Origin of the sequence: Williamsia sp. D3 (genome assembly GCF_000506245.1) — a bacterium.
In the GTDB taxonomy this organism is placed as follows: domain Bacteria; phylum Actinomycetota; class Actinomycetes; order Mycobacteriales; family Mycobacteriaceae; genus Williamsia; species Williamsia muralis.
The window spans coordinates 1-57,671 of sequence record NZ_AYTE01000003.1 but is presented as its reverse complement, the minus strand read 5'-3'; the positions used below and the strand labels follow the sequence as shown (position 1 = coordinate 57,671).

At 64.5% G+C, this 57,671-nt stretch carries 50 protein-coding genes and 4 pseudogenes; 33 read left to right on the top strand and 21 right to left on the bottom strand.

From position 1 onward, the window contains the following. Positions 1–24: 24 nt before the first annotated feature. The 5 genes from W823_RS32530 to W823_RS32510 all read left to right on the top strand — a co-directional run bounded on the left by W823_RS32530 (position 25) and on the right by W823_RS32510 (position 10,724). Positions 25–3,534: a DNA-directed RNA polymerase subunit beta gene (locus W823_RS32530; RefSeq protein ID WP_031331133.1), complete on the top strand. Its 3,510-nt coding sequence runs from the start codon at positions 25–27 to the stop codon at positions 3,532–3,534. 75 nt (positions 3,535–3,609) lie between these two features. Continuing rightward, positions 3,610–7,566: a DNA-directed RNA polymerase subunit beta' gene (locus W823_RS32525; RefSeq protein WP_023954255.1), complete on the top strand. Its 3,957-nt coding sequence runs from the start codon at positions 3,610–3,612 to the stop codon at positions 7,564–7,566. A gap of 232 nt (positions 7,567–7,798) precedes the next feature. Continuing rightward, positions 7,799–8,758 (top strand): type IV toxin-antitoxin system AbiEi family antitoxin domain-containing protein, encoded by a 960-nt coding sequence (locus W823_RS32520; RefSeq protein WP_023954253.1) that lies wholly within the window; start codon positions 7,799–7,801, stop codon positions 8,756–8,758. 497 nt (positions 8,759–9,255) lie between these two features. Continuing rightward, on the top strand, positions 9,256–9,651 hold the full coding sequence (locus W823_RS32515) for a helix-turn-helix domain-containing protein (RefSeq protein ID WP_023954251.1): 396 nt from the start codon (positions 9,256–9,258) through the stop codon (positions 9,649–9,651). Positions 9,652–9,761: 110 nt separating this feature from the next. Beyond that, positions 9,762–10,724 (top strand): DUF3039 domain-containing protein, encoded by a 963-nt coding sequence (locus W823_RS32510; protein WP_023954249.1) that lies wholly within the window; start codon positions 9,762–9,764, stop codon positions 10,722–10,724. A 389-nt stretch (positions 10,725–11,113) separates the two neighbouring features. Here W823_RS32510 and W823_RS32505 read toward each other — a convergent pair whose 3' ends face one another. The 12 genes from W823_RS32505 to W823_RS32450 form a co-directional block, all read right to left on the bottom strand. Beyond that, entirely contained in the window at positions 11,114–11,788 is a 675-nt protein-coding gene (locus W823_RS32505; RefSeq protein WP_023954247.1) for a hypothetical protein, read from the bottom strand. After that, on the bottom strand, positions 11,785–12,447 hold the full coding sequence (locus W823_RS32500; protein ID WP_023954244.1) for a transcriptional regulator: 663 nt from the start codon (positions 12,445–12,447) through the stop codon (positions 11,785–11,787). Before W823_RS32500 ends, W823_RS32505 begins: the two co-directional genes overlap by 4 nt. After that, complete coding sequence (locus W823_RS32495; RefSeq protein ID WP_023954242.1) at positions 12,437–13,231, bottom strand: TIGR04255 family protein; 795 nt, start codon at positions 13,229–13,231, stop codon at positions 12,437–12,439. The genes W823_RS32500 and W823_RS32495 overlap by 11 nt, the downstream gene beginning before the upstream one ends. Positions 13,232–13,423: 192 nt before the next feature. Beyond that, positions 13,424–13,795: a VOC family protein gene (locus W823_RS32490; protein WP_023954240.1), complete on the bottom strand. Its 372-nt coding sequence runs from the start codon at positions 13,793–13,795 to the stop codon at positions 13,424–13,426. Positions 13,796–13,882: 87 nt separating this feature from the next. Continuing rightward, complete coding sequence (locus W823_RS32485; RefSeq protein WP_023954238.1) at positions 13,883–14,173, bottom strand: DUF1905 domain-containing protein; 291 nt, start codon at positions 14,171–14,173, stop codon at positions 13,883–13,885. A 30-nt stretch (positions 14,174–14,203) separates the two neighbouring features. After that, positions 14,204–15,001: an SDR family NAD(P)-dependent oxidoreductase gene (locus W823_RS32480; RefSeq protein ID WP_023954236.1), complete on the bottom strand. Its 798-nt coding sequence runs from the start codon at positions 14,999–15,001 to the stop codon at positions 14,204–14,206. Further along, positions 15,002–16,225 (bottom strand): MFS transporter, encoded by a 1,224-nt coding sequence (locus tag W823_RS32475; protein WP_023954234.1) that lies wholly within the window; start codon positions 16,223–16,225, stop codon positions 15,002–15,004. Then, a complete protein-coding gene (locus W823_RS32470) occupies positions 16,222–17,559 on the bottom strand; it encodes an LLM class flavin-dependent oxidoreductase (RefSeq protein ID WP_023954232.1) in 1,338 nt (445 codons plus the stop codon). Before W823_RS32470 ends, W823_RS32475 begins: the two co-directional genes overlap by 4 nt. A gap of 30 nt (positions 17,560–17,589) precedes the next feature. Then, positions 17,590–18,465 (bottom strand): ABC transporter permease, encoded by an 876-nt coding sequence (locus W823_RS32465; RefSeq protein ID WP_023954230.1) that lies wholly within the window; start codon positions 18,463–18,465, stop codon positions 17,590–17,592. Beyond that, positions 18,458–19,267, bottom strand: coding sequence for an ABC transporter ATP-binding protein (locus tag W823_RS32460; protein ID WP_023954228.1), 810 nt, complete (start codon positions 19,265–19,267; stop codon positions 18,458–18,460). Before W823_RS32460 ends, W823_RS32465 begins: the two co-directional genes overlap by 8 nt. Beyond that, positions 19,264–20,337: an ABC transporter substrate-binding protein gene (locus W823_RS32455; RefSeq protein WP_031331130.1), complete on the bottom strand. Its 1,074-nt coding sequence runs from the start codon at positions 20,335–20,337 to the stop codon at positions 19,264–19,266. The genes W823_RS32460 and W823_RS32455 overlap by 4 nt, the downstream gene beginning before the upstream one ends. Positions 20,338–20,543: 206 nt before the next feature. Then, positions 20,544–21,293 (bottom strand): IclR family transcriptional regulator, encoded by a 750-nt coding sequence (locus W823_RS32450; RefSeq protein WP_023954224.1) that lies wholly within the window; start codon positions 21,291–21,293, stop codon positions 20,544–20,546. A 226-nt stretch (positions 21,294–21,519) separates the two neighbouring features. Between W823_RS32450 and W823_RS32445 the strand changes: the two genes are divergently transcribed. The 4 genes from W823_RS32445 to W823_RS32430 all read left to right on the top strand — a co-directional run bounded on the left by W823_RS32445 (position 21,520) and on the right by W823_RS32430 (position 25,611). After that, positions 21,520–22,476 carry a TauD/TfdA family dioxygenase gene (locus tag W823_RS32445; RefSeq protein ID WP_031331129.1) on the top strand — a complete coding sequence of 319 codons (957 nt, stop codon included), beginning with the start codon at positions 21,520–21,522 and terminating at the stop codon, positions 22,474–22,476. 24 nt (positions 22,477–22,500) lie between these two features. Next, on the top strand, positions 22,501–23,433 hold the full coding sequence (locus tag W823_RS32440; RefSeq protein WP_023954220.1) for a TauD/TfdA family dioxygenase: 933 nt from the start codon (positions 22,501–22,503) through the stop codon (positions 23,431–23,433). 66 nt (positions 23,434–23,499) lie between these two features. Continuing rightward, the gene (locus W823_RS32435) at positions 23,500–24,591 is read left to right on the top strand and encodes a DNA polymerase IV (RefSeq protein ID WP_023954218.1); all 1,092 of its coding nucleotides are present in this window, start codon (positions 23,500–23,502) and stop codon (positions 24,589–24,591) included. 60 nt (positions 24,592–24,651) lie between these two features. Then, positions 24,652–25,611, top strand: a complete 960-nt coding sequence (locus W823_RS32430) for a triacylglycerol lipase (protein WP_023954216.1) — start codon at positions 24,652–24,654, stop codon at positions 25,609–25,611. On the opposite strand, the gene W823_RS32425 is transcribed toward W823_RS32430, so the two are convergent. After that, positions 25,596–26,336: a type 1 glutamine amidotransferase gene (locus W823_RS32425; RefSeq protein ID WP_023954214.1), complete on the bottom strand. Its 741-nt coding sequence runs from the start codon at positions 26,334–26,336 to the stop codon at positions 25,596–25,598. The two genes, W823_RS32430 and W823_RS32425, sit on opposite strands and share 16 nt — an antisense overlap. Before the next feature lie 266 nt (positions 26,337–26,602). Here W823_RS32425 and W823_RS32420 point away from each other — a divergent pair. Next, a pseudogene (locus W823_RS32420) lies at positions 26,603–28,221 on the top strand (acyl-CoA dehydrogenase family protein). A 12-nt stretch (positions 28,222–28,233) separates the two neighbouring features. Here W823_RS32420 and W823_RS32415 read toward each other — a convergent pair. The 3 genes from W823_RS32415 to W823_RS32410 all read right to left on the bottom strand — a co-directional run bounded on the left by W823_RS32415 (position 28,234) and on the right by W823_RS32410 (position 31,516). Then, complete coding sequence (locus W823_RS32415; protein WP_031331127.1) at positions 28,234–28,698, bottom strand: histidine phosphatase family protein; 465 nt, start codon at positions 28,696–28,698, stop codon at positions 28,234–28,236. A 53-nt stretch (positions 28,699–28,751) separates the two neighbouring features. Then, positions 28,752–29,066: a hypothetical protein gene (locus tag W823_RS0127495; protein ID WP_023954206.1), complete on the bottom strand. Its 315-nt coding sequence runs from the start codon at positions 29,064–29,066 to the stop codon at positions 28,752–28,754. Positions 29,067–29,131: 65 nt separating this feature from the next. Further along, the gene (locus tag W823_RS32410; protein WP_023954204.1) at positions 29,132–31,516 is read right to left on the bottom strand and encodes a phosphoketolase; all 2,385 of its coding nucleotides are present in this window, start codon (positions 31,514–31,516) and stop codon (positions 29,132–29,134) included. On the opposite strand from W823_RS32410, the pseudogene W823_RS0127490 reads away from it, so the two are divergent. From W823_RS0127490 to W823_RS32400, 3 genes and pseudogenes are all read left to right on the top strand, one after another. Continuing rightward, positions 31,497–32,453, top strand: a pseudogene (locus tag W823_RS0127490) (DMT family transporter); the annotation flags it as partial. The gene W823_RS32410 and the pseudogene W823_RS0127490 sit on opposite strands and share 20 nt — an antisense overlap. 167 nt (positions 32,454–32,620) lie before the next feature. After that, positions 32,621–33,424 carry a DMT family transporter gene (locus W823_RS32405; protein ID WP_023954200.1) on the top strand — a complete coding sequence of 268 codons (804 nt, stop codon included), beginning with the start codon at positions 32,621–32,623 and terminating at the stop codon, positions 33,422–33,424. 39 nt (positions 33,425–33,463) lie between these two features. Continuing rightward, a complete protein-coding gene (locus W823_RS32400) occupies positions 33,464–34,858 on the top strand; it encodes an NAD(P)/FAD-dependent oxidoreductase (protein WP_023954198.1) in 1,395 nt (464 codons plus the stop codon). A gap of 108 nt (positions 34,859–34,966) precedes the next feature. On the opposite strand, the gene W823_RS32395 is transcribed toward W823_RS32400, so the two are convergent. From W823_RS32395 to W823_RS32385, 3 genes are all read right to left on the bottom strand, one after another. Next, positions 34,967–35,635: a hypothetical protein gene (locus W823_RS32395; protein ID WP_152537951.1), complete on the bottom strand. Its 669-nt coding sequence runs from the start codon at positions 35,633–35,635 to the stop codon at positions 34,967–34,969. Positions 35,636–35,748: 113 nt separating this feature from the next. Further along, entirely contained in the window at positions 35,749–37,119 is a 1,371-nt protein-coding gene (locus W823_RS32390) for an FAD-binding oxidoreductase (protein WP_023954194.1), read from the bottom strand. Positions 37,120–37,190: 71 nt separating this feature from the next. Beyond that, positions 37,191–37,649 (bottom strand): flavodoxin domain-containing protein, encoded by a 459-nt coding sequence (locus W823_RS32385; protein ID WP_023954192.1) that lies wholly within the window; start codon positions 37,647–37,649, stop codon positions 37,191–37,193. Positions 37,650–37,901: 252 nt separating this feature from the next. Between W823_RS32385 and W823_RS57945 the strand changes: the two genes are divergently transcribed. From W823_RS57945 to W823_RS59450, 9 genes and pseudogenes are all read left to right on the top strand, one after another. Further along, a complete protein-coding gene (locus W823_RS57945) occupies positions 37,902–38,063 on the top strand; it encodes a DUF5302 domain-containing protein (protein WP_023954190.1) in 162 nt (53 codons plus the stop codon). A 98-nt stretch (positions 38,064–38,161) separates the two neighbouring features. Further along, positions 38,162–39,681 (top strand): annotated as a pseudogene (locus W823_RS32380) (CoA-acylating methylmalonate-semialdehyde dehydrogenase). 23 nt (positions 39,682–39,704) lie between these two features. Continuing rightward, positions 39,705–40,856, top strand: a complete 1,152-nt coding sequence (locus W823_RS32375) for an acyl-CoA dehydrogenase family protein (RefSeq protein ID WP_031331122.1) — start codon at positions 39,705–39,707, stop codon at positions 40,854–40,856. Beyond that, a complete protein-coding gene (gene mmsB, locus W823_RS32370) occupies positions 40,853–41,722 on the top strand; it encodes a 3-hydroxyisobutyrate dehydrogenase (protein ID WP_023954186.1) in 870 nt (289 codons plus the stop codon). Before W823_RS32375 ends, mmsB begins: the two co-directional genes overlap by 4 nt. A gap of 157 nt (positions 41,723–41,879) precedes the next feature. Then, a complete protein-coding gene (locus W823_RS32365) occupies positions 41,880–43,313 on the top strand; it encodes an aldehyde dehydrogenase family protein (RefSeq protein WP_023954184.1) in 1,434 nt (477 codons plus the stop codon). Positions 43,314–43,396: 83 nt separating this feature from the next. After that, a complete protein-coding gene (locus tag W823_RS32360) occupies positions 43,397–44,575 on the top strand; it encodes an acyl-CoA dehydrogenase family protein (protein ID WP_023954182.1) in 1,179 nt (392 codons plus the stop codon). Positions 44,576–44,980: 405 nt separating this feature from the next. Beyond that, the gene (locus W823_RS58555; RefSeq protein WP_235189338.1) at positions 44,981–45,292 is read left to right on the top strand and encodes a hypothetical protein; all 312 of its coding nucleotides are present in this window, start codon (positions 44,981–44,983) and stop codon (positions 45,290–45,292) included. After that, positions 45,246–46,121 (top strand): DUF222 domain-containing protein, encoded by an 876-nt coding sequence (locus W823_RS32355; RefSeq protein WP_235189337.1) that lies wholly within the window; start codon positions 45,246–45,248, stop codon positions 46,119–46,121. The genes W823_RS58555 and W823_RS32355 overlap by 47 nt, the downstream gene beginning before the upstream one ends. Continuing rightward, positions 46,025–46,267 (top strand): hypothetical protein, encoded by a 243-nt coding sequence (locus tag W823_RS59450; RefSeq protein WP_369792566.1) that lies wholly within the window; start codon positions 46,025–46,027, stop codon positions 46,265–46,267. The genes W823_RS32355 and W823_RS59450 overlap by 97 nt, the downstream gene beginning before the upstream one ends. 53 nt (positions 46,268–46,320) lie before the next feature. On the opposite strand, the gene W823_RS32350 is transcribed toward W823_RS59450, so the two are convergent. Next, complete coding sequence (locus W823_RS32350) at positions 46,321–46,821, bottom strand: MarR family winged helix-turn-helix transcriptional regulator (RefSeq protein WP_023954180.1); 501 nt, start codon at positions 46,819–46,821, stop codon at positions 46,321–46,323. 142 nt (positions 46,822–46,963) lie between these two features. On the opposite strand from W823_RS32350, the gene W823_RS32345 reads away from it, so the two are divergent. From W823_RS32345 to W823_RS32330, 6 genes are all read left to right on the top strand, one after another. After that, complete coding sequence (locus W823_RS32345; protein ID WP_023954178.1) at positions 46,964–47,851, top strand: diiron oxygenase; 888 nt, start codon at positions 46,964–46,966, stop codon at positions 47,849–47,851. Further along, the gene (locus W823_RS32340) at positions 47,848–48,600 is read left to right on the top strand and encodes a DUF4873 domain-containing protein (protein WP_152537950.1); all 753 of its coding nucleotides are present in this window, start codon (positions 47,848–47,850) and stop codon (positions 48,598–48,600) included. The genes W823_RS32345 and W823_RS32340 overlap by 4 nt, the downstream gene beginning before the upstream one ends. Before the next feature lie 48 nt (positions 48,601–48,648). Further along, the gene (locus W823_RS32335) at positions 48,649–48,846 is read left to right on the top strand and encodes a hypothetical protein (protein WP_023954174.1); all 198 of its coding nucleotides are present in this window, start codon (positions 48,649–48,651) and stop codon (positions 48,844–48,846) included. Positions 48,847–48,856: 10 nt separating this feature from the next. After that, a complete protein-coding gene (locus W823_RS0127475) occupies positions 48,857–49,225 on the top strand; it encodes an RNA-binding S4 domain-containing protein (protein ID WP_031331119.1) in 369 nt (122 codons plus the stop codon). 69 nt (positions 49,226–49,294) lie between these two features. Beyond that, positions 49,295–49,891 (top strand): DUF3558 domain-containing protein, encoded by a 597-nt coding sequence (locus W823_RS0127470; protein WP_235189336.1) that lies wholly within the window; start codon positions 49,295–49,297, stop codon positions 49,889–49,891. Next, on the top strand, positions 49,888–50,442 hold the full coding sequence (locus W823_RS32330; protein WP_023954172.1) for a DUF3558 domain-containing protein: 555 nt from the start codon (positions 49,888–49,890) through the stop codon (positions 50,440–50,442). Before W823_RS0127470 ends, W823_RS32330 begins: the two co-directional genes overlap by 4 nt. Before the next feature lie 14 nt (positions 50,443–50,456). On the opposite strand, the gene W823_RS32325 is transcribed toward W823_RS32330, so the two are convergent. Beyond that, the gene (locus tag W823_RS32325) at positions 50,457–51,236 is read right to left on the bottom strand and encodes an acyl-[acyl-carrier-protein] thioesterase (protein WP_031331116.1); all 780 of its coding nucleotides are present in this window, start codon (positions 51,234–51,236) and stop codon (positions 50,457–50,459) included. A 324-nt stretch (positions 51,237–51,560) separates the two neighbouring features. Between W823_RS32325 and W823_RS32320 the strand changes: the two genes are divergently transcribed. The 5 genes and pseudogenes from W823_RS32320 to W823_RS32300 all read left to right on the top strand — a co-directional run bounded on the left by W823_RS32320 (position 51,561) and on the right by W823_RS32300 (position 57,548). Next, the gene (locus tag W823_RS32320) at positions 51,561–53,276 is read left to right on the top strand and encodes an FAD-dependent oxidoreductase (RefSeq protein WP_023954168.1); all 1,716 of its coding nucleotides are present in this window, start codon (positions 51,561–51,563) and stop codon (positions 53,274–53,276) included. A 127-nt stretch (positions 53,277–53,403) separates the two neighbouring features. After that, positions 53,404–54,669, top strand: coding sequence for a glycosyltransferase family 4 protein (locus tag W823_RS32315; RefSeq protein WP_023954166.1), 1,266 nt, complete (start codon positions 53,404–53,406; stop codon positions 54,667–54,669). Continuing rightward, a pseudogene (locus tag W823_RS32310) lies at positions 54,656–55,380 on the top strand (class I SAM-dependent methyltransferase); the annotation flags it as partial. The gene W823_RS32315 and the pseudogene W823_RS32310, both read left to right, overlap by 14 nt. Before the next feature lie 146 nt (positions 55,381–55,526). Beyond that, positions 55,527–56,633: a prenyltransferase-like family protein gene (locus tag W823_RS32305; RefSeq protein ID WP_023954164.1), complete on the top strand. Its 1,107-nt coding sequence runs from the start codon at positions 55,527–55,529 to the stop codon at positions 56,631–56,633. A gap of 54 nt (positions 56,634–56,687) precedes the next feature. Further along, the gene (locus W823_RS32300) at positions 56,688–57,548 is read left to right on the top strand and encodes an LLM class F420-dependent oxidoreductase (protein ID WP_023954162.1); all 861 of its coding nucleotides are present in this window, start codon (positions 56,688–56,690) and stop codon (positions 57,546–57,548) included. Positions 57,549–57,671 lie beyond the last annotated feature (123 nt).

Sequence of the window (57,671 nt, the reverse complement as noted above, 5' to 3'; positions counted from 1 at the left end):
AACACCACTTAGGCACTACGAGTTATTCGTGTTGGAAGGACATATCTTGCAGTCTCCCGCCAGTCCACCTCAACCATTCCAGGTGCGCCTCGGCGCGCCTCTTTCGCAAAGATCAGCGAGCCCCTCGAAGTACCCGGACTGCTTGATGTGCAGCTCGAGTCGTTCGAGTGGCTGGTCGGTTCAGCGGAATGGCGTGAGCGCGCTGCTTCCCGCGGCGACGGAAACCCTACCGGCGGCCTGGAGGACATCCTCGCCGAACTGTCCCCGATCGAGGACTTCTCCGGCTCCATGTCGCTGTCTTTCTCCGACCCACGCTTCGATGAGGTCAAGGCCTCGGTCGAGGAGTGCAAAGACAAGGACATGACGTACGCGGCGCCACTGTTCGTCACCGCGGAGTTCATCAACAACAACACCGGCGAGATCAAGTCGCAGACCGTCTTCATGGGCGACTTCCCGATCATGACCGACAAGGGCAGCTTCATCATCAACGGCACCGAGCGTGTCGTGGTGAGCCAGCTGGTGCGTAGCCCCGGTGTGTACTTCGACGCGACCATCGACAAGGCCACCGAGAAGACCCTGCACAGTGTCAAGGTCATCCCGGGCCGCGGCGCATGGCTCGAGTTCGACATCGACAAGCGCGACACCGTCGGCGTCCGCATCGACCGCAAGCGTCGCCAGTCGGTCACCGTTCTGCTCAAGGCACTCGGCTGGACCAAGGAGCAGATCGAAGAGCGCTTCGGTTTCTCCGAGATCATGATGTCGACGCTGGAGAAGGACAACACCGCAGGCACCGACGAGGCCCTGCTCGAGGTGTACCGCAAGCTGCGTCCGGGCGAGCCCCCCACCAAGGAGTCCGCGCAGACCCTGCTGGAGAACCTGTTCTTCAAGGAGAAGCGCTACGACCTCGCCAAGGTCGGTCGTTACAAGGTCAACAAGAAGCTCGGTCTGGTCGAGAACCCGATGGCCGGCGCACCCGTGCTGACCGAAGAGGACATCGTCGCCACCGTCGAGTACCTGGTGCGTCTGCACGAGGCCGACCCGAACGTCACCAGCACGATGACCGTGCCCGGTGGCGTCGAGGTGCCGGTCGAGGTCGACGACATCGACCACTTCGGCAACCGTCGCCTGCGTACCGTCGGTGAGCTCATCCAGAACCAGATTCGCGTGGGCCTGTCCCGCATGGAGCGCGTGGTCCGTGAGCGGATGACAACTCAGGACGTCGAGGCGATCACGCCGCAGACCCTGATCAACATCCGTCCGGTCGTCGCGGCGATCAAGGAGTTCTTCGGAACGTCGCAGCTGTCGCAGTTCATGGACCAGAACAACCCGCTGTCTGGCCTGACCCACAAGCGCCGCCTGTCGGCGCTGGGCCCCGGTGGTCTGTCCCGTGAGCGTGCCGGCCTCGAGGTCCGTGACGTCCACCCGTCGCACTACGGCCGCATGTGCCCGATCGAGACCCCTGAGGGCCCGAACATCGGCCTGATCGGTTCGCTGTCGGTGTACGCGCGGGTCAACCCGTTCGGATTCATCGAGACGCCGTACCGCAAGGTCGTCGACGGATACGTCACCGACGAGGTGCAGTACCTCACCGCCGACGAAGAGGATCGTTACCTGATCGCCCAGGCGAACTCGGGCATCGACACCGACAACCGGCTCTCCGACGACCGCGTGCTGGTCCGTAAGAAGGGCTCGGAGGTCGAGTTCGTCCCGACCAGCCAGGTCGAGTACATGGACGTCAGCCCGCGCCAGATGGTGTCGGTGGCCACGGCCATGATCCCGTTCCTCGAGCACGACGACGCGAACCGCGCCCTGATGGGTGCGAACATGCAGCGTCAGGCGGTGCCGCTGGTTCGCAGCGAGTCGCCGCTGGTCGGTACCGGCATGGAACTGCGTGCCGCCATCGACGCCGGCGATGTCATCATCTCGGCGAAAGCCGGCGTGGTGGAAGAGGTTTCGGCCGACTACATCACCGTGATGGCCGACGACGGCACTCGCGACACCTTCCGGATGCGTAAGTTCGCCCGCTCCAACCAGGGCACCTGCGCCAACCAGCGTCCGATCGTGGACGAGGGTCAGCGTGTCGAGGTCGGCCAGGTCCTGGCCGACGGTCCTTGCACCGATCAGGGTGAGATGGCCCTCGGGAAGAACCTGCTCGTGGCGATCATGCCGTGGGAAGGTCACAACTACGAGGACGCGATCATCCTGAGCCAGCGTCTGGTCGAAGAGGACGTGCTCACCTCGATTCACATCGAAGAGCACGAAATCGACGCCCGCGACACCAAGCTCGGTGCCGAGGAGATCACCCGAGACATCCCGAACGTCTCCGATGAGGTGCTCGCCGATCTCGACGAGCGCGGCATCATCCGCATCGGTGCCGAGGTCCGCGACGGCGACATCCTGGTCGGCAAGGTCACGCCCAAGGGCGAGACCGAGCTCACCCCGGAAGAGCGTCTGCTGCGCGCCATCTTCGGTGAGAAGGCGCGCGAGGTGCGCGACACCTCGCTGAAGGTTCCGCACGGTGAGACCGGCAAGGTCATCGGCATCCGCGTCTTCTCGCGTGATGACGACGACGATCTGCCTCCCGGTGTCAACGAGCTGGTCCGGGTGTACGTGGCCCAGAAGCGCAAGATCCAGGACGGCGACAAGCTCGCCGGCCGCCACGGCAACAAGGGCGTCATCGGCAAGATCCTCCCGCAAGAGGACATGCCGTTCCTGCCAGACGGCACCCCGGTCGACATCATCCTGAACACCCACGGTGTGCCGCGTCGTATGAACATCGGCCAGATCCTGGAGACCCACCTCGGGTGGATCGCCAAGACCGGCTGGAACATCGACGTTGCCCAGGGTGTGCCGGAGTGGGCGTCGAAGCTGCCCGAGGACATGCTCTCGGTGGAGCCCGACACCAACACCGCGACCCCGGTGTTCGACGGTGCTCGCGAAGAGGAGCTGACAGGTCTGCTGGCCTCGACGCTGCCGAACCGCGATGGCGAGGTCATGGTGAACGCGGACGGCAAGGCGACCCTGTTCGACGGTCGTAGTGGTGAGCCGTTCCCGTACCCGGTCTCGGTCGGCTACATGTACATCATCAAGCTGCACCACTTGGTCGACGACAAGATCCACGCGCGTTCGACCGGTCCGTACTCGATGATCACGCAGCAGCCGCTGGGTGGTAAGGCGCAGTTCGGTGGTCAGCGTTTCGGCGAGATGGAGTGCTGGGCCATGCAGGCCTACGGCGCGGCATACACGCTGCAGGAGCTTCTCACCATCAAGTCGGACGACGTCGTCGGCCGCGTGAAGGTGTACGAGGCGATCGTCAAGGGCGAGAACATCCCGGAACCGGGCATCCCCGAATCGTTCAAGGTGCTGCTGAAGGAACTTCAGTCGCTGTGCCTGAACGTCGAGGTGCTCAGCTCCGACGGTGCTGCCATCGAGATGCGTGACGGTGACGACGAGGACCTCGAGCGGGCTGCGGCCAACCTGGGGATCAACCTCTCGCGCAACGAGTCCGCCACTGTCGACGACTTGGCGAACTGACCTGACCCGCAAGCGGTCAGGCGGCTCGCCAACTGATCGTCCAGATTTACTGACTGAGCAACTGAAAGGTAAATAGTGCTCGACGTCAACTTTTTCGATGAACTCAAGATCGGTCTGGCCACCGCCGACGACATCCACAACTGGTCCTTCGGCGAGGTGAAGAAGCCGGAGACCATCAACTACCGCACGCTCAAGCCAGAGAAGGACGGCCTGTTCTGCGAGAAGATCTTCGGTCCCACCCGGGACTGGGAGTGCTACTGCGGTAAGTACAAGCGCGTCCGCTTCAAGGGCATCATCTGTGAGCGCTGCGGCGTCGAGGTCACTCGCGCCAAGGTGCGTCGTGAGCGGATGGGTCACATCGAGCTGGCCGCGCCGGTCACGCACATCTGGTACTTCAAGGGTGTGCCGAGCCGGTTGGGTTACCTGCTCGACCTGGCGCCGAAGGATCTCGAGAAGATCATCTACTTCGCCGCCTACGTCATCACCGCGGTGGACGACGAACTGCGCCACAACGAGAAGTCCACTCTCGAGGCCGAGATGGAGGTCGAGAAGAAAGGCGTTGCCGATCAGCGCGACGCCGATCTCGAAGAGCGCGCCAAGAAGCTCGAAGAGGACCTGGCAGAGCTGGAGCGCGAAGGCGCCAAGGCCGATGCCCGCCGCAAGGTGAAGGATGCCGGCGAGCGCGAGATGCGCCGTATCCGCGACACCGCGCAGCGCGCTCTCGACGATCTCGAAGAGATCTGGGACAAGTTCGTCAAGCTCGCTCCCAAGCAGATGATCATCGACGAGAAGCTCTACCGCGAGCTCCAGGACCGCTACGGCGAGTACTTCACCGGAGCCATGGGTGCCGAGGCCATCAAGCGTCTGCTCGAGGACTTCGACATCGCGGCCGAGGCCGAGATCCTGCGCGACACGATCCGTAATGGCAAGGGGCAGAAGAAGCTCCGTGCACTCAAGCGGCTCAAGGTCGTCGCGGCGTTCCACCAGTCGGGCAACTCCCCGCTGGGCATGGTTCTCGACGCCGTGCCGGTGATCCCGCCGGAGCTCCGTCCGATGGTCCAGCTCGACGGTGGCCGTTTCGCGACGTCCGACCTGAACGACCTGTACCGCCGCGTGATCAACCGCAACAACCGCCTCAAGCGACTGATCGACCTCGGTGCCCCCGAGATCATCGTCAACAACGAGAAGCGGATGCTGCAGGAGTCCGTCGACGCACTGTTCGACAACGGTCGTCGTGGCCGTCCGGTCACCGGACCGGGTAACCGCCCGCTGAAGTCGTTGAGCGATCTACTCAAGGGCAAGCAGGGTCGTTTCCGTCAGAACCTGCTCGGCAAGCGCGTCGACTACTCGGGCCGTTCGGTCATCGTCGTCGGCCCGCAGCTCAAGCTGCATCAGTGTGGTCTGCCCAAGCTGATGGCACTCGAACTGTTCAAGCCGTTCGTGATGAAGCGTCTCGTCGACCTGAATCAGGCACAGAACATCAAGTCCGCCAAGCGGATGGTGGAGCGCCAGCGCCCCGCCGTGTGGGACGTGCTCGAAGAGGTCATCGCCGAACACCCGGTGCTGCTCAACCGTGCACCCACCCTGCACCGTCTGGGCATCCAGGCGTTCGAGCCGCAGCTCGTGGAGGGCAAGGCCATCCAGCTGCACCCGCTGGTGTGTGAGGCGTTCAACGCCGACTTCGACGGTGACCAGATGGCAGTGCACCTGCCGCTGAGCGCCGAGGCACAGGCCGAGGCCCGCATCCTGATGCTGTCCTCGAACAACATCCTGTCGCCCGCGTCGGGTCGTCCGCTGGCCATGCCGCGTCTGGACATGGTGACCGGTCTGTTCCACCTCACCACGCTCAAGGAAGAAGCGGTCGGCGCGTACACCGCATCGACCGACGGCGACATCGAGCGTGGCGTGTACTCCACACCGGCCGAGGCTCAGATGGCTGTCGATCGTGGACTGCTCAGTGTGCAGGCACCGATCAAGGTCCGGCTCACGCATCAGCGTCCGCCGGCCACCATCGAGCGTGAGCGTTTCCCCGAGGGCTGGAAGTTCGGCACCCCGTGGGAGATCCACACCACGCTGGGTCGGGTGCTGTTCAACGAGCTGCTGCCGAACGACTATCCGTTCGTCAACGAGCAGATGCCGAAGAAGCGTCAGGCCACGATCATCAACGACATGGCCGAGCGCTACCCGATGATCGTTGTCGCGCAGACTGTCGACAAGCTCAAGGACGCCGGTTTCTACTGGGCGACCCGCTCGGGTGTCACCATCGCCATGTCCGACGTGCTCGTCTCGCCGGACAAGAAGCAGATCCTCGACAAGTACGAGGAGCGGGCCGACGGCCTGGAGCGCAAGTTCCAGCGCGGTGCGCTCACCGGCGCAGAGCGTCGTGACGCTCTGGTGGAGATCTGGAAGCAGGCGACCGAAGAGGTCGGTGCGGCCATGGAGGCGCACTACCCCGACGACAACCCGATCCCGATGATCGTGAAGTCCGGTGCCGCGGGCAACATGACCCAGATTCGCTCGCTCGCGGGCATGAAGGGTCTTGTGACCAACCCGAAGGGTGAGTTCATCCCGCGTCCGATCAAGTCCTCGTTCCGCGAGGGCCTGACCGTGGCCGAGTACTTCATCAACACCCACGGTGCCCGTAAGGGTCTGGCCGACACCGCGCTTCGTACCGCCGACTCGGGTTACCTGACCCGTCGCCTGGTGGACGTGTCGCAGGACGTCATCGTGCGCGAAACCGACTGTGGCACCGAGCGTGGCATCAACACGATCATCGCCGAGAAGCAGTCCGATGGTTCGCTCATCCGTGACGCCCATGTCGAGACGTCGACGTTCGCTCGTACGTTGGCCACCGATGCTGTCGATGAGAACGGCAACGTGATCATCGAGCGCGGCCACGATCTCGGTGATCCCGCGATCGAAGCCCTGCTCGAGGCCGGCATCTCGCAGGTGAAGGTCCGTTCGGTCCTCACCTGCAGCACCGGCACCGGCGTCTGCGCCACCTGCTACGGACGGTCGATGGCCACCGGCAAGCTCGTCGACATCGGCGAGGCCGTCGGTATCGTCGCGGCCCAGTCGATCGGTGAGCCCGGTACCCAGCTGACCATGCGTACCTTCCACCAGGGTGGTGTCGGCGACGACATCACCGGTGGTCTGCCGCGTGTGCAGGAGCTGTTCGAGGCCCGTGTCCCCAAGGGCAAGGCCCCGATCGCCGAGGTCTCCGGACGTATCCGGCTCGAGGATGATGATCGCTTCTACAAGATGACGATCACGCCTGACGACGGTTCCGAAGAGGTTGTCTACGACAAGATCTCGAAGCGTCAGCGTCTGCGCGTCTTCAAGCACGACGACGGCAGCGAGCGTCTGCTCGCCGACGGCGACCATGTGGAGGTGGGACAGCAGCTCATGGAAGGTGCTGCCGATCCGCACGAGGTGCTGCGTGTGATGGGTCCGCGTCAGGTGCAGGTGCACCTCGTCAACGAGGTCCAGGAGGTCTACCGGAGCCAGGGTGTGTCGATCCACGACAAGCACATCGAGACGATCGTTCGTCAGATGCTGCGTCGTGTGACGATCATCGACTCCGGTGCCACCGAGTTCCTGCCCGGTTCGCTCACCGAGCGCGCCGAGTTCGAGGCGGCAAACCGTCGTGTCGTGGCCGAAGGTGGCGAGCCCGCTGCCGGACGTCCGGTGCTGATGGGTATCACCAAGGCATCGCTCGCGACCGAGTCGTGGTTGTCGGCGGCGTCGTTCCAGGAGACCACTCGTGTGCTCACCGATGCGGCCATCAACAGCCGTAGCGACAAGCTCATCGGTCTCAAGGAGAACGTGATCATCGGTAAGCTCATCCCGGCCGGAACCGGTATCAACCGGTACCGGAACATCCAGGTGCAGCCGACCGAAGAAGCACGTGCGGCCGCGTACGCGGTGCCGTCGTACGACGACACCTACTACAGCCCGGACGGCACCTTCGGTGCCCCGTCGGGTGCGGCTGTCCCGCTGGACGATTACGGCTTCAGCAGCGACTACCGGTAATCAGCGCAAACACAAGCGGGCGTCCTCTTCGGAGGGCGCCCGCTTTGTGTTGTCGGCCCACCCCGCGCCCGAATTCGCTCCACCTGCTTGCGTCTGCTCCAGGGGTACTCGGCGCGTTCGACGGTAGGTGGAGCGAATTCGGGTTGTCCACAGGGCGATTGGTATCCACAGGACGCCGATATGCCGGTCGGACGGCCCGGTTGTCGTCGGTGGCGAACTCGAATCTCGGTGCATGAGCGAATCGAAGATCGAAGACCCTAATCTCGTCCGACGCCGGGATGCACTGCAGATCGGCGAACTCGACCGGCATCTGGCCGCTCGGGTCAAAACGGGGGAGCTACGTCGGCTGTATCGCGGGTTCTATACGTTCACGTCTGACCTCGACCAACTCGATCGTCATGTCCGCGACACGGAGATCTATCGGCGCACAGTGCTTGCGGCCGCAGACAACGGTCAACCGAACAAAGCCATCAGTCACTGGTCGGCGGCGGTTCTGCACGGATTGCCGGTTCTCGATGGTGACTCTTCCCGTGTGCATTTCACCGCGAACCGAATCGGGGGAGGACGACGCAGAGGCCGGGCATGCGTTGTGCACGGCTCGACATGGGAGACCGACGAGGTCGCGATGATCGGCGAGCTCCTCGTGACCTCGCGTGCCAGGACGGCAGTAGACGTCGCGCGCTCCGGGTCATTCTTCCAAGCCGTCTGTGTGTTCGACGGAGCACTGCACGCCGGCGTGCCCCGTGGTGAACTCGAATCGGTGTTGCGACGAAGCGTCGGCCGTACCGGCATCTCTGTCGCTCGCGCGGCGCTCGCAGTGGCAGACGGGAAGTCCGAGAGTATCGGGGAGTCACTGTCGCGCGCTCTGATACTGAGTTTCGGCGACATCCCGCTGCCTCGTCTGCAGCACAGATTCCTGGCCGGTGACGGAACCTTTGTGGCGCGCACCGACTTCGACTGGGGCGGGCTGGTCGCGGGAGAGTTCGACGGCTACGCCAAGTACATCCGCTACCTTCGTCCGGACGAAACAACCGAGCAGGCCTACGAGCGCGAGAAATGGCGCGAGCAGAGGCTGCATCGCATCGGAGTCGTTGTGGTGCGCTGGAACTGGAGCGATCTCCAGAACCCGGAGCGTCTGCGTCGCATCCTGGTGGACGCGCTGACCGCACACGGGCTGATGCCGTCCGCCTGAATGTGAATTCGCGCCACCTACCCGCATGCGCGCCTGTTGCAAGCGGCGCACGCGCAGGCAGGCGGCGCGACTTTTTGAGGCGGGGAGTCGGTCAGGCGTAGCGGTACGGGAGGTATAGGACGGCACAGTGATTGCAACAGAATGAGACTTCCGGAATAGCGTAGTGGTGGGTGATGCGGTCTCCGAGCGCGACGGCGATACGAAGACGACGGCGTGGGGTATCGATCGAAGACGGGGGCTCGCAGCGGGCACCAAATGCCTCGGCGAAGATGCAGCCCAAACGCAGTTGGCGACAATACGACGCCCACTCAAACCACATGGTTTGCAAGTCGAGGCCGAACACGCGCGGAACTTTGCCGGCTCTCGACGCGTCCCACCCAGGGATAGGGAAAAAGAGAAAGATTTTTTTCGTCGCTATCTTCCGCTACAGTTACAGCATCTATGACATCTGTGACACATGTGGTACCTGTGACTCGACGAATTGAAAGGTGGCTCGTGTGAAGACCCTTGCGGCAAAATCCGTCGACGATCAGCAACTGGCTCAACTTGACCGTGTACGGGACTGCTTGCCCGCAAATTCGCAGTTAGCTGACACGCTCGACTACTTGGCTGAAGCTCTGCGATCAGGCCTTGGGGTGACTGTTGTCACCGACGAGACTCGCGTGACACCGAATCAAGCAGCAAAAGTGCTGGGGATGAGTCGGTCGCACCTTTACAAATTGCTTGACCAGGGGTTGATCAAGTCCGTTTCGGTGGGTCGTGACCGGCGCATTGCGTTGAGTGACCTTCGTGAGTTCACCGAGAGCATGGACAGGGATAATGCCGAGCTTGCAGAGCGGTTCGCGCATAAAGATCGTGATCGAACGGCGCTCATCGAGCGTCTGGCGAAGTGACCCGTTCCTGGGTTTGATCAGCGCGTCGTGCCAGTGCTCGCGACGGGGCGGGCGATAATGGTTGGATGTCAGGTAGACCCCGGCCAACTTTGCGCTGCGTTGCAGAAGACTTGACCGACGACTGGGGAGACGCCGAGCAGCAGCGGGGCGCCAAAGACTCGTTGACACATCCTCCCGCAATGTCGGACCTGAACCATCCCGCAATTCGCCACACAGTCGATGTCTTCGACGACATGACCGGTGATCATCAGCGAGAGGGGATTAGCGGGCTGACAAGCCCGATGTTCTACAAGCTGAAGACGAATCGGTGGCGTGGTGCTGTCTTGGTCGAAGATGACGGTCAAGTCTGGCTGGTGGCGGCAGGTCTGCGTCGTGGAGGCGAGCGCACGGACTTTTACAAAGAGTTCAGCGCAAATGTCCACCGGGTAGGCGTCGACAAGTATCTGCCAACTGAGGATGACAGGGAGCGCTTGCGGCTTGAGATCGCCGAGTATCGGCTTGCCAACTGGGAGCAAACCATCCACGACTTGGCGTTAGAAGCTCTCGCGTCTGTGGGCTTCGATGGCAGAGCGACCTGGTCAATCCCCGGGCTCTTCTCCGAGGAGGTGATCGCCGAGATTGATATAGAGGTCTTCGTCGAGTCGAACGATGCAGACGAACCGGAGGGATATGGTGAGGTAACCATTGCGTGCACGGTTCTCGATTGGGAACAGTTTGACCTGGTGAAACGTGGTGAGCTCTTGGCCATGTGTGCGATCGAACCCCAAGAGCAGAGTTGGTCCGCAGCTCACGGACCGCAGGCTTATGTGTATTCGATTTCGGGCAACGCACACGAGTTAGAGACCACGCTGGGCGCCGCGTTGTCATCGCAGAACACAACGCCAGGTGTCTCGGTGCCTGGCGTCGTGGCGCACTACTCGCATTCTCAGCGTCTGACCGAGCAATACGTCGAAGGCAAGGCGGCAAAAGCCCTCTGCGGCAAGATCTATGTGCCTCGCCAAAATCCCGACGGTCTCGAAAAGTGCCCTGACTGCGCGAAAGTGCACGTGAGAATGGCGTCGTCGGAGCGATGATCTTGCGGCGCAAGTTGCTGACGGTTGTGGTGAAGCCGTCCTGTGCCGCGGCAAGGTCCGTGGCGCGAGAACTCTCTCTCTCTCTGCCTCCCTCTCGGCGAGGCGGGACCTCGAGCAGTGTCGTGGCGTGAGTGTCCGTCGCGAGGTAGAGTCTGCGAGGTTCACAGAACTTCCGGTTTGGATGTAATGCTGGCGAGGGGGCACGGTTAGACGGGCTCACCAGTTTCGCGCTTGTGCGATGCACACGTTGCCCATCGGAGCCATGCAAGGTGGCAGCAGGTTCAAAGCGAGTATCGAAGAGAGCCGGGCACGGTGTGGACTCACTGAGACGCGTCGGATGTGACGAGTGCCGTCCACTGCCGGCCTCGGTGATGGTTTCGAATGTTGAACTAGGCCGCTGGTCCAGTGTCCGTTCGGACTTGGCGGCGCATTTCTTTACGCACCGCGGACGCCGCCTGGCGGTCAGCTAATCGACTTTGTCTGGACGGTTCACCCTCCGCGTCAGATGCACGAATCCAGCGGTGGAACTCGTGAACCGCGTCCGGGAGTGACTTGCCCGCGTCAACGTAATCGGTGACCCACTCGAGCGAAAGCTCAGCCTCGTTGAAGGGCCCAAAGGTCTGTTCATCGTAAAGTGCCGTCGGTACGACCACTCGGCTGCAGTGGTAGACCCATCGTTGCATGAGTAGGTTCACGCCAATCTGCGATAGCACTGCCACACGCTTATAGGACACGAGATCGCTGGCCTTCAGGATGCGTAGTTCCGAAAAGTCCCCAACCCAGTAACCATCGGGGAACAACTCCGGTAGCGGCATCTCGCTAATTGCATGCTCCCTCCACCGCGATCGAGCTTTGTTCCCAGCTCGGCGGACGACGACCGCTAGAAGGCTATCGCAGAGTTCCGCTCCCCTGTGGAGCGCGCAAGGGTGCTGAACCAGCATGGCGAACTCTTCGCCGCAGTCATAGATGTCACCAGTGAACGTAGGTCGAAACTTCTCGACCTCGGCGCCTTTTGCCGAGTAGATCGAGTTCGCCGCCGGTGGCGTTTCCAGGTCGTCAGTCATTCTCGGGTGGTGCCCCTTGGGCGAATGCCCGCGACACCTTCGTAGTCCACGAACACTTCGAACTCATCGTGGACTAAATTAGTTCGCCAGCTCGCGTCGTACTCGTCAAGGACCGTCTCGGGCGTTCCTACTCCTGTGTTGGTACCTGCTAATTCGAGAACCAAATCATAACGACCTTCGGCCAGTAGGTCGATCGCTGTCAAAGACACGCCCTGTCTTAGTGGAATCTCTAGCCAGGACGCTGGCTCCGAAACCATCTGTGTTTCAAGCATATCCACAACCGCGAGCAGTTTCGCTATCCTTAACCGATTGTGCCCTGTGATTCCGTCGCCTTTGCGCCACTTATTGACAGCGGGGACGCTTACCCCCAGAATTCGGGCCAGATCGCGCCACGCGAAGCCGTGGTCGGCGAGTTCCTCTAACGCCTCGCGTGGCGCATCTTTCGCTCTCTCGCGGGTCCGGTGCTCGAGATCTAGAACGAGCGCGTCCCTTCGATTGTCATGAACCGAATCGTGCAGGTCCGCAGACTCTCGCATAAGAACATCTGTCTCATCTACGAGCTTGCGTGTCGGGGGAGCGTCCTTCGTCGAAGACGTGCCGGGGATGTCGGCTAGACGGTAGTGAGTGCCGCCAGTCGCCGATGTCTTGTTACTTGGCACTGTTCAGGACCTCCGTCCGCAACTTTTCGGTAATCAAGGTTTCGAATACCTCTTTACTTGGAGCGTGTAGCGATTCGCAGAGCCTTAGGATCTCCTCGACGTTGAACTCGGGAATCATTCCCCCACTATCTTCCCACGCGCCGTCGGTATCTATGAGAAAGAACGGACTTCCTGGTGTTGGCTCGGCTGGCCTACGTGGAACATTGTTCGGTTGAATGACAGATCCGCGGGCAACGCCATAGCGAAGGGTCAAGGTTTGCCCAGTTGTACTGGTTGCGTACTGAACGGCGTTCTGCTGCTGTGTGGGAACCAAGTGCAGCTCCGTTAATTCGCGGGTCGGGCCTAGAAGGGAGGGAATCACCCAACGCGACCAGTCGATCGGTTCGTCGTCTGGGACGCGTACTTCGTCGATGTATCTGAGTCCGATTCGCTCAACCCCATCAACTGGGGCGACTTCGTGACGGGCCGAAAGAGCGGCTTCGGCCACGCCAACGAACCACTCCCAGCCTCGGTAATCAGTGGTCTCGATGACAAGTGCGTCGGGCCGCGGGGTCACGACTGTGTGGCGATCACGAGAGACCAACTTGCGGATGCTGACTGGTCGCTGCTCTCCTTTCTGGACGTCGATCTCAAGACCTGTGTCGGTTTGTTCTATTGGCGTGTACTCCTGCAAGGCGTTTTTGAGGAAGGCCATGGCGGGGTTCGAGAGTTCTGCGACTGGGTGGCGCACTTCGAGGATGACTATCGCGATCGGCGGATTCGGGTAGACGGGATTGCTGGGCATACAACCAATGTACCTCAACTGAAACTCAATCTGATACCAAATATGATACCGTCCTTGTACCCGCAAGATTTGTACGTTGACATCGAGATAGGTCGCTAGTTCGCAGCAGTCGTGTTCCTGGCAGTCGACGCCGACGTTGTCTCCCCTCGGGTCGCGGGAGCTGCGGCGGGGCCAGCGGGGGCGGGGAGCCGGTCAGGCGTAGCGGTACGGGAGGTACTGGACGGCCCAGTGATTGCCGTCGGGATCGTCGAAGGAGAGGAAGTGACCCCAGGCCTGGACGTCGACCTCACCGGGTTCGATACCGACCGACCGGAGGTGGGTCTGGGCCTCGTTGATGTCGGAGACACAGACCTGCAGGCCTTTGACAGAACCTGGTTCGGCTTCGGTGAGGCCTTTGCCGAAGGCGATGGAGCACGCTGAACCGGGAGGCGTCATCTGTACGAACCGGACGTCGTCCGACACGACGTGATCGTGGTCGACGTTGAATCCGATCTTCTCGTAGAAGTCGCGGGTGCGGTCGACGTCGGTGACGGGCAGGATGACGAGTTCGAGTGTCCAGTCCATGATGTGCTCCTCCGGTTGTGGCTGTCGGTTGCTGCTGGAACAAGGTTCTCAGCAATCGCGGACACATCCGGTCCTAATTGTGAACCTTCAGCGAATGATCTCCACCGTCACCGTGACCACGTCACCTTCGGCGGCTCCGACTGCTCGCCGGACCGCCTTCTTCACCGGCAGAACATAGGTGCCGCGCTTGGAGTCCGGAAAGATCGATGGCTGCCACTCGGTCTCATCGATCGAGACTGAGACCCGGATCGATCCGAACCCGGGACCCGGTTCCACGGTTGCCCGAATCTCGTCGGCGGGGTCAGCGGGCAGCGAGACGAAGTGCCACGCTCCCATCTCCGGGGCAGTCCAGATCTCGGCGTCGAACGTGATGATCACCTCGACAGTGTGGCCCAGAGCTCTGACGTCTCAGTAGTACACCGGTCCGGGAACGCCGCCACCTGCTGCGATGGCGTCCCCGGTGATCGCGACACTGCGCGGTGAGGCCAAGAATGCGACCACGTCGGCCACCTCGGATGCGTCGACGATCCGCCGGATCGAGTTGGTGGCCAACTCGTTCTCCAGGTCCGCGACGGCCACGCCGGACTCCGCCGACCGCTCCGCGAGTTGATCGGTGAGCCGCTGTGTCCGGGTACGGCCGGGGTGGACAACCGTGACATTGACGCCGTGCGGACCCAGCTCGTCGGCGAGGTTCTTGGTCAACGCTGCGACGCTCACATTGCGGATGGTCTGGGCGATGGAGTTCGCCTGTCTCGCACCGAGACCGCTGATGTTGATGATCCGGCCCCAGCCCTGCTCGATCAGGTGCGGCGCCACCGCTCGAGCGGTGCGCAGGTACCCGAGCACCTTGATCTCGATCTCTCGCCGGACGACGTCATCGGTGGTTGCCGCGAAGTCGGTCGGTTTGCCGGCGCTCCACGGTGTGGCCGCCGAGTTGACCAGGATGTCGATGCCGCCCAGCTCCGCGACCGTACGCGTCACGAGGTTCTGCACCGACGCGTCGTCACCGGTGTCGACGGATATCGCGATGGCTCGCCGGCCGGACTGCTGGGCGATGTCAGTGGCGGCGGTCTCCAGGGCCTCGACCCCGCGTGCGGCGATCACGACGTCGGCGCCCTCTGCGGCCAGGGCATGAGCGATCGCCAGGCCGATGCCCTTGCTGCCGCCCGTCACCAGTGCCCGTTTTCCGGTCAGACCCAGATCCATCTATGTACTCCTCGTTGTCGGTGAACTCATGCTTGTGTACTCCGGAACATACTTGCCCAACAGCAATGCGCCCCCGGCCGACAGTGCGGCCACGGCGAAAACCGCCGCCGACAACGGGAACACGGCCGCGGACAACGCGATCGACAACGGGCCGACGAGAAAGCCACTGTCGTGTGTGAGACGCCATGCGGCGAGGAACTCGGCCCGGCCGGTGCTCGGTGCGACGTCTGCGCCGATGGTCATGATGACCCCGTTGCCGAGGCCGTTCCCGACACCCATCACCACCGCGACCGCGGTGAACGTGAAAAGCGTTGTGGTGAACGGCAACAGCAGGTACGACACCGACAGCACCACAATCGACGGCACCGCCACCAACGTGCGCCCGAAACGGTCCATCAGATGGCCTGCGGGGTAGGCAAACAGCACGTCGGCAGCGGCTCCCACACCGAAGAGGAGGCTGGCCACAGCCGGCGACAACCCGATGTGGCTGGCCCACAACGGCAAGATCGCGTCACGAGCACTGCGTGCCACGCCGAGCAACAGTGACCCCGCGCCGAGGGTCGCCAACAGGCGACCGTGTTCTGCGAAGACCTGGGAGATGTTGTGTGACTTCACCATCGGTCCGGCGCCCGGCGGGTCGGGAAGCCGGGCCATCATCGACCCGGCGACCACAATCGCTGTCAGCTGCACCAGGAAGCCGCCGCGGGTACCGAACACGACGATGGCGCCGGCACCGAGGAGCGGTCCGACAAAGAAGCCGAGCCGCATCGCGCCGCCGAACAGCGACATCGCCCGGGCCCGCCAGGCGAACGGAACGGCCAGTGACAGGTAGTTCTGCCGCGCGAGGCCCCAGACCGCGTTGGCCAGGCCGACCGCAAAGATGCCCAGGCACAACGTCCATACCGCCGGTGCGAGAAGGCACGCCAGCGCACCCGACGCCGCGAGCAGACTGGCCACGATGATCGAGCGCCGCTCACCGATCTTGGCGACGATCTGCCCGGAACACGTGTCACCGACGACCTGGCCGAGTCCGATGATCGCCACGGTGAGGCCCGCCAGAGCTGCGGATGCGCCGAGCTCGAGGGCGGACAGCACCATCACCGGCGCGGCCGCCCCCTGCCCGATCCCGTAGGCCGTCGCCGGCAGGTAGACGGTGCCGGCGAGCGATCTCAGAGGTCGTTCGACGCGTCCGGCCGCTGTCGCCGGATCGTCGATCGATGTCATGCGCTGGCTGCCGCCGGCTCCTTCTCGACGGATCCGGACGGCAGTTCGATGCCGTAGTGGCCGCGGAGGGTGGATGCGGTGTAGTCGTCGCGGAAGCGGCCGCGGGCCTGCAGGAGCGGGACGACGTGGTCGACGAAGTCCTCAAGGCCGCCAGGCAGGTAGGGAGGCATGACGTTGAAGCCGTCTGCCGCACCCGCGTCCACCCAGGCGATGAGGTCGTCGGCGATCTGCTCCGGTGTCCCGGTGATGGTGCGATGGCCGCGGCCGCCACCGAGGCGGCCGATCAACTCGCGGATCGTGAGATCTTCAGAGGCGGCGAGTTGGCGTACCAGCGTCGATCGACTCTTGTGGCCCTGGATCTCCGATTCCGGAGGTAGGGGTGGAAGCCGGGAATCGAGCGGGAGCCCGGTGAGGTCGACATTGAAGAAGTTCGACAGCTGGCCCAGCGCATAGTCGGGGGAGATCAGATCGGTGAACTCACGTTCGAGGTCACGTGCTTCCTGCTCGGTGCTGCCGATGAACGGCACGATGCCCGGGAGGATCTGGAGGTCTTCGGCGCCACGACCGTAACGCGGGAGACGGCGTTTGAGGTCGCGATAGAAGTCCTGGCCCTCAGCGATGGTGCGCTGGGCGGTGAAGACCACCTCCGCGTAGCGGGCTGCGAGGTCTTTGCCGTCCTCAGATGATCCGGCTTGCACCAGAACCGGCCGACCTTGCGGTGATCGCGGCGAGTTGAGCGGGCCACGGACCCTGAACGCCTCGCCGACGTGGTTGATGGGGTGCACCCGCTCGGGGTCGGCGAAGATCGCGTTGTCGACGTCGAGCACCACGGCGTCGGCCTCCCAGCTGTCCCACAGCCGGTTGACGACGTCGACGAATTCCTGGGCGCGGCGATATCGGCCGGCGTGGTCGGGGATGGAGTCATAACCGTAGTTGAGCGCCTCTTGTTCCTGACCGGACGTGACGATGTTCCATCCGGCACGGCCCCCACTGATGTGTTCGAGTGAGGCGAAGGCACGTGCCAACGTGTAGGGGTGGTTGTAACCCGTTGAAGCAGTGGCGATGAGGCCGACCTTGCTGGTCCCGCCTGCGATGGCGGACAGCAGTGTGATCGGCTCGAAGATGGCCTGGGTGTTGCGGCGGATGTTGGGTCCCACGGCCAGGCCGTCGGCGAAGAACACCGAGTCGAGTTTTCCGCGTTCGGCGATCTGGCCCAGCCGCACGAAGTGGGCGACGTCGAGCACTTCGTGTTCGGAGGTGCGTGGGTGGCGCCAGGCGGCCTCGTGATGGCCGACGCCCATCAAGAAGGCGTTCAGGTGCAGGGTGCGTGTCATGTGATCAGTCCTAGTGTGATGTCGGATGATTCAGTTGGCGGCAGGTGTTCGCCAGCGAGAGAATCGGCGTTCGAGCAGAACGAGTACGTAGTTGAAGACGAGACCGACGAGCGCGATGGTGAGGATTCCGGCATACATCTGCGGGATCTGGAAGTTGAGCTGGCTCGCCATGATGAGGTAGCCGAGTCCCGAACGCGCACCGACCATTTCGGCCGCGATGAGAACAAGGATCGACGATGCGGCGGAGAGTCGGATGCCGGTGAAGATCGTCGGCAGGGCTGCGGGCAGGATCACCTTCTGGAACAGCCGGTACGCGGGAAGACCCAGTGAGCGAGCAGATTTGATCAACAACGGGTCAACTGTCCGCACACCCGAGATCGTGTTGAGCAGGATGGGGAAGATGCAGGCATAGGTCACGAGCGCGACCTTGGAGGTCTCGCCGATGCCGAGGATGAGCACGAAGACGGGGAGCAAGGCCAGTGCAGCCGTGTTGCGGAACAATTCGAGAACCGGGCTGAGGTACTGCGCAAGAGGCCGGTACCAGCCGATCAGGATGCCCAGCGGCACGGCGAACACCACCGCGATGGCGAAACCGCGCAGAGCTCGACCCAGACTCGCGGAGATGTGCTCCCAGAGTTGACCACTCTCGGCCAGGTCCACCAGAGCCTTCGCGACCACCGAGAACTCGGGGAGGAATGTTCGGTCGACCAGACCGATCCGCGGCGCGACCTCCCAGAATGCGACCAGGAGCACCAGGGCGATCGAACTCCGGAAGACCCAGGAGCCGGACTTTCGCAGTCTCCCTCCGACCCGCCGGGTTGGTGAGGCGACAGGGGCCGGAACCGGGGATGCGATGTCCTTCACCGGTGCCGGGCTCGAGACCTTTTCCAACGTGACACTAGACATGGCTACCCACTCCGATCGTTTCGGCGGCGGCACCGGCCACCTCGGGACGCAACGACAGCCAGATCCGGTGCCGGTAGTCGCGGAACTGCTCAGATGAACGGATGTCGTCGACGGCATCCCGGTCGATGTCGATCGGCAGGATCTCCTTGATCCGACCGGGGCGTTCGGTGAGGATGGCAACCCGATTGCCGAGATAGATGGCCTCGTCGATGCCGTGGGTGATGAACAGGATGGTCTTGCCCGTGGCCTTCCAGATCCGCAGGAGCTCGCCCTGCAACCCCTCGCGGGTCTGGGCATCGAGTGCGGCAAACGGTTCGTCCATCAGCAGCACCTCGGGGTCGTACGAGAGGCTGCGCGCAATCGCCACACGCTGTTTCATGCCACCCGACAATTCGTGGGGGTAGTGGTCGCCGAAGTTGCCGAGACCGACGAGTCCGAGGTACTCATCGGCGATTGCCTTGCGCCGACGACGCGAGATGCCCTTGGCCTCGAGGCCGAACTCCACGTTCGCGCGGGCCGTGCGCCAGGGCAGCAGCGCGTACTGCTGAAACACCACGCCCCGATCCAGTCCTGGTCCGGTGATGGGCTTTCCGTCCAGCAGGATCTCACCCGCAGTGGGCTTGGTGAGGCCACCGACCAGGTCGAGCAGGGTGGACTTCCCGCTGCCGCTGGGGCCGACGAGGACAAGGAACTCGCCTTCGGCCGCAGAGATGCTGATGTCGTCGATGGCCACGAACTCGGGCTTGCCCGGCGCGGTGAACGACTTGCGCACCCCGCGCAGTTCCAGTTTGGGAGTTGTCATTTCGCTGCCACCACCGGTGCGCCGTCAGGCCCCGAGTCCGGCTGGTACGTGCCGTCGGCGTAAGGGTTGTCGTCGTTGGTGAAGATGTCCTGCGGTGTCAGCTTGCCCTTGTCGAGCTCGTTGTTGCGCACGAGCCAATCGATCCACAGCTGGAACTCCTCGGGCTTGATAACCCCGCCCGGCGTGGGGATGGACGAGCTCTTCCAGTACTCGGCCAGAGCGGGATCCTCGCCGCGACCACGCTTGGTGATGATGTCCTTGAAACGTGCGACAACCTCTGCCTGTGGAGTCACCTGCGTCCAGCGGATCGCCCGGGCGGTGCCCTGGACGAAGTCCTTCACGGCCTCCGGGTTCTTCTTGATGAACTCGTCACGGAACACGTGGCTGCCATAGCTGAAGTCTCCGAAGATCCTGTCGGTGAACAGTTCCCGGAGCCCGCCGTTCTCCAGCGCGCGCTGCTGGAAGATGCCGTTGAAGGCGCCGACATCGATCTGACCTTGGCGCAACGACGACTCGTTGTTGATCGGCGGCACCACCAGCAGCTGGACCGACGCGATTTCGTCCTTGGAAAGCCCCTCACGGGCAAGCCATTCGCGAATGACGAACTCCGAGTGCGCCCCCAACGTGTTGATCCCGATCTTCTTGCCGATCAGGTCCCGCGCGGTGCGGATCGGGGAGTCCTCCAGGACATAGAACCCGTTGAACGTCTTCTCGTCGGCGCCGTAGGAATCGACGACGGCGGTGATCGGTGAACCCGCTGACGCCAGCTTGACGATGGCTCCGTTGAATGCGTGCCCGAAGTCGGTGTCGCCGGTGGCGGCGGCCTGGATCGACTGCGGGCCGCTGGTGGTCTCACCGACCGCCTTGATGCTGACCTTGGTGAAGTATCCGAGATCGGCTGCCAGTTCCGGGAATTGAACGGTGGCGGGGAAGCTGAGGTACCGCAGCTCGGTCTTGCCGTCGGCGGTGACGGTGGCCTCGTCGGCGGAGCCGCAGGCGGCAGTCGTCACCCCCACGAGAAGTGCCAGCGCTGCCGCGATGCGGACCCGCCATGGGTGTTTGTGACTCACTGCTTTTCCTTTCGTGTTTCTCGGATTCACAAACGGTTGTGTTCGTGATCCGAAATTGTTCATCGATTCGTTCCGTCGGCATCGAATACTTCATTCGCACTGCGAAACACTCTGCCGCGCATGGAACTTGGGCCCGATATGCATACTTCGGTGCCAGCCCCGTGGTCTTCAACAACCTATTTCACATCATGGAAATAGAGGCCCGATTAAATCGTGGCGGGTAAAAGGCGGTCGAAGTTCGCCCTCGCCGAACCCTCGGCGACGGCGTCGCGGAGCATTTCCGCGGCCTGGCGCATCGCCGGCTGAATGCGGACGATCAGGTCCTCATTGAGTCGTGCGCTGCGTGCCTGGACTCCGATGGATGCGCGCACCTGTCCTCGGGCATCGAACACGGGCACGGCCACCGCCGTCACGCCACCGGCCGACGACACCGTGAAGCCGCGCTGCCGCGTGGACGCCACGTCCGGAATCGTCCCGAGGCGCCGATCGCGTCGATGGCCGAACGCGACGATGGCCTGGCCCATTGCGCTTCCTTCGACCTTGGTTCGCCGGCCGGGCAGTTGGTGGGTACAGAACATCGACGGTGGTCGGGCCGAGTACACGGTGACCGCGTCGGTGTTGTCGATGACACCGAGGCTGGCCGTGATCCGGATTCCTGACGACAAAAGATGCAGATGGGGGGCGGCAGCGTCGATGTTGATCCGCTGAGCCGCGGTTTGTGCAAGTGCGGTGATCCCGTCGCCGATGCGGTAGGCGCTGTGACCATCGCGTGCCAACAGTCCGCCCCGGACAAGCGCTTGGACGATGCGATGGGTAGTGCTGACCGGCAGATCGACCCGGCCCGCCAGTTCGCTGACCGTCACCGGCCGGTCCTCGCCTTCGAGTGCGTAGAGCACTGCGATTGCCCGTTCCACCGACTGTGAACCGGTACGACCCGGCTGGCGCGTCGAGGCCATGTCCTACCCCTTCCGGTTCGCTCTGGTGCTTGTCGCCATGGTGGTTGCCAAACCGGGAGAGGTGAAGATTTCGGCGCGGCGTGAACCTATCCCCGCTGGTGGCCTGGGTATTTCGACCCGACGGGCCGCCAGGTTTCACATTGTGGAAGCAGTGGTTGCCACGCATGTGCGGTCTCGGTAGCCAATGGAAATCGTCAACCACTAAATGCAAAGGATGGGATCTGCGATGACCACATTGATCGAGAGCCGCCAATCGATATCAAACCGTTTGTCCGTCGAGCCGATTGCCGGCTACCTCGGCGCCGAGGTCTCCGGCGTCGACTTGGTCGACGAGTTGGACGCGGTGACGCAGCGCGAATTACGTGACGTCCTGTTCGAGTACAAGGTGCTGTTCTTTCGGGACCAGGTAATCGACCATGCACAGCAGATCCGCTTCACGAGCTATTTCGGGCCGGTCACGGACGCTCATCCACTCGGGTACACCGACAAGTCGCCGGCCGGCTATCCGCAAGTGCTTGAAGTCGATTCGCGAACCTATGCCAGCCGTGGAGGATCGCGCCGATACAGCTACGCCAACTTTTGGCATCAGGACGTCACGGCACTGGTGAACCCGCCCGCCGTGACCGTGCTGCGTGCGGAACTCGTTCCCGAGGTGGGTGGCGACACCACCTGGGCAGACCTGGGTGCCGCCTACGACAACCTGCCCGCCTCGCTCCAGCGGTTCCTGGAAGGTCTGTACGCGGAGAATCGATTCGGAGGACGTGAAAAGCGTTGGGAGAAGGGGTCAGAAGCTGAATCACTGACCCAACAGACGCCGATCATCAGTGAGCACCCAGTGATTCGTGTGCACCCGGTGACCGGCCAGAAACTGATCTACGTCAACCCGGGTTTCACCAGCAGGATCCTGGGAGTCAGTCCCTCCCAGAGCGATCGCATCCTCGATCTGTTGTTCGAGGAGATCACCGACCCAGCCATCACGGTTCGGGTTCGCTGGACACCCGACAGCATCGGGGTGTGGGACAACCGCGCCACCATCCATCAGGCGCCCACCGATCTCGACCATCTCGACGTGGTGCGGGTGCTGCACCGCACAACGGTGGAAGGCGATGTGCCCGAAGGGGTTGGTGGCCGGAGGTCCCGATCTGTCTCCGGCGAGCCGTTTTTCGCCAAGAAGAGTGCCTGAACCCCCAACCTGAGGACCACAGCCATGACAAATACCCAATCCGTCACCCGCACCACCCTCGAGTTCCGGCCGGTCGCCGGACACATCGGAGCCGAGGTCAGCGGCGTGGATCTGCGCCTGCCCCTCGACGACGACCAGTCGACTGCAGTGATCGACGCGTTGCATCGGCACAAGGTGCTGTTCTTCCGGGATCAGCAGATCGGCCACGCCGAGCAGATCGCCTTCGCGCGGAACTTCGGCCCCGTCACCGCCTCGCACCCCTACGACGACGACGCCCCGACCGAGTTCCCCGAGATCTTGGCAATCGACAACCGAGACTACGAGCGCAAGTTCGGCGTGAAGGCTGCCGGATACACCAACGAATGGCACACGGACGTCACGGCTTTGGTGAACCCTCCAGCTGTGAGCATCCTGCGGTCGGCCATCGCGCCGGCCCGGGGCGGGGACACCAGCTGGACCAACCTCGCGGCCGCGTACGACGGGCTGCCCGACTCGATCAAAGAACTCGTCGACGGCCTTCGGGCCGAGCACCGCTTCGGTGGCCGCCACCCGATCTTCAAGGCCGAGAGCTCCTACGGCAGGAAGGTCAGCACGGCGCCGTTGATCAGCGAACACCCGGTGGTCCGTGTGCACCCGGTCACCGGCGAGCGGATCCTGTTCGTGCAACCGGGATTCACCAGCCGGATCGTCGGCTACAGCCGTCGACAGAGCGACGCCCTGCTCGACCTGTTGTTCGAGGAGGTGTCTCGGCCGGCCTACACGGTGCGATTCCGCTGGTCGGCGGGAAGCATTGCGGTGTGGGACAACCGGGCGACCGCGCACCTGGCTCCGGGGGACATCGACCACCTGGACGTCACCCGTGTGCTCTATCGCACCACCATCGAGGGCGACATCCCCGTCGGTGTCGACGGCACGCCGTCGACGTCAATCTCGGGCGAACAGTTCATCGGCTCCTAGCCCGGCGGATGGCAGCGGGAAACGTACGGTTCCGCCGGGGTCGTCCGTCGCATATCGTCGGGCACGATGACCACACCACCGACCCGGCGCTTCCGCGCGATCCTGCACGTCGACCTGGACCAGTTCCAGGTCTCGGTGGAGCGTCGCCGGAACCCGGACCTGATCGGCACACCGGTCATCGTCGGCGGGACCGGTGACCCGACCGAACCGCGCAAGGTCGTCACGTGCGCGTCGTACGAGGCCCGTGATCAGGGGGTACGCGCCGGTATGCCGTTGCGGTCGGCATTTCGCAAGATGCCCGAGGCGATCTATCTGCCCCTGGACCACACGTCGTACGACGAGGCATCGGCCGAGGTGATGCAGACGCTTCGAGACTTCGGGTATCCCGTCGAGGTGATCGGGTGGGATGAGGCGTTCCTGGGCGTTCCGGCGTCGGAGACCGGTCTTGACATCACCGAGCTGGCCCAGTCCGTGCGGCAGCGGATTCTCGATGAGCGCGGGCTGTCGTCGGCGGTCGGCATCAGCGACAACAAACAGCGCGCCAAGATGGCGACCGGATTCGCGAAACGTTCATCCGAGCACGTCTTCACCCTGGACAACCAGAACTGGATGCCCATCATGGGGGAGCGCGGTGTCGGCGACCTCTGGAGCGTCGGTCCCAAGACGACAGCAAAACTGGAGAAGCTGGGGATCGATACCGTTGCCCAGCTTGCGGCAGAGGATGTCGGGCGGCTGGTGGCCGAGTTCGGACCCCACCTCGGCAATTGGCTGTACCTGCTCTCGCGTGGTGGCGGCGACATCGAGGTGAGCGCCGAACCGTACATCCCGCGGTCGCACAGCAAGGTCGAGACGTTCCCGACCGACCTCACCGCCCGCGCCGACATCGATGAGGCGATTCGGAAGCTGACCCGGGAACTGTTGGCGCAGGTCATCTCTGAGGGGCGGGTGGCTTTCCGGGTGGCCGTGACCGTACGAACCATGACGTTCTACACCCGGACGAAGTCGAAGAAGCTGCCCGCCCCGACCACCGACCCCACCGTGATCGAGGCGGCGATGCTCGAGGTGCTGCACAAGTTCGAACTCGACCGCCCGATCCGGTTGTTGGGGGTGCGTCTTGATCTGGTTATGCCCACGGAAGACATTCCGCCCGACCCATAGGTGGCCACACCGCTTCGGTGCTAACTTCCGGGCAGGGATCGGCGAGCGGGAAGGCATCACATGCGGTGGTTCAGGCAGGCGTTGGTGACAGCGGTCCTGGTCGGTCTGGCAACCGTCGGGCCGGCGCCGAGCGCGCAGGCGGCTCCGCTGCCGGTGCAGTACAACTTCCTGTCCGGCATACCCGCCGAACTCGCCAACCCGAATGGCTCGCTGCCCGGGTCCAACGATTACGCATGCAAGCCGTCTGCTCAGCATCCTGATCCGGTGGTACTGGTCCACGGCACGGGGGGCAGTCAGCAGACCAACTGGATCTCGCTGGTGCCGGTGCTCAAGAACGAGGGTTACTGCGTCTTCGCGCTCACCTATGGCGAGTTGTCGCAGCAGTGGCCGTTGTCGCGGATCGGTGGACTGGGCGCCAAGGACGTCAGCGCCTGGGAGCTCAAGGTGTTCGTCGACAACGTGCTGGCGAAGACGGGCGCTGAACAGGTCGACATCGTGGGCCATTCGCAGGGCACACAGATCCCGACCTACTGGGCGAAGTACTACGGGGGCGCAGCGAAAATTGACAAGTACGTGTCGCTCGCGCCGTACTGGCAGGGTTCGGACGGCGACGGCGAGGGCCGATCGGAACTGGTGAAGATGTTTGCCGATCGATTGGGATTGCCGCCCGCTGCGGTACCCGACACCGAATGCCCGGACTGCACCGCTGCGCCCGGGGATGGGGACTTCGCGGCGGCCATCGATGCCCCGGACGGCCCATACGTCGCGGGCATCGACTATACGAACATCGTCACCCGCTACGACCAGCTCGTGACCCCGTACACCAGCGGGATCCTGGCCGGGCCGCCCGGCATCGAGGTCACCAACATCGTTGTGCAGGACACGTGCTCGCAGGACCGCTCAGATCATCTGTCGATCGTGTCCAATCAGCGCACTTCGGCGTTTGTGCTCAACGCCCTCGATCCCGCGCATCCCCGAACCGTTCCCTGCCTGGCCGTACCGCCTTACACCGGTGCGTGAGCCAGTTTCAGGAAGGCGTCGAGCAAGGTCGCGCAGTTCTCTTTCGATTCAGCCGCGCGAGCGGCGATCTCGGCCGTGATCTTGTCCAGGTCGATACCGCGTTCGACGACCAGTTGACCCTGACCGTTGGCGGCCCAGCTCGCCCGCCAGGTGGCCCACACCGCGGGTGAGATCTCCGGATGGAACTGAACGCCCAGATTCCTGCCAAAGGTGAAGGCCTGCAACGCTGCTCCGTTTCGGGCGATCTCGCGAGCACCGGGCGGGAGGGTGAATCGGTCGTAGTGCATCTGCATCCATGGTCCGCGTGCGACCAGTTCGGGCGCGACGGTGTCGACGGTGACGTAGCCGTGCTCGGGATGGTCAGACCGCTTGACCTTTCCGCCGAGAACTCGGCTGAGCAGCTGGCCACCGAAGCACACCCCGAGAATCGGTACGTTTGCGGCGAGGGCCGCCCGCAGATAGGCGATCTCGGCAGCCAGCCAGGGAACGGAATCGTTGTATGCCGCTTCCGAAGAACCCATCACCACAACCAAATCGAACGCTGCGACCTCCGGTAGATCTCCGGATGGGTGCACGATCTCGACGTCGTACCCCCGGTCGATGACGTGGTCGCGCAGCGTCCCCGTGTCGGCGACGCCGCGGTCCCGGTCGTGATCATGCACCACGAAGAGAGCGCGGTTCCGAGACGCCCCGGGATCTGGCTCGACGAGGTCTGGCCCGGCCATCACAATAGGTCGCAGAGCTGGGTCGCGACGATACAGACCGTCGATGGCGCGACAGCGACGTCTTGTGCTGAAAATTGCACTGCTTACTCCTGATACACGTCGAACTCGTGTCCGACGGTGGCGGCTTTTGTTCAGTATGGCCAGAACACGGGGCCGCCGCTCATCCGAGGCCCGGCTCCGGCGGCGCTCTGGGCCGGCGATGCGCGCATCGGCGCAGGTGGGGATTCCTGCGAACATCGAAATCCCCGAGGCGCATCATTGACCCAATGGCCGATACGCATGAGGTGATCAATCAAGTTCCGCTCCTGAGTGGATACAACCCGGCGACCAACCCGGCGCTGTCGGAGTCGCTGGCCCGCGAAGGCGGTGGCTGGGGCGCGACGAGATCTTCGAACTGGGTGCCATCGCCGCCGGTGAGGAAGCTCAACGGTGGGGTGAACTCGCCGACCGGAACCAGCCGATATTGCGCACGCACGATCGGTACGGTCACCGTGTCGACGAGGTCGAATACGACCCGGCGTACCACCGGTTGATGGATGTCGCTGTGACGCACGGTCTGCACGGGGCACCCTGGGCCGACGGTCGAGCCGGCGCGCATGTGGTGAGGGCCGCCAAACTCGGGGTCTGGACGGTCGAGGCGGGTCACGTCTGCCCGATCTCGATGACCTACGCCGTGGTGCCGGCGCTGCGGCACAACCCTGATCTGGCCGCCACCTACGAGCCGTTGCTGACGTCCCGAACCTACGACCCCCACCTGTCGGTCCCGGCGGGCAAGTCGGGTCTGATCGCCGGGATGTCGATGACCGAGAAGCAGGGCGGCTCCGATGTCCGCGCGAACCAGACGGCAGCTCAACCGAATTCGGACGGCTCCTACACGCTCACCGGACACAAGTGGTTCACGTCCGCCCCGATGTCCGACCTGTTCCTTGTGCTCGCCCAAGCTCCTGGTGGACTCTCGTGCTTCTTCCTGCCCCGGGTACTGCCCGACGGCACCCGCAACCGGATGCGCTTGCAACGTCTGAAGAACAAGCTCGGCAACCACGCCAACGCGTCGTCGGAAGTCGAATACGACGGTGCAACGGCATGGTTGGTGGGCGAGGAGGGACGTGGTGTCCGCACCATCATCGAGATGGTCAACCTCACCCGTCTCGACTGCGCGCTGGCCAGTGCGGGCAACATGCGTGTCGGGCTCACCCAGGCCATGCACCACAGCCAGCACCGAAAGGTGTTCGGCGACTACCTGATCGACCAACCGTTGATGCAGAACGTGCTCGCGGATCTCGCGATCGAGGCGGAAGCCGCCACCATGGTGTCCATGCGGATGGCGGGGGCCACCGACGCAGCCGAACGCGGCGACGACACCGAGGCCCTGCTGCGACGTATCGGTCTGCCCGCAACCAAATACTGGTTGTGCAAGCGGGCCACCGCACACGTCGCCGAAGCGATGGAATGCCTGGGCGGCAACGGTTACGTCGAGGACTCCGGGATGCCGCGGCTCTACCGCGAAGCACCTCTCTACGGCATCTGGGAGGGCAGCGGGAACGTCAGCGCCCTCGACACCCTGCGTGCGATGGCCACGGCACCCAAGTCGGTGGATGCGCTGTTCGACGAATTGGACTCGGCGACCGGCATGGACACCCGGTACGACAACTACCTCGACTCATTGAAGAGCCAGCTGGGAGAGGCAGGCCAACCGACCGCACGCAGGATCGCCGAGTCGATCTGCATCGCCCTACAGGGATCGCTGATGCTGCGGCACGGACATCCGGCCGTGGCGGAGGCCTTCGCGGCCACCCGTCTCGCAGGCGACTGGGCCGGCGCATACGGCACGTTGCCCACCGGTCTCGATCTCGCGCCCGTGCTCGAACGGGCACTGGTCAAATAGGCGCCGGCAGACTCATTCCCGCGGGATGGCCAGCCGGGTCATGTGCGCCGTCGAGTCCGGCGTCAGACCCAGCTGGTCCCACGCGGTCTCGGTCTCCACGACCGCGTACGCGGACGTGGGAAAGCGCGGAATGTGTGCCGCCGGGTCCAGTGTCATCGCCGTGTCCGGCATCCCGGGCTCATGCCCGATCACCAATATCGTGGAGGCGTCCGCGGGCGCGTGAAGCCTGATCGCGTCGCACACGTCGTCAGCGTCTCCGCCGTAGATGTCTTCGACAAATGTGGCCGGTGCGCCGATACCGGTGTGGTGCAATGTCTCGCGCGTACGGACCGCAGTCGAGCACAGTACGGCGTCGACCGTGAGTCCGTCGTCGGCCATCCACCGGCCTGCCAGAGCTGCCTCGCGCCGACCGCGCTCGGCGAGCGGACGTTCCTGGTCGGGTGTACCGCTGGGATAGGCCGACTTGCCGTGCCGCATCAGGATCAGTGTTCGTGCCACGAGATCGACGGTAGCGTCACCGCGTTCGCCTGTCAGGAGACTTTGCGATGCCGGCCGGTCGACTCATTCGCTCCGCACCCGGCCAGCGTGTTACGCAGGAGCCGCACCGTGTGGTTCCAGGCGGATGCTTCCTGCTCGAGGTGCTGGGCGATCTCTTCGTTTCCCCGGTCCCACTCCAGCTCCGCCAGTTCACGCAGCTCGACGACCTCGTCGAGCCCGAAGGCAACAAGCTCTTTGATGGAGTCGATGTTCGAGCAGGCCCAGTCGATCTGATCACGCTGCAGCGTCATCAGACGCTCCAGGTCATCACGCAGGGCCGCCTGCGCCGATAGGGATAGACCACTCACCTGTCCCAGGGTGCCCCACCTGCCGTGCGAGTACTAGTTGACGCGCCGACAGCGGCGCCGATCATCTAGGACCACTTCCACTCGCGGATCTCCGGCATGTCCTCGAAGTGGGTGGTGACGTACTCGGTGTGGCGCTGCAGCTGCGATCGGCAGAACTCGGCGAGCTCCTGGCTGCGTTCCGGTACCCGACGGGTTCTGCGCAGGGCTTCCAGAACCAGGTGGTACCGGCTCATCTTGTTCTGCACCACCATGTCGAAAGCAGTTGTGGTGGTGCCCTGTTCGATGAAGCCGCGAACGTGGAACCGGTCGGCGCGAGTGCGGCCGTGCAACTGCTGGTGGATGGCCCTCGGATAGCCGTGGAAAGCGAACACCACATCGGTCTCCGCGGTGAACAGATCGAGGAACTTCGATTCGGGCAGCCCGTGGGGGTGTTCGTCCTGGGGCAACAGCACCATCAGGTCGACAACATTGACCACGCGGACGCGCAACCAGGGAACCCACTCGCGCAGCAGATGTGCAGCGGCCAGGATCTCTTCGGTCGGCACGTCGCCCGCGGCGGCCAGCACGATGTCGGGTTGTTCGGGGTCGGCGTCGTTGGTCTCGCCCTCGGTACCGGCCCACTCCCAGATCGATGCCCCGGCCTCGGCATGTTTGTGTGCCTGTTCGAGGGTCAGGTATTGAGGGTGCTTCTGCTTGTCGACCACCAGGACGTTGACGTGGTCGCGGCTGCGGAAGCAGTGGTCGGCCACCGAGAGCAGGGTGTTGGAATCCGGTGGCAGCCAGACGCGAACCACGCCGGGGGCCAGCGGGATGACGGCGTCGATCAGGCCGGGTCCCTGATGGCTGAAACCGTTGTGGTCGTTACGCCAGCAGGTGCTGGTGAGCAACACGTTGAGCGACGCCACCGGTTCGCGCCATGGCAATTCGGCGGCGTGCTGCAACCACTTGGTGTGCTGCACCAGCATGGAGACGCTCACCATCGCGAACGCCTCGTAGGTGGCGAAAAGACCGTGGCGGCCGGTCAGTAGATAGCCCTCGAGCCAGCCCTGGCACAGGTGCTCACTGAGCACTTCCATGACGCGACCCTCGGGCGACAGGTTGTCGTCGTTCTCGTTGGTCGGCAACTGCCAGCAGCGGTCGGTCTGCCCGAACACCGCCTGGAGCCGGTTCGAGGAGGTCTCATCCGGGCTGAACAGCCGGAACGATCCGCCGTGGTTCTCGTCCGAGTTGTCGCGGTAGATGTCGCGCATCAGCTCACCGAGCACCTTGGTGGTCTCGTAGGCGAGCGCGCCGGGCGCCTCGATGTCGAGGGCGTACGACTCCAGCGGCGGGATCTTGAGGGGAACCAGTGCTCGGCCGCCGTTGGCATACGGCGTCGCACCCATCCGCAGTTCACCCTTGGGTGCCAGGTCGGCGAGGTCGTCGATGAGTGCACCCGACTTGTCGAACAGGTCGTCCGGCTTGTACGAGCGCAGCCACTCCTCGAGGAGTGCGAGGTGCTCGGGGTTCTCGCGGACCCCCGACAACGGGACCTGATGACTCCAGTGGGTGCCCTCGATCAGCTTGCCGTCCACCTCGTGGGGTCCCGTCCAACCCTTAGGGGTGCGCATCACGATGGCCGGCCACTTGTCGCCGGACGGGTTGCCTTCCCGGGCCCGGGTCTGGATCTCGACGATCTTGTCGTGCGCGTTCGCAATCGCCTGAGCCATGGCCGGGAACACCTCGTGAGGGTCGTCGCCGCCGACGAAGACGGGCTCCCAGCCCTGACCCGACAGGAACGCCGCGATGTCGTCGTCGCTGCTCCGGCCGAAGACCGTGGGGCCGGCGATCTTGGCGCCGTTGAGGTGCAGGATCGGCAGCACCGCACCATCGCGAGCCGGATTGAGGAACGCCGGGATCTTCCATGAGCCGGCCAGGGGACCGGTCTCGGCCTCACCGTCGCCGACCACACACGCGACCACCAGATCGGGGCTGTCGAAGGCGGCGCCCGCGGCATGGATGAGTGCGTACCCGAGTTCGCCGCCCTCGTGGATCGACCCCGGTGTCTGCACGCTCACGTGACTCGGGATGCCACCCGGCGTGGAGAACTGCCTGCACAGCGCTCGGAGCCCATCCGCATCCGGGGACACGTGCGGATAGATCTCGCTGTAGGTGCCCTCGAGGTAGGTCGCTGCCACCAGCGCCGGACCGCCGTGCCCGGGCCCGGTGATGTAGAGCCATTTCGAGTCGGTCTCGCGAATACGCCGGTTGAGGAGGGTGTAGATCATCGAGAGCCCAGGACTCGTACCCCAGTGCCCGAGCAGGCGAGGTTTGATGTGCTCGACGCCGAGCGGCTCGCGCAGCAAGACGTTGTCCTGCAGATAGATCTGCGCAACCGTCAGGTAGTTGGTCGCGGACCACCACCGCAGATCGAGTTCGAGTTCGGAATCGGTGTATCCGGCCAACGTCATATGCGCACCTTCTGGGTGTTTGCGGACAGGGCAACTTGATTATCGGGTGGGCTCGGGTGGCCCGCCACGGCTCGAGTACCCAAATGTCGAAGATTCGCGCCGCCGTCGCCAAGGTTTTGTTGTCCAACGAGATCGACTCGCTCACACTCCCACCGCGAGAGCACGCTCGCCCCCAGGTCCGGCAAGTATTGTCGGCACAGTGCACTTGTTCCTCCCGGCGCTGCTGGCGACTCTGTCGGCGCTCCTCGTCGCAACAGGGACACTCGTGCGTCAGCGCTCCTCGACGGCGTCGGGTGGGATCACCAAACGGTGGTGGCTCGGAGTACTGATCGCGGCCGCCGGGTTCGCGTTGCAGGCGGTGGCGCTCGGCCTCGGGTCGTTGCTTCTGGTGCAGCCGTTGATCGTGCTGTCGGTGCTGTTCGCACTGCCGATGGAGGCCTATCTCGACCACCGCCGCCTGAACTTCCACGAGTGGAAGTGGGGCATCATCCTCACCGTCTGCATCGCCGCGTTCGTGGTGATCGCCAGACCTGAGGCCGGGGGACACAACGTGTCGGCCGGAACCCTCGCGGGAACCATCGTCGTGGTGGTCGCGGTGCTCATTGGTCTGGTGGTCGCTGCCCGGCTCGTGTCACCGCATCACCGCGCGCTGCTGTTCGGATCGGCGTCGGGGCTGCTCACCGGAGTGCAGGCGTTTCTCCTCAAAGCGGTGGTGACCCAGCTAGGGGAAAGCGTTGTGGAGGTCCTGACCCACCCGGAGATCTACCTGATCCTGCTTGTCGCCACCGCCTCGGTGATCACCCAGCAGCTCGCGTTCGCCGCCCATGATCTGCAGACGTCGTTCCCGGCGATGACGGTGATGGAGCCCGCCGTGGCCATGGCGCTCGGCGTGGTGCTGCTCGGTGAAAGCGTCGACGTGAACATCTTCGACGGCATCATCGCCGGGCTGTCGCTGGTCATCATGCTCCGCGCGGTGTTTGTGCTTGCCAGACATGCGGCCGAGCGTGAGACCGAGTTCGAAGTGGCGTTCCCCAAAGCGCCTGCCCCTGCTCCCGGAGGTCGGCAATGGGCCCGACCGACCACTAGTCGCCTGTGCAGAACATCATGTCGGCGGTACTGGCGGTCGCTGCCGCCTGCCTCATCGCCACCGGGACGGTCTTCCGGCAACGTGCATCGGCCGCCAGTGGCGCCATCACACCGGGATGGTGGCTCGGTGCGGGTCTGGCGGTGTGCGGATTCTCCCTGCAGGCAGCAGCCCTGGGTCTCGGCTCCATCCTGCTGGTCCAGCCGCTGCTCGTCCTGGCCGTGCTGTTCGCTTTGCCGCTGGAGGCGTGGTTCGACCATCGCAGGCCGACACGCACCGAATGGGCGTGGGGCGGCGCACTGACCTGCTGTGTGGCCGTGTTCCTCTGTCTGGCCTCACCGAGATCGTCCGACAGCCGCCCCGACCCCATGTTCTTCGTGCTCACGGTGGTGGCCGTGCTCGCATGCCTCGCCGGTCTGGTGATCGCGGCCGAGAGTTGCAACAACCACATGCGGTCGCTCTTCTATGGGCTCACCGCGGGGGCGTTGTTCGGGATCTCGGCACTGCTCATCAAAGCCGTCATCGGACAGGCCACCGACGATCTGCCCCGGGTCGGATTTCATCTCGAGATCTACCTGCTGCTCATCGTCATCGCCGCCGGTATCTACGCCCAGCAGCGAGGCTTCGGCTCGGGCGATCTCCAGACGTCGTTCCCGGCGATGACGGTGATGGAACCGGCGGTGGCCATGGCGCTGGGCATGGCGCTTCTCTCCGAGCGGATCTCGGTCAGCGTGTGGGAGGCCGGCGTGGTGGGGCTGGCGCTTGTGGTCATGGTGGTCGCGGTGGTTGAACTGGCCCGGCACTCCGCCATCCGGGGCACCTGAGGACTGGAACCGGCCCGCCCGCGATGGCAGGGTGGGGTGATGACTGAATCGACCGCGGAGACAGACAGTTCGATCACCGAGTACGACGTCATCGTCATCGGAGGCGGCCCGGCAGGGGAGGTCGCCGCTCAGTACGCGACCGCCGGTTCTGACCGAACCGCCGCCATCGTCGAACACGAACTGCTCGGCGGGGAGTGCTCCTACTGGGCCTGCATGCCGAGCAAGGCACTGCTTCGCCCGATCGAAGTACATGCCGCGGCATTCAACCTCGACGGAATCAAGGTCGGCGAGAAACTCAACCCCGAGGAACTGCTGCGTCGCCGCGACACCTGGGTGAGCCAGTACGAGGACGGGGGACAGGAGAAGTGGGCGACCGGCCTCGACATCGCCGTCCTCCGGGGCCACGGGGTCATCTCCGGTGAGCGCACCGTGACCGTCGACAACGGGGGCCAATGTCAGACCGTGCGTGCGCGCCTGGCGGTGATCGTGGCCACCGGCAGCACCGCCGTGATCCCCGACCTCTTCGCCGACGCACAGCCGTGGACGTCCCGGGATGCCACCGGGGTCAGGGAGATCCCGGGCTCCTTGATCGTGGTCGGCGGCGGTGTGGTGGCCTGCGAAGCCGCCACATGGATGGCGGCGCTGGGCAGCAAGGTCACCTTGCTCTCGCGCGGATCGTTGCTGGGTAAGACCGAACCCTTCGCCGGTGAGATGGTGGCCGAGGCGCTGACCGCCGCCGGCATCGATGTGCGTCAGCACGTCGACATCACCGAGGTGCGCCGACCGGTCTCCGCGGACACCGGCATCGGCCGCATCCACGGTGACCCGGCGACGGTGGTCGCCGGTGGTGACGAGATCACCGCCGATGAAGTCCTGGTGGCGACCGGGCGCCGCCCTGCCCGCAGCGGCATCGGGCTGGACGACGTCGATGCCGAGGCGTCGTGGCTCTTCTTCGTGGGCGACGCGTCCAAGGGCCCGGCGCTCACCCACTGGGGCAAGTATCAGGCCCGCAACGTGGGTCGGCTGATCGCCGCCCGTGCCGAGGGGCGCCCCGACCCGGTCCTGCCCGACGGAGTTCCGGTGCCGCAGGTGATCTTCACCGACCCGCAGGTCGCGAGCGTGGGTCTCACCGAGCGCGAAGCGACCGACAACGGGATCGACGTGACGGTCGCCGAGATCGCCTTCGAGTCGGTGGCCGGATTCGGGCTGCTCCGCGACGACGCCCACGGCAAGGCGAGGCTGGTGATCGACAGAGCCGCCGGTGTCATCGTCGGCGCCACCTTTGTCGGTCCCGAAGTCGACGAACTCGTTCATGCGGCGACGATCGCCATCGTGGGCCGGGTTCCGGTCGACACGTTGTGGCATGCAGTGCCGTCGTACCCGACGGTCAGCGAAGTGTGGCTACGCCTGCTGGAGTCCTTGCCCGAGTCGTAGGCCGGGCACCTGCGCGCGGAATGTGAGGCAGGCGCAGGCTTTTCGTCTGGATACCGGCACTGCAACGCCTGCAGACAGACACAAAGCCTGCAAGTTTCCTGAGCCGGCTCAGGCGCGCACCACAAACCAACCGTTCGCTGATTCCAGCGAGATGTCCGTGGGCGGGGGAGATGCTGTCTGGGTGCCGCCGAGACTGAACGGTCCGCCGTCGAACAGCGCGATCTCGGCGCAGGTGAATTCGCCGGCGATCATCTCGGCATCGAAAGCGGTGATCGTGACCTCGCAGCCGGTGTGCATGCTGTCGGCGAAGTAGGCCCCGTCGACCTGCAAGCCCATGAACGCGTCCTTGACCCGATGCGGGACGGTGGCCGGCAGGTTGCCGGTGTTCTCGCCGTCCACAGTGAGCAGGAGGCCGGCAGCCGTGTCTCCGAACCGGATGTCGATCTCCTTGTCGGTGGCGAACTCGCCGCCACCCGAATCGGTCTGCACCACAACGCATTTCTCGGTTCCGTCGGACAGTTCGACGGCATACGCGGCTTCGCCGGTCTGGTAGTCGGTGGCCGGGGCGGGCTCGCCGACCGGCCCGGCCGGCGCCTTCCGCCCACATTCGCCACCAGCGGCCGGCTCCGCGCTCGTCTCCGAGGTGGACGTGATTGCCGGCGAACTGGCCGGTACGGCTTCTCCCGAGTCGTCGGAGCAGGCGGAGAGAAGCCCCAGGAACAGGGCGCTCGTCGCAAGTGCGGTGGTGGTCATTCGAGTGGTGCGGGACGCGAGCACGTGGTTCTCCTTGGCGCGGCGAGCAGGACGCACAAGAAGTTACCGCGACTTCATCGGCCGCGAAAGATCATGAATTCACTCGAATGGCATCAGGGCCGACTCCCACTCGCGAACTACAGCATCGTTCCGGGATTGAGAATGCCCAGGGGATCGAGCGCGTTCTTGATCCGCTGCGTCAGCTCGATGACGTCGGGGCCCAGCTGATCGGGCAGCCAGCCCTTCTTCAAGCGTCCGACACCGTGTTCGCCGGTGATCGTGCCGCCCAGTCTGATCGCCAGGTCCATGATTTCCCCGAACGCGAGATTGGCTCGTTCGGTCTCATCGGGATCGTTGGGGTCGTGCACGATCAGCGGGTGCGTGTTGCCGTCGCCGGCGTGCGCGATGACGGAGATCAGCACCCGCCGGTGGGCGGCGATGGCCTCGATGCCATCGATGAGATCCGGCAACTTGTGCAGCGGAACCCCGACATCCTCGAGTAGCAGGGGACCGATCTTCTCGACGGCGGGGATGGCGTACCGCCGCGCAGCGGTGAACGCCTCGCCCTCGTCGGAATCGGTGGTGGCGAACACCTCGGTGGCGCCGCAGGTGGTGAATGCCTGCTCGATGACCTCGACCTCGGCGGCTCCGGCAGCGCCTGGCGCATCGGACTGGGCGACGAGCAGGGCACCGGCGGTGCGGTCGAGGCCCATCTTCAGCTGGTCTTCGACGGCGTTGATCGCGACCTTGTCCATGAACTCGAGCATCGCGGGCCGGATGGTCGACGTGATCGCGAGGACAGCCTCGGAGGCGGCATGCACCGACGAGAAGGTGCCCACCACGGTCGACGCCGGCGGCTGTGGCGGCAACAACCGCAAGGTCACCTCGGTGATGATGCCCAGGGTGCCCTCGCTACCGACGAACAGTTTGGTCAGCGACAGCCCGGCGCTGTCCTTGAGCCGCGGTCCGCCGAGGCGCACTGCGCGCCCATCGGCGAGCACCACTTCGAGGCCGAGGACGTAGTCGCTCGTGACGCCGTACTTCACACAACACAGGCCGCCCGCGTTGGTTGCAGCGTTCCCGCCGATAGAGCAGATCTCGAACGACGACGGATCCGGCGGATACCAGAGTCCGTGTTCCTTGACCGCGGCCTTGACCTCGGCGTTGAGCAGTCCGGGCTGGCAGATCGCCGTACGGGTGACCGGATCGACGGTGATGTCGCGCATCTTCTCGGTGGTCAGGACGATGCCACCGTCGATGGCCGTGGCTCCGCCGGACAGGCCGGTGCCGGCTCCGCGGGGGATCACCGGTACGGAGTTGGCGGCGCACCACCTCACGGTCGCGACGACGTCCTCGGTGCTCGTCGCGCGGACCACCGCCATCGCGGTACCCGCGTCGGGGTCGAACGCCCGGTCCTGTCGGTAGCCCGCGACGATGTCCGGATCGGTGATCACCGTCCCCGCGGGCAGGGCCGTCACCAGGTCGTCCAACACCGTCTTCGTCGACATGTTTCGCAGCGTAATCGTCGCTGTCGGGAGGTGCCGCGAAGTCGCCGATCAGTGCCGGCGCCCGGGGTGCGTCAGCGCAGCGCGGGAGAGATGAGTGGGGAGATCTGCTGTGCCCATTCGGTCGCCTGCACCTTGGCGCTCACCTTCGACGACGCATCGTGGCGCCCGTGCTCGCCTACCTGGGTGGCGCCGAGTTCGGTGAGCTTTTCGGCCATGATCTCGCCGCCGCGGTTGTAGGTGTCGTCGTAGACGCTGTCGCCGAGGCCGAACATGGCAAAGCGGAGACCGTCGAGGGCGGGCTTCTCGTCGTCGAGGGCCTCGGCGAACGGCTCGGCTCCGGTGGGCAGTTCGCCCTCGCCGTAGGTCGAGCAGACCACCACGTAGAAGTCCTCGGCGGAAAGGTCTTCGACGGCGAACTCGGACATGTCGTACATCGACACGTCATGGTTCTCGGCCAGCACGTCGGAGATGGAATCGGAAACCACTTCGGCGGTTCCGGTCTCGCTGCCGTACAGGATCACAACAGACATCTTCTTCTCTCTCCATCCGGTCTCGTCGGCAACTGAGGGTACCCTATGTTGCGGTAGGTGCCGGGTGCCCGATCAGCGATTTTAGCGATCGACGGGTCAACTGCACAGTCCGTGCCGCCTGGGGATCGAGCCGTCTGGTGGCCTACGTGTCGGTACGGCGCGGGGACCGCGTCTGCGCAGGGATAATCACCTGACATCGCCGACTCGGCTCGATACGCTCCGGGAGACGATGTTCAAGCAAAGGAGCAGTCGATGGCCGAAGATTCAGAGACCAAACGTAAGTTCCGAGAAGCGTTGGAGCGCAAAAAGAATCGCGATCTGCCCACCGGTGATCACAAGGATTCGGCATCCAAGGCGTCCGGCCAGCACGGGCCTGAAGGCGGCCCGCATCAGTTCCGTCGCAAAACCGGGTAGTTCCGAACAGGTCATCTGCTGCCGGGGCTCGCATTACTAGGAAGTCCTAGTATATAGTGACGGGGACAACACGGCAGTAGATGACTTGTGAGGACCCCATGACCAGGCAAATCGACCATTTCGTGGACGGCGCACCGCTCGCCGGTACCAGCGGGCGCACCGCAGATGTGATGGATCCCAGCACCGGCAAGGTGCAGGCGACCGTTCCGCTGGCCAGTACAGCCGAGGTCGACGCTGCTGTCGCCGGCGCCGTCGAGGCGCAGAAGATCTGGGCAGCATGGAACCCGCAGCGTCGCGCTCGCGTGATGATGAAGTTCGTCGCACTCGTAAACGAGCACATGGACGAACTCGCCGAGTTGCTCTCCAAGGAGCACGGCAAGACCGTTCCCGATGCCAAGGGCGACATCCAGCGCGGCGTCGAGGTCATCGAGTTCTCGATCGGCATCCCGCACTTGCTGAAGGGTGAGTTCACCGAAGGCGCCGGAACCGGCATCGACGTGCACTCGGTGCGTCAGCCGCTCGGTGTGGTCGCAGGTATCACCCCGTTCAACTTCCCGGCCATGATCCCGCTGTGGAAGGCCGGCCCCGCGCTGGCGACCGGAAACGCGTTCATCCTCAAGCCGTCCGAGCGCGACCCGTCGGTGCCCGTGCGCCTGGCCGAGCTGTTCCTCGAGGCCGGACTCCCCGCAGGTGTGTTCCAGGTCATCCACGGTGACAAGGAAGCCGTGGACGCGCTGCTCAACAACGACGACGTCCAGGCCTACGGTTTCGTCGGCAGCTCCGACATCGCGCAGTACATCTACTCCAGCGCGGCCGCCAACGGTAAGCGTGCACAGTGTTTCGGTGGCGCCAAGAACCACATGATCATCCTCCCGGACGCCGACCTCGACCAGGTCGCCGACGCCTGATCGGTGCCGGTTACGGCAGCGCCGGCGAGCGCTGCATGGCGATCTCGGTGGCCGTGCCCGTGGGCGAGGCGACCGCCAACCGCCTGCGCGAGAAACTGGTCGACAAGGTCAACGCGCTGCGCGTCGGTCACAGCCTCGACATCAAGGCCGACTATGGCCCCCTCGTCAGCAAGGCTGCGCTCGAGCGCGTTAAGGACTACATCCAGCAGGGTGTGGACGCCGGTGCCGAACTCGTCATCGACGGTCGCGAGCGCGCCACCGACGACCTGACCTACGACGGTCAGAGCCTGGAAGAGGGCTACTTCATCGGGCCGACCCTCTTCGACCACGTCAAGAAAGATCAGACGATCTACACCGACGAGATCTTCGGACCGGTCGTCTGCATCGTCCGTGCCGCGGATTACGAAGAGGCCCTGGCCCTTCCGTCTGAGCACGAGTACGGCAACGGCGTCGCGATCTTCACCCAGGACGGGGACGCGGCCCGCGACTTCACTGCCCGCGTCCAGTGCGGCATGGTGGGCGTGAACGTGCCCATCCCTGTACCGGTGGCCTACCACACCTTCGGTGGCTGGAAGCGCTCCGGATTCGGCGATCTGAATCAGCACGGGCCGGCGGCGATCCAGTTCTACACCAAGGTCAAGACCATCACGACTCGGTGGCCGTCCGGCATCAAGGATGGCGCCGAGTTCGTCATCCCGACCATGGACTGAGAGACCGGCCGGTGTCTTTCGACATGGATGACGATGACAAGGTCATCGTCGACACTGCCTCGGCGTTCGCGCGCAAGAGGCTCGAGCCACACGCCCTCGACTGGGATGAGCGCAAGCACTTCCCGGTCGAGGAGCTTCGCGAGGCCGCCGAACTCGGTATGGCCGGCATCTACACAAGCGAAGACGTGGGCGGGAGCGGTCTGCGGCGGATCGACGGCGTACGGATCTTCGAGGAGTTGGCGAAGGCCGATCCCACCACAGCGGCCTTTCTGTCGATCCACAACATGTGTACGTGGATGGTCGACTCGTACGGCACGGACGATCAGCGCACCACATGGGCGGTCAAGATGGCCTCGATGGAGGCCGTCGCCAGCTATTGTCTGACCGAGCCCGCGGCCGGAAGTGACGCTGCGGCACTGCGTACCAAGGCAGTTCGCGACGGCGACGACTACCTGCTGAACGGGGTCAAGCAGTTCATCTCCGGCGGCGGCGTCTCTGACGTGTACATCGTGATGGCCCGTACCGGTGCGGAGGGTCCCAAGGGGATCTCGACGTTCATCGTTCCTGCGAATACGCCTGGACTCTCGTTCGGCGCCAACGAGCAGAAGATGGGCTGGAACGCGCAGCCCACCGCTCAGGTCATCATGGAGGACGCGCGGGTACCGGCGGCCAATCTCCTCGGTGGCGTGGAGGGTACGGGGTTCGGCATCGCGATGAACGGACTCAACGGTGGTCGGATCAACATCGCCGCATGTTCGCTCGGTGGTGCCCAGGCGGCCTACAACAAGGCCATCACCTACGTGTCCGATCGAGAAGCGTTCGGCGGCAAGCTGATCGACGAACCGACGATTCGGTTCACGCTTGCCGACATGGCCACGTCGTTGGAGACCTCCCGCCTCATCCTGTGGCGGGCCGCCGATGCGCTCGACGCCGGTCATCCCGACAAGGTCGAGCTGTGCGCAATGGCCAAGCGGTATGTGACCGACACGTGCTTCGACGTCGCCGATCAGGCGCTGCAGTTGCACGGTGGATACGGATACCTGCGTGAGTACGGTCTGGAGAAAATCGTCCGAGACCTCCGGGTGAACCGAATACTGGAGGGCACCAACGAGATCATGCGGGTTGTGATCGGCCGCGCAGAGGCGGACAAGTCGACAAAGGGGCAATACCTATGAGCACCATCGCGTTCCTCGGTCTGGGCCACATGGGCGGACCCATGGCAAAGAACTTGGTCAAGGCCGGGCACACCGTGCACGGATACGATCCGTCGCCCGAGGCTGCAGTGGCTGCCAAGGAAAACGGTGTGGAGGTGTTCGCGGGGGGCATCGAGGCGGTTGCCGATGCCGACGTGGTGATCACCATGCTCCCGCACGGCAAGGCCGTCATCGAGTGCTACGAGCAGATCCTGCCCGGCGCCAAGACCGGTGCGCTGCTGATCGACAGCTCCACCATCTCGGTCGACGACGCCCGCAAGATCCACCAGCACGCCGACGACCACGGGTTCGCGCAGATCGACGCCCCGGTCTCCGGTGGTGTGAAGGGTGCCGACGCCGGGACGCTCGCCTTCATGGTCGGAGGCGCCGAAGAGGCGTTCGTCGCCGCACAGACCATTTTGGAGCCGATGGCCGGAAAGGTCATCCACTGCGGTGACCCCGGCAGCGGCCAGGCTGCAAAGGTCTGCAACAACATGGTGCTCGCCGTGCAGCAGATCGCGATCGGTGAGGCTTTTGTGCTCGCCGAGAAGCTCGGGTTGCAGGCGCAGGCGTTGTACGACGTGATCACCGGCGCCACCGGTAACTGCTGGGCCGTGCACACCAACTGCCCGGTTCCGGGTCCGGTGCCGACCTCGCCGGCCAACAACGACTTCAAGCCGGGATTCGCCACCGCACTGATGAACAAAGACCTGGGGTTGGCGATGGCGGCGGTGGAGTCCACCGGCGCGACAGCCCCGCTCGGAGAGCATGCGGCCACCCTGTACGCGGACTTCGCGCAGGACAACGCGGGTAAGGACTTCAGCGCGATCATCGAGACGCTGCGCTGAGACTCTGCGCTGAGACGTAGGGCGTTGCGTTGAAACACGGCCTTCGGGTGCGGAAAAGTCGACCGACCGAACGCTAGTACGGCCGTTTTGCCCGCTGAATCGGTTGATGCGTGAATGATGGGAGGGACGCCCGCCGACGATCCCGAGGAGCACCCCCATGGCACCAACCCACACGCAGAAGTTCTACATCGACGGACAGTGGGTGGACCCGGTGTCCACCTCGACGCTCGACGTCATCAACCCGGCGACCGAAGAGGTCGTCGCGACGATCGCCCTCGGCGACGAGAAGGATGTCGAACACGCTGTCGCGGCGGCGCGCAAGGCGTTCGAGACGTTCTCCGAGACCACCCGCGAAGAGCGTATCTCGTTGTTGGAGAAGATCATCGAGGTGTACTCGCGGCGCCTCGGCGACCTCGCCGAAGCGGTCAGCATCGAGATGGGTGCTCCAGTGAGTCTCGCGCAGGGAGCGCAGGCGCCGGCAGGCCTGGGGCATCTCATGTTCGGCCTGGAAGCACTGAAGAACTTCGAGTTCGAGGAGAAGGTCAACTCCACCACGGTGGTCCGCGAACCGGTCGGCGTCTGCGCACTGATCACCCCCTGGAACTGGCCGCTGAACCAGATCGGCGCCAAGGTGGCCCCGGCTCTGGCCGCCGGCTGCACCGTGGTGCTCAAGCCGTCTGAGATCGCCCCGCTCAGCGGACTGGTGTTCGCCGAGATCCTCGATGAGGCGGGCGTGCCCCCGGGCGTGTTCAACCTGGTCAACGGCGACGGCCCGACCGTGGGTGTGGCGTTGTCCTCGCATCCGGAGGTCGACATGGTCTCGTTCACCGGGTCCACTCGCGCGGGCATCGAGGTGGCCAGGAATGCGGCTCCCACGGTCAAGCGCGTGGCGCAGGAACTCGGTGGCAAGTCCGCCAACATCATCCTCGACGACGATGCGCTCGCCGACTCCGTGGCGCGTGATGTCGCGGCGATGGTGGTCAACTCGGGCCAGTCGTGCAACGCGGGATCACGCATCCTCGTTCCGGCCGGGCGGATGGACGAGGCAGCTGGCATCGCCAAGGAGACGGCGGCCAAGATCGTTGTCGGATCGCCCGCGGACGAGAACACGCAGATCGGACCGGTGGTCTCGCAAGCTCAGTTCGACAAGATCCAGCGGCTGATCGAAACCGGTGTCGACGAGGGCGCCGACGTGGTCGTCGGTGGTCCGGGCCGCCCGGACGGCGTCGACGTCGGCTACTTCGTGAAACCGACGGTGTTTGCGAATGTCACCAACGACATGACCATCGCCCGCGAAGAGATCTTCGGTCCCGTGATGGTCCTCATCGGGTACCAGGACGAAGACGACGCAGTCCGTATCGCCAATGACTCGAGCTACGGGCTCGGCGGCATGGTCTCGTCCGCGGACACCGATCGCGCGCGCAAGGTCGCCCGCAAGATGCGTACCGGAACCGTGCACATCAACGGTGCCCCGCTGGCCATGGATTCACCGTTCGGTGGTTACAAGCAGTCGGGCAACGGCCGCGAGTTCGGCAAGTTCGGTATGGAGGAGTTCCTGGAGGTCAAGTCGATCTTCGGGGACAACGCGTAGCCCGGGACAGCGTTTCGCCTCGTCCGGCCATTTGAGTTCGCTAGAGTAGAACGTGTTCTAGTTTTCTTGCGAATGGAGTGGCCATGGGTCAGGTGCTCGACCGGATCGAAGAACATGCCGAGGAGATCCGCGCTGCGGGTGTCGAAGGCGACGAGTTGATGCGCCTGCCGGATTCCTCCGCGCAGCGGTTGCGGGAGTCGGGAGTGATCCGGCTCCTGCAACCGGTCGAGCACGGCGGGCTCGCTGTCCACCCCCGGGAGTTCGCCGAGACGGTCATGGGCGTCGCGGCCATGGACGGGGCCGCGGGCTGGGTGTCCGGAATCGTCGGAGTGCACCCGTGGGAGTTGGCGTTCGCCGACCCCAAGGTGCAGGAAGAGATCTGGGGCGACGACCCCGACACCTGGGTGGCCTCGCCCTATGCGCCGATGGGTGTGGCCAAGCCGGTCGACGGCGGGTATGTACTCAAAGGCCGTTGGTCGTTCTCGTCCGGCACCGACCACTGCGATTGGATCGTCCTCGGTGCGATCGTGGGCGATGCAGACGGCAGGCCGGTGATGCCGCCGACCATCCTGCACGTCTTCCTGCCCCGCGCCGACTACACCATCATCGACGACTCGTGGGATGTGGTGGGCCTGCGTGGCACCGGCTCTAAAGACGTGGTGGTCGACGGCGCCTTCATCCCCACCTACCGGACCCTCGACTCGGCAGACGTGATGGACGGTAGTGCGCCGCGGGCGGCCGGTCGCACCGAGTCGACCTATCTGATGCCCTTCAGTTGTATGTTCCCTCTTGGCATCACGTCGGCGGTGATCGGTATCGCAGAGGGTGCGCTGGCGTGTCATATTGCGGCGCAACGGGATCGGGTGGCCATCACCGGCCAGAAGATCAAAGAGGATCCGTACGTCCTCTATGCCATCGGCGAGTCGGCCGCCGAGATCGCGGCGTCCCGGGCCGCTCTGCTCGAGACGGTGGATCGCTTCTACGACAAAACCGAGGCGGGCAAAGAGATCTCGTTCGACGAGCGGGCCATCGGGCGGCGCACCCAAACCGCTGCTGCCTGGCGGGCGGTGCGGGCGGTCGACGAGATCTTCGCGCGGTCGGGCGGCGGCGCTCTGCACCGAAAGTTCCCCATGCAGAGGTTCTTTCGTGATGCGCACGCCGGACTCGCCCATGCCATCCACGTGCCGGGTTCGATCTTCCATGCATCTGCGCTCACTCAGCTCGGCGGTGAGCCCCAAGGCATGATGCGCTCGATGATCTAGCGTCCGGCGCCGGAGATCCAACGGCTCTCTGGCGCGGGACGCTGGTCGAACGGTTCTTGTGACGTCGATGTTGGTATGTCGCGCGCCGATGAACGCAGCAATAGACCCTTCTTGACTGCGATCTCCTGCTTCTAAAGCGCTCATGTGCCACCCTGCACGCGTCTTCTCTGGCTTTCGGCAAGTGTCGCAGACCCTTGATACTCTGTGCAGCGGCCTTTTGCGCGGCGATGCATGCCTTAAAATACTGTGTACCAGCACAATTGGGCAGCGCAGGCACTTGCGAACACTTGTTCGAATGGATACTCTGGAGTCAGCTGGTCGACCGGGGGGAAGTTTCCGACTACGTGACTCATGCGTATCTCCGATCAACTGATTCGATATGTGTTGTCTCCGAGGGGGTTCGGTATGCGACTTGTTGACATGGTGGACGGTGTGATCAGTGCGGTGATACCGGACGATCCGCCGGCCCTGATCGCCGTGGTCAGAGATCTGATCACGTTGCGCAATGCTGCGGAGTCGCAGTTGGTGATAGCGGCGGTGACCATCGACCGCCTGGGTCTGGCAAAGCACGCGGGATCCACGACGTCGAAGTTGTTGCAGGCCAACGGCGCGCCGCGCCGCGCCGTCGGTCGCGTCGCGGTGGCTACGGATCGGTACCGAGTTGCCGGGTTTGGATCGCACTGCTGGCTACTTCCGCGACGGATTTCTCTCGACTGAGCATGTGGATGCGGTGGTCAAAGGTGTCGGGCACATCCGTGACCGGTCACAGACCGCGGTCGATGCCGAACAAACCGCAGAGTATGAACGAAAGCTGTTGAGTCACGCGATCTCCGGCGCCCGGCCCGGAGAGATCGAGAAAGTTGCGAGGACGCTGGGCAGCAAGGTTGCGAACAACACCGGTGGGCCACCGCCCGCTGAAGATGCGTCACTGAACACCCTTGACTACGTCGTCAGCGAGGGCCGTCTGATCGGGCGGTTCAATCTTGATGGGCAGATCGGGGAGAAAATGTTCTCAGCCTTGGACTTCTGGTCCAAGGCACGTCCTGAGCCCGATGGCTCCGACGATGCCCGGACACCATCTCAACGCCGCGCTGACGCCCTGCACCAATCGTTGGATTGCGGAGGGGGCGGACAAACGCTCGTGTCGGCGCCCAGAACGGAAGTGGCGATCACTGTCCCGGCTGATCATCCCGATCAGGCGTCACTGCGGTGGATGGGGCCGGTCACCGAAGCGACCGCAGCCCTGCTCGCCTGTGACTCCACCATCACCTCGATCACCCTCGATGGACAGCAAGTACCTGTCGATCTGAGCCCACCCAAACGGCTGTTCACCGGCTTGGTGCGCAAAGCCATCATCATTCGCGACACCTGCTGTGTGAAATGTGGTGCGCCGGCATCCTGGTCGACCGCCACCACATCGAACCCTGGGCCGAGGGTGGCGCGACAACCCTGGAGAACGGGTGCCTGCTGTGCCGCACCTGCCACCGCGCAGTCCACCACACCGATTGGGACATCATCATCGGATCGGACGGGCATCCCTGGCTGATCCCACCCGCCGACATCGACCCGATGCAAAACCGCTACCGGCCTACAACCGTCGAACACTCACTCGCGCAGCCTGACCCAGGCCGCTACCCCCAGCGCACCCGAGCCGTTCTCAGGACCGCGCACGCACAGTTGACATCTTCATAGTGTGAGGCCCGTCCGGCGAACTGCGCGTGCGGACGGTGTGGCAGTAGTGGTGCTCAGATGTCGCCCGAGTGCTTTCGGACGGCATTGATCGATTTGACCAATGCCGCCGATTGCGCCTCGGTCATCCCCACGTCGCCGAAGACCTCTCGGTTGAGGGCGAGGGTCGCCTCTTCGACTGTCGTGCGGCCTGATTCGGTGATCTCGACCAGAGTGGTGCGGCCGTCGGTGGGGTGCGGCACCCGCCTGACGAGTCCGGATTCCTCGAGGCGACGGATCGCATGGGTCACCGAGGTGACGTGTACCTGAAGCCGGTCGCTCGCCTTGGTGATGGGCAGTGCACCGCGACGGCTGAAGGCCAGCAGCCGGAGGAGCTCGAACCGCGAGAAGCTCAATTCCCAGGGCTTGAGTACCGATTCCACCCTCGCCAGCAAGATCTGGTGCACCCGCATCACCGAGGTCACCGCCTGCATACCGCCGGCCACATCACCCCAGCCGGCGTTCTCCCAGTTCTTCCGGGCCTCGGCGATCGGGTCGGGTCTGACGTCGCTGGACATGCCCCCATTCAACAGCAGTCGAGCGGGCGTTTTCGCGTCTCCGTATCCGTGGCGCCGTTACCGCCCGTGCATGGCACAGTGATCATTGACACATTCGAGACAGGGGCCTAGCGTCGGAAACACCTGAGAGCTAGGAGGCTCGATGTCAGCACCAGCACGAGAAGCCATCGCGAACAGATTGCTGGCGGGTTCGGTCAAACGCTCGTATTCGCCGGTCGTCGACCTGGATTGGGATGCCCCACTCGACCCGGCCAAGTACTTCCTCCCACCGCGGGTGTGCAGTCTCTACGGCACCGAACTGTGGAACGGGCTCACCGAGGAGCAGCGGATCGAGGTCTCGCGGCAGGAGATGGCCAACATCCTCTCGGTCGGGATCTGGTTCGAGAATCTTCTGAATCGGGCTCTGCTGCAACGGCTCCTGTCCGAAGATCCGGCGTCGGCGCAGACCCACTACGCGCTGACCGAGATGGGTGATGAATGCCGGCACATGGTGATGTTCGGGCGCGCCATCGAACGAAGCGGCGCCCGGCCCTACGGATTGCTGTGGTGGGAGCGGTTGATCATGACGATGCTGCCCTTCGCGATGCGGGGGTCGCTGTTGTGGGTCGCGGCGTTGGTGGGAGAGGAGATCTTCGACGCCTTGCAGCGCGAGATGCTCGACGATCCCGAGTTGCAGCCACTGGTGTCGCGCCTGATGCGCATCCATGTCACCGAGGAATCCCGCCACATCGGATTCGCCCGTGACGCGGTGGTCCGTCGTCGCGCCGTGCGAAGCCGCTGGGAGACATTCGTGGCGGCCAACCTGCATGGTCTCGCCGCACTGCGTTTCAAATATCTGTTCACCAACTCGGCGATGTACGCGCGAGCCGGCCTCGACCGGCAAGAGGCGACGGCCGCGGCCCGAAGCAATCCGAACTTCCAGCAGATGCAGATCGTCGGGTTCTCGAGCCTGGCCGCGTTCCTCGAGGAGAACGGGCTCATGACGAGGTTCTCGCGCAGGCTGTGGCGCCGGGCCGGATTTCTCGAATGAGTGCGCTGACGGTGGGGTTCGACGGCGCCGGACCCATACTCGTCGCCGTCTGTGATCTGCTGCGGGCGTCGCCGTTGGAGATCGAGGTGGCCGCGGACTCCGGCGGTGATCACCCTGCCGACGTGGTGGTGACGTCGACGCCGGCCCCGGCAGGCACCTTCCTGGGGGTGGCAGATCCTTGGCGGCCCAACGTGTTCTACACGGGCGACGCAACCGCACCCGCACGGCTGGTGGCCGGCTATATCGTCTCGGCAATCGAGGAGATGATCGTTGCGGGGGCCGTCGAGATGCGAGTTCGGGTACCCATCGCCCGATCGTGGGCCGGATACGCCGCGGCCAACCACGGCGGCGGACGCAAGCTGATCCGAAAGCTGAAGCGCTTCGACCCCGCGGACTACGACTACCGGTCGGCGCACGACGACGAGGACATCTACGACGGCGCTGCCGTCATCGAGTACGACCTCGAGTCCGTCGCCTGTCGGATCCGGGTGGGCGGCTATTTCGACCCCCTCGACGGCCATTACCACTGGGCCGGAATCGCATTCGGCGAATCAGTCCGAGAGCTCAAGGACGCCCGCGCCCGCGACGTCCTCGTCTCCGTCGACACACGCGACGGGGTCCCGGCCCGCCTCACCGAGATCACGCCATGGGGCTCTGTGCGCATCGTCGGTGTCGGGCAACCTCCCTACGCACTCGACGACGTCGAGGTCCTGGGCTCTTCGCCGGAGCAACACCGCGTGGGCTCGTAGACTCGGACGCACGGGCGTCAAGCCGGGGTGTGAGGTCGAGGAGGAACCATGGGCAGAGAGATCGACCCAGCCAGACGCAACGCCGTGAGGCAGACGGTCGCCGCCCATCCCGGACTGGTGGTGTTCGCACTCAGTCCGGCAATCGTGGTGTTCGGCGTCCTGTGGCTGCTGACGAACTTCTGGCTCGCACTCATCGTGGGGCTTGTCGTGGGAGGCGGCGCGGCCTGGACGCTGCTGCGCAAGTAGGGCCGGCGTCATGGCTGAGCCCAGTACCCGCGTCGACAGCTGGATCTGGTCGGTCCGGCTGACCAAGACACGATCGGCGGCAGCATCCGCATGCCGGGCGGGGCATGTCCGGGTGAACGGAACCACCGCCAAACCCGCGCAACACGTCGCCGTCGGGGACGAGGTCCGGGTTCGGGCAGCGGGACGTGAGCGCATCGTCGAGGTCACCAGGGTGGTGTCCAAACGTGTCGGACCGTCGGTGGCCGCCGAGTGCCTGATCGACCGCAGCCCCCCGCCACCGCCCAAGGAACTGTTGTCGGCACTGCCCTTACGTGACCGCGGAGCCGGTAGACCGACCAAGCGGGAACGTCGAGAGACCGACCGACTGCGCGGACGTTGACGTCGCATGGGTACAAGCGGCATGCAGACACACGCCGACATCGGCAGCGGCATCTCTACACTGCAAGCTGTGGACTCCAGGGGTGGCAAGCCGACCGGAACCGGTCTGAGACGAGGACGAGCTCCGCTGCGCTACGTGGTGGTCCTGCTCGCGGCCGCGATGCTCGTGCTGACCGGTTGCTCCGACGGCGGTTCGAACGACGACAGCCCCACCACGGAGACCGAGAGCGCACCCGGCAAGGCCGGCGAGGGGCCGTTCTTCGGTGAATGCGGGGGGGTCACCACCGAGGACGTCGCACGGGTGACCAAGGTCGCCGGCCTCACCAACACGGTGAACAACCCGTCGGTGTGCGAGTGGGTCACCTCGCAAGACCAACTCGGACCCCAATTCTCCTTCAACTGGTACCGCGGCAGCCCCATCGGGCGCGAACGCGCCACCATCCAGTTGTCCCGTGATTCGGTCGAGGACATCACCATCGACGGTCACAGTGGCTTCATGGGATCGAGTAGCGGCATCTGCGAGATCGGCATCGCTTTCGGGGCCGACTTCTTCGAATGGTCGATCTCCTACGGTCTGCCCGCCGACGGTCAGAGCAACCCGTCCGACGACGACATCTGCGCCGCCGCGAAGACGCTGTCCGCCCAGTCGATCGAGAACGCCTCATGACCCGGCGCAGGGTTGTCCCCTTGATCTTGGCTCTGCTCGCAGTGGTCGCGTTGTCGGCCGGGTGCACCCGCGCGGTCGACGGTGACGCCACCTCGATCGGTGGCGGCGACGGTACGTCCGACGGCAACGTCGACACCGATCGGTTCGACGGCCTGATGTACGAGTGCGAGATGCTGACGCCGGAGGCCATCGGCAAGGCGGTCGGCGGGTCCATTGCCGAACCCGGATTCTTCGGCGCGATCTGCCGTTGGGTGGTGGCCGGTCCGGTGATCACCGACGTCACCTTCAACTGGTTCGAGTGGGGCGACATCGAAGTCGAGAAATCGACCGCAAAAGAGTTCGGTTACACCACAGAGAACATCAAGGTCGCCAGCGTCACGGCATTCACGCAGCGCAATCCGGCCCGTCCGGCTGCGTGTGGCGTCACCGCCCGTTCACCCGACCGCGGCGTCTACACCTGGTGGGTCGAGCCCCGCAGTTCCACACCGAGCGGCGACCCCTGCGCCGCGCCGACCAAGCTCATGGAACTACTTCTCGGCGGCGGGCAGTAGCGCCTGAACGCGACTCAGGGTCGTTTGGTGACGGTGACCGTCGCAGCCACCTGATCCTCGACGATCAGCCACATGCGCAGCTGATCGCCGACACGCTCTCGCCGGATGGTGACCGTGGCCGCCGGGGTGATCGCCCGGAGGTATTCGATGACGGCCCGGTGCGGGGCGTCCACCAGGTCGGGGTGGTCGAGGAGCTCGTCTTCGACCGCCGCCCAGTAGGCGGCGTTGTTCAGGTGCTTGAACGGGTCGAAGTCGGTGGCGCGCAAGACATGTACGCGGTCGCTGTCCGATGCCTCGGGCACCGGCGCGGTGTTCATCGATTTCCACCGCAGGCGGTGCTCGTCGGTGGTCTGGCTGAGCATCTCGAAGGCCTCGTCGGTCAGCCGTGTCGGCATGCCCTGGTCGTTGACGTTGATCCAGAACGCCTCGGTCTCGATCAGGCCGTCCTCGCGGGGCTCGGGGTTGAAACGGTTGGTCTCGTGGACCGATGTCACCCGCACGCGCATGTTCGTCCACCGGGTCGACAGGGCGCCGCACCACCGCTGCAGCGTCACGTTGCCCGGCCACGACACCGGGCGGATCACGTCGATGACGGTGCGCCGCACGATCCAGTAGGGGTCGCTGGTGTGAAAGGCCGTGGCCTCGATGTTGTCGTTCGCGATGTCCTGCAGGTAGCGGCTCAAGCCGTCGAGGCGTAGACGCATCTCCTGGTCGACATCACCGGTTCGCACCCGGTAGTTCGACTCGAAGTAGCTCGCGCCTTCCTTGAGTTCCGGTAGATCTGCCGGATTCATCGCGACGTCGGTCGGATCGATGGTCGATTTGTCTGGGCTCACCGGGTTCCCTTCGGTTGGGACGATGTCCGCTGCGGGATGAGCCTCGGGCAGGACTCGATCCCAAATGGGCAGCATAGGTTGCTTCATCTGGAGCGGGGTTGGCACTACCGCCAATGGGACTGACGTCCTAAAGTGTCTCAGTCGGCGGTCTGAATTGTTGCCGCCTGTGAGCAGAGAACTACGCTTGCCTTCGGTGGGTATTGGCGGCTGAGGTAAATTCAAGTAAAAATTGGAACACGTTCCATTTTCGGGGAACGCCGAGAGTACTGAGGTTGAAGGCGTATGGCGCACGTGATCACGCAGCCTTGCTGCAACGATGCCAGTTGCATCAGTGTCTGCCCGGTGAACTGTATTCATCCGACACCGGATGAACCCGAGTTCGCCAGCGCGGAAATGTTGTACATCGATCCCGACACCTGCATCGACTGCGGTGCTTGCATCGATGAGTGCCCGGTGGAGGCGATCTTCCCCGACGACTCGCTCGACGAGGGCCAAGAGCGTTACCTGCAGATCAATGCCGACTACTACACCGACCACGACGTATCGGGTGGTCTGGTCGCACCCCGCAAGAAGCCCCCATTGCCGGCAGGCAAGGAACTCCACGTGGCGATCGTGGGTGCTGGGCCCGCCGCGTTCTACGCCGCCGAAGAACTCGTGAAGCACTCCGCCATCAAGGTGGACATGTTCGATCGTCTGCCGACGCCGTACGGGCTCGTGCGTGCGGGTGTGGCACCAGACCATCCGTCCACCAAGGGTGTGGAGAAGACGTTCGCGGCCACTGCTGCCAAGCGCACGTTTGAGTACTACCTCAACGTGGAGGTGGGCAAGCACCTCGATCACGATGAGCTGCTGGACCACTACGGAGCGGTCATCTACGCGCACGGCGCCTCCACGGACAAGCACCTCGGTATCGACGGTGAAGACCTGCCCGGCTCCATCGCCGCCACCGACTTCGTGGCCTGGTACAACGGTCACCCCGATCACGCGGACCGCGACTTCGACCTGTCGGCCGAGCGCGCGGTGATCGTCGGCAACGGCAACGTGGCGCTCGACGTCGCCCGGATCCTCCTCGACGACCCCGACCGGCTGGCCAAGACCGACATCGCGGATCACGCGCTGGACAAGTTGCGCTCCAGCAACGTTCGAGAGGTCGTGCTGCTGGGCAGGCGCGGTATCGCACAGGGCGCGTACACGAACTCCGAGTTCCTCGCGATGGGGGACATGCCCGGGGTGGACGTCATCATCGACCCCGACGAGCTTGTGCTGGATGCCGCGAGCCAGGAAGCCCGCGACGCCGGCACCCTCGACTCGACCATCGCAACAAAGGTGCGCATTGCCGAGGAGTTCGCACAGCGCACCCTGACCGACGGCAACAAGAGCGTGGTGTTCCGATACCTCGTCTCACCGGTGGCCATCGAAGGGTCGGACGGCGTCGAAACCGTCCGTTGCGTTCGCAATGAGTTCGTGAATTCGCCCGACGAAAGTGCCGATCACGCCGGCCAATCGCCCAGGCCTGCATCGGGACGTGTCGCGATCACGCCGACCGGTGAAGAGTTCGACCTGAAGGCCGGCATGGTGTTGCGTGCCATCGGCTACACCGGGCTGCCGCTGGACGGCTTGCCGTTCGACGGAGCCCAGGGCGTTGTCCCGAACGAGTCGGGCCGCGTGCTCGATTCGAGCGGCGGCAGTCCCGTGGAAGGTGTGTACGTGGCCGGCTGGATTAAGCGAGGTGCCACCGGTGGCATCGGCATGAACCGGATCTGCGGTCAGGAGACGGCGCTGGCCGTGATCGCCGACTTCACCGAGGGCAGACTTTCCGAACCGGCCAAGTCGCGCGAGCAGATCCCGGATCTCATCGCCGAACGTGGCGCGGGCCGAGTGGACGGGTCGGGGTGGAAGAAGATCGACCTTGCCGAACGGACCGCGGGCAAGGAAGCCGGAAGGCGCCGGATCAAGTTCGTCACCATCGAGGCGATGGAATCGGCGGCAAGGGCCTAGTGGTCGCGGTCATGCGGCGCGGTCCGAGGACCGACGCCATCGGTGTGCCCCCTTTTTCGCCGGTGAGCGAGGCAGGTACCGGGCAGCTAACGTTACGGCCAAGAATGGCCCGGTATGAAAGGTCCCAATGCGTATAGCACTGCTGTCTTACCGGAGTAAGCCACACTGCGGAGGACAGGGCGTCTACGTACGCCACCTTTCGCGAGAACTCGCGTTGCTGGGCCATCAGGTCGAGGTCTTCTCCGGGCAGCCCTACCCCGATCTCGACGACGAGGCAGTCGCTGCCGGCGTCACCCTGACCAAGGTGCCGAGCCTCGACCTCTACAACGACGTGAATCCGTTCCGGACGCCATGGCCGTGGGAGATCAAGAGCTGGATCGATGCGCTCGAGGTGCTCACGATGTGGACGGCGGGGTTCCCCGAGCCGCTGACGTTCAGTCTTCGTGCGGCTCGTCTCCTGCGTCGCCGCACCGACGATTTTGACGTGGTGCACGACAACCAGTGCTTGGGGTACGGCCTGCTGCAGATCGAACGCAGTGGTCTGCCCGTGGTCGCGACCATCCACCACCCGATCACCCGTGATCGCGAACTCGCCGTTAAAGCCGCCAAGGGGTGGCGCAAGCTGACGGCCCGCCGCTGGCACTCATTCCTGCGGATGCAGGGCCGCGTCGCACGGCGAATTCCTCGGCTGCTCACGGTATCTCGCAGCAGCGAGGTCGACATCCGCAAGGCTTTCGCCATTCCGGAGGGCCGGCTCACCACCATCCCGCTGGGCGTGAACACCGAACAGTTCCGGCCGTCGCCGGAGCGGGTCGCCGGGCGCATCGTCTGTGTTGCCAGTGCTGATGCGCCGCTCAAGGGGGTCTCGTACCTTCTCGAGGCGGTCGCGAAGGTGCGGGCGGAACGGCAGGTCGAACTGGTCCTGGTGTCCAAGTTGGTCGAGGGCGGTCCGTCGGACACCCGGATCGACCAGCTGTCCATCCGCGACAGCGTGCAGGTGGTGTCCGGCCTGGACGATGACGAGCTCGCCGACCTCCTGGCATCGGCCGAAGTGGCTTGTGTGCCTTCGCTTTACGAGGGCTTCTCGTTGCCGGCGGTGGAGGCGATGAGCTGCGGTACGCCGCTGGTCGCCACCCGCGCCGGGGCGATCCCCGAAGTGGTGGGCGAGCAGGAAGAAGCGGCGCTGCTGGTACCGCCGATGGATTCAGGTGCCCTGGCCGAGGCGCTGGGCAGACTGCTCGACGACTCCGAGCTGCGCACCCGCCTCGGCGAAGGTGGCCGGGCACGGGTGGAAGAGCGTTACAGCTGGGCGGCGGTCGCCGCGAAAACGGCTGAGAACTATCAAAAAGCGATCGATCAGTTTGCTCGAGGAGGCAGCGTTGCTAACCGTTGATTTTGATCGACTGGGCGTAGGACCGAACACCAAGGCCATCGATATCGGTGCGGGGCAGGGGCGGCACTCGTTCGAGATGTTCCGGCGCGGCGCCGATGTGATCGCATTCGATCAGTCCGAGAGCGACATGTCCGAAGTTGCCGAGATGTTCGACGCGATGATCGCCGAGGGGCAGGTACCGGCTTCGGCCAAGGCCCGCGCCGAGGTCGGTGACGCGCTGCGGCTTCCCTTCGGTGACGGGGAGTTCGACGTGGTGCTCATGTCGGAGATTCTCGAACACATCCCCGACGACACCGACGCATCTCCGAGATGGCCCGGATCCTGGCGCCCGGCGGTCTGGCCGCCGTGACCGTTCCGCGGTACTGGCCCGAGAAGGTGTGCTGGACGTTCTCGGACGAATACCACGCCAACGAGGGTGGGCACGTGCGCATCTACAAGGCGTCGGAACTGGCCGGAAAGCTCAGTGCCGCGGGGCTGGAGGTGACCGGCACCGGTCACGCCCACGCGCTGCACGCGCCCTACTGGTGGCTCAAATGTGCTGTGGGAGTGGAGAAGAACGACCATCCGCTGGTCAAGGCCTACCACAAGCTCTTGGTGTGGGACATGATGTCGGCGCCCAAGCTCACCCGCGTCGGCGAGCAGGTGCTCAACCCGGTCTTCGGCAAGAGCGTGATCATCTACCTGCGCAAACCGGCTGATCTTCCGACCTCCGCGTCCGGCTCCGGCTCCGATGACGGGTCGAGCTCCGCCTCCGGCTCCGTCTCCGATGACGGGTCGAGCTCCGCCTCCGGCTCCGTCTCCGATGACGGGTCGAGCTCCGCCTCCGGCTCCGTCTCCGTCTCCGTCTCTGACTGAGCATGACGCCGATCCCTGAACTCGCGGACCTGATCAGCGCCGAAGAATGCCTGGCCACCGGGCGGGCGATCGCGGCGATGCAGGAAAGCACCGGCGCGATGCCCTGGTTCCCGGGCGGTCAGACCGACCCCTGGGATCACATCGAGTCGGCGATGGCGCTCAGCGCCACCGGCTTGATCGCCGAGGCAGAGGCGGCGTACGAATGGTCGCGGCGTACCCAGCGCGCGGACGGGTCGTGGGCGATCCGCACCGTGCTGGGCACGGTGACCGACCACAACACCGACAGCAACTTTTGCGCCTACGTGGCGGTCGGGGTGTGGCATCACTACCTGATCACCGGTGATGACCGGTTCCTGCAGAAGATGTGGCCGATGGTGTGCTCGGCCATCGACCTGGTGATCAAGTTCCAGGCGCCCGATGGCCAGATCTATTGGGGCGCAACATATCCACTGCCCGATCAGTCGTCCGGTACGTACCCGGGGATCTATCACGAAGCTCTCATCACGGGGAACTCGAGCATCCACCAGGCACTCGGATGCGCGGTATCGATCGCCGAGGAGCTGGGTCAGCCGGCCGAGGCGTGGGAGGCCGCGCAGACCAGACTCGGACACGCGCTGCAGAGCCACCCCGAACTGTTCGCCCCGAAGTCCGAGTACTCGATGGACTGGTACTACCCGGTGCTCGGCGGTGCCGTCCGCGGCCGTGCCGGGCAGGAACTGATCGCCCAGCGGTGGGACGACTTCGTTGTCACCGACCTGGGCATCCGTTGTGTCGATCATCGCCCGTGGGTGACCGGCGCCGAGACCTGTGAGCTGGTCTTGGCTCTTGATGCACTCGGCGACGTCGCGGACGCGACCGCTTTGCTCTCGGACATGCAGCATCTGCGAGACCCGGACGGCTCGTACTGGACCGGTCTGGTGTTCGCCGACGGCAAGCGGTGGCCGGTGGAGAAAAGCTGCTGGACCTCGGCGGCGGTGGTGCTGGCGGTGGACGCGCTGAGCCGTACGACGCCTGCCAACGGCATCTTCCGCGACGCCGATCCGCTTGCGGACGGCCCAGGTCTGCACAAGTTGGCCAAATATAGAACGTGTTACTGTCTGTCTGCCTAGACTGGTGTCCAGGCACCGGTCCATGACCGGTTTGGAGCTGCAGCAGGAGGCACGATGGACTTCGGGATCGTCCAGTTCACCAGCGACCGGGGCTTGGCTCCGGCCACGTTGGCACCTTTGGTGGAAAACGCCGGTTTCGACGCGTACTTCGTACCGGAGCACAGTCACATCCCCACCAAGCGGGATGCCGCACACCCACAGACCGGCGACTCGTCGCTGCCCGACGACCGCTACATGCGCACCCTCGACCCGTGGGTGTCGCTCAGTGGGGCGGCAGCGGTGACCAGCCGGATCCGGCTCGGTACCGCGGTGGCGCTGCCCGTCCAGTCCGACCCGATCACCCTGGCCAAGATCATCGCGACACTGGACCATCTGTCGGGTGGCCGGGTCACCCTCGGTGTCGGGTTCGGATGGAACCTCGACGAACTCTCCGACCACCACGTGCCGCCGAAGCGCCGTCGCACGATGCTGCGTGAGTACATCGAAGCCATGACCGCGTTGTGGTCGCAGGACGAAGCCGAGTTCGCCGGGGAGTTCGTGAACTTCGGTCCCAGCTGGGCATGGCCGAAAACCGTCCAGCAGCCGTCGCCGCCCGTCCTTGTCGGAGCCGCGGGCAACGAGAAGAACTTCAAGTGGATCGCCAAGAGCGCGGGTGGCTGGATCACCACGCCGGGCGAGCAGGACATCGAGGCATCGGTGGTGTTGCTCAAGCAGATCTGGGCCGACGCCGGTCGCGAGGGGGATCCGCAGATCGTGGTGCTCGACTTCAAGCCAGTGGCCGAGAAGCTGGACAAGTGGCGCGAACTGGGCGTCACGACTGTTCTGTACGGAGTGCCCGACGACAGCGAAGAACGTGCCGGCGCCTACCTGACCAAACTGGCCGGGAAACTGGGACTGAGCCCGGCGACGGTATGACCGCCGATCGGGCCGTAACGGCCGTCGACCGGGCCGTAACGGCCGTCGACCGGGCCGTAACGGCCGTCGACCGGGCCGAAATGTCCGTCGATCGGGCCGAAATGTCCGTCGATCGGGCCGAAA

What these genes read in the sequence shown, in the direction of transcription:
- W823_RS32520 (WP_023954253.1), top strand. Translation starts at nt 7,799, where the DNA reads ATGAGCGAATCGAAGATCGAAGACCCTAATCTCGTCCGACGCCGGGAT.
- W823_RS32505 (WP_023954247.1), bottom strand. Translation starts at nt 11,788, where the DNA reads ATGACTGACGACCTGGAAACGCCACCGGCGGCGAACTCGATCTACTCG.
- W823_RS32495 (WP_023954242.1), bottom strand. Translation starts at nt 13,231, where the DNA reads ATGCCCAGCAATCCCGTCTACCCGAATCCGCCGATCGCGATAGTCATC.
- W823_RS32490 (WP_023954240.1), bottom strand. Translation starts at nt 13,795, where the DNA reads ATGGACTGGACACTCGAACTCGTCATCCTGCCCGTCACCGACGTCGAC.
- W823_RS32480 (WP_023954236.1), bottom strand. Translation starts at nt 15,001, where the DNA reads ATGGATCTGGGTCTGACCGGAAAACGGGCACTGGTGACGGGCGGCAGC.
- W823_RS32475 (WP_023954234.1), bottom strand. Translation starts at nt 16,225, where the DNA reads ATGACATCGATCGACGATCCGGCGACAGCGGCCGGACGCGTCGAACGA.
- W823_RS32470 (WP_023954232.1), bottom strand. Translation starts at nt 17,559, where the DNA reads ATGACACGCACCCTGCACCTGAACGCCTTCTTGATGGGCGTCGGCCAT.
- W823_RS32465 (WP_023954230.1), bottom strand. Translation starts at nt 18,465, where the DNA reads ATGTCTAGTGTCACGTTGGAAAAGGTCTCGAGCCCGGCACCGGTGAAG.
- W823_RS32460 (WP_023954228.1), bottom strand. Translation starts at nt 19,267, where the DNA reads ATGACAACTCCCAAACTGGAACTGCGCGGGGTGCGCAAGTCGTTCACC.
- W823_RS32450 (WP_023954224.1), bottom strand. Translation starts at nt 21,293, where the DNA reads ATGGCCTCGACGCGCCAGCCGGGTCGTACCGGTTCACAGTCGGTGGAA.
- W823_RS32445 (WP_031331129.1), top strand. Translation starts at nt 21,520, where the DNA reads ATGACCACATTGATCGAGAGCCGCCAATCGATATCAAACCGTTTGTCC.
- W823_RS32440 (WP_023954220.1), top strand. Translation starts at nt 22,501, where the DNA reads ATGACAAATACCCAATCCGTCACCCGCACCACCCTCGAGTTCCGGCCG.
- W823_RS32435 (WP_023954218.1), top strand. Translation starts at nt 23,500, where the DNA reads ATGACCACACCACCGACCCGGCGCTTCCGCGCGATCCTGCACGTCGAC.
- W823_RS32430 (WP_023954216.1), top strand. Translation starts at nt 24,652, where the DNA reads ATGCGGTGGTTCAGGCAGGCGTTGGTGACAGCGGTCCTGGTCGGTCTG.
- W823_RS32425 (WP_023954214.1), bottom strand. Translation starts at nt 26,336, where the DNA reads ATGGCCGGGCCAGACCTCGTCGAGCCAGATCCCGGGGCGTCTCGGAAC.
- W823_RS32415 (WP_031331127.1), bottom strand. Translation starts at nt 28,698, where the DNA reads ATGCGGCACGGCAAGTCGGCCTATCCCAGCGGTACACCCGACCAGGAA.
- W823_RS32410 (WP_023954204.1), bottom strand. Translation starts at nt 31,516, where the DNA reads ATGACGTTGGCCGGATACACCGATTCCGAACTCGAACTCGATCTGCGG.
- W823_RS32405 (WP_023954200.1), top strand. Translation starts at nt 32,621, where the DNA reads ATGTCGGCGGTACTGGCGGTCGCTGCCGCCTGCCTCATCGCCACCGGG.
- W823_RS32400 (WP_023954198.1), top strand. Translation starts at nt 33,464, where the DNA reads ATGACTGAATCGACCGCGGAGACAGACAGTTCGATCACCGAGTACGAC.
- W823_RS32390 (WP_023954194.1), bottom strand. Translation starts at nt 37,119, where the DNA reads ATGTCGACGAAGACGGTGTTGGACGACCTGGTGACGGCCCTGCCCGCG.
- W823_RS32385 (WP_023954192.1), bottom strand. Translation starts at nt 37,649, where the DNA reads ATGTCTGTTGTGATCCTGTACGGCAGCGAGACCGGAACCGCCGAAGTG.
- W823_RS57945 (WP_023954190.1), top strand. Translation starts at nt 37,902, where the DNA reads ATGGCCGAAGATTCAGAGACCAAACGTAAGTTCCGAGAAGCGTTGGAG.
- W823_RS32375 (WP_031331122.1), top strand. Translation starts at nt 39,705, where the DNA reads ATGGATGACGATGACAAGGTCATCGTCGACACTGCCTCGGCGTTCGCG.
- mmsB (WP_023954186.1), top strand. Translation starts at nt 40,853, where the DNA reads ATGAGCACCATCGCGTTCCTCGGTCTGGGCCACATGGGCGGACCCATG.
- W823_RS32365 (WP_023954184.1), top strand. Translation starts at nt 41,880, where the DNA reads ATGGCACCAACCCACACGCAGAAGTTCTACATCGACGGACAGTGGGTG.
- W823_RS32360 (WP_023954182.1), top strand. Translation starts at nt 43,397, where the DNA reads ATGGGTCAGGTGCTCGACCGGATCGAAGAACATGCCGAGGAGATCCGC.
- W823_RS58555 (WP_235189338.1), top strand. Translation starts at nt 44,981, where the DNA reads ATGCGACTTGTTGACATGGTGGACGGTGTGATCAGTGCGGTGATACCG.
- W823_RS32350 (WP_023954180.1), bottom strand. Translation starts at nt 46,821, where the DNA reads ATGTCCAGCGACGTCAGACCCGACCCGATCGCCGAGGCCCGGAAGAAC.
- W823_RS32345 (WP_023954178.1), top strand. Translation starts at nt 46,964, where the DNA reads ATGTCAGCACCAGCACGAGAAGCCATCGCGAACAGATTGCTGGCGGGT.
- W823_RS32340 (WP_152537950.1), top strand. Translation starts at nt 47,848, where the DNA reads ATGAGTGCGCTGACGGTGGGGTTCGACGGCGCCGGACCCATACTCGTC.
- W823_RS32335 (WP_023954174.1), top strand. Translation starts at nt 48,649, where the DNA reads ATGGGCAGAGAGATCGACCCAGCCAGACGCAACGCCGTGAGGCAGACG.
- W823_RS0127475 (WP_031331119.1), top strand. Translation starts at nt 48,857, where the DNA reads ATGGCTGAGCCCAGTACCCGCGTCGACAGCTGGATCTGGTCGGTCCGG.
- W823_RS32330 (WP_023954172.1), top strand. Translation starts at nt 49,888, where the DNA reads ATGACCCGGCGCAGGGTTGTCCCCTTGATCTTGGCTCTGCTCGCAGTG.
- W823_RS32325 (WP_031331116.1), bottom strand. Translation starts at nt 51,236, where the DNA reads ATGAATCCGGCAGATCTACCGGAACTCAAGGAAGGCGCGAGCTACTTC.
- W823_RS32320 (WP_023954168.1), top strand. Translation starts at nt 51,561, where the DNA reads ATGGCGCACGTGATCACGCAGCCTTGCTGCAACGATGCCAGTTGCATC.
- W823_RS32315 (WP_023954166.1), top strand. Translation starts at nt 53,404, where the DNA reads ATGCGTATAGCACTGCTGTCTTACCGGAGTAAGCCACACTGCGGAGGA.
- W823_RS32305 (WP_023954164.1), top strand. Translation starts at nt 55,527, where the DNA reads ATGACGCCGATCCCTGAACTCGCGGACCTGATCAGCGCCGAAGAATGC.
- W823_RS32300 (WP_023954162.1), top strand. Translation starts at nt 56,688, where the DNA reads ATGGACTTCGGGATCGTCCAGTTCACCAGCGACCGGGGCTTGGCTCCG.